General features: G+C 62.3%; 53 protein-coding genes (2 of these 53 only partly in view). 32 read left to right on the top strand and 21 right to left on the bottom strand.

Going from position 1 to position 57,671, the window contains the following annotated elements; genetic code table 11:
- From gap to ACSMXN_RS13040, 5 genes are all read left to right on the top strand, one after another.
- On the top strand, window positions 1–626 hold the 3' portion of the coding sequence (gene gap, locus ACSMXN_RS13060) for a type I glyceraldehyde-3-phosphate dehydrogenase (RefSeq protein WP_027139074.1). Its footprint begins 379 nt before the window's first position; the window shows 626 of its 1,005 coding nt (coding positions 380–1,005); its start codon lies off the left edge, out of view; its stop codon occupies window positions 624–626.
- 19 nt (window positions 627–645) lie between these two features.
- Window positions 646–1,887, top strand: a complete 1,242-nt coding sequence (locus ACSMXN_RS13055) for a phosphoglycerate kinase (RefSeq protein ID WP_022911897.1) — start codon at window positions 646–648, stop codon at window positions 1,885–1,887.
- Window positions 1,888–2,682, top strand: a complete 795-nt coding sequence (gene tpiA / locus ACSMXN_RS13050) for a triose-phosphate isomerase (protein ID WP_022911896.1) — start codon at window positions 1,888–1,890, stop codon at window positions 2,680–2,682.
- 122 nt (window positions 2,683–2,804) lie between these two features.
- Window positions 2,805–3,038, top strand: a complete 234-nt coding sequence (gene secG, locus ACSMXN_RS13045; protein ID WP_022911895.1) for a preprotein translocase subunit SecG — start codon at window positions 2,805–2,807, stop codon at window positions 3,036–3,038.
- Window positions 3,039–3,116: 78 nt separating this feature from the next.
- Window positions 3,117–3,458: an RNA polymerase-binding protein RbpA gene (locus ACSMXN_RS13040; protein WP_022911894.1), complete on the top strand. Its 342-nt coding sequence runs from the start codon at window positions 3,117–3,119 to the stop codon at window positions 3,456–3,458.
- 89 nt (window positions 3,459–3,547) lie between these two features.
- Here ACSMXN_RS13040 and ACSMXN_RS13035 read toward each other — a convergent pair whose 3' ends face one another.
- The 6 genes from ACSMXN_RS13035 to tkt form a co-directional block, all read right to left on the bottom strand.
- A complete protein-coding gene (locus ACSMXN_RS13035) occupies window positions 3,548–5,179 on the bottom strand; it encodes a hypothetical protein (protein WP_155958264.1) in 1,632 nt (543 codons plus the stop codon).
- A 176-nt stretch (window positions 5,180–5,355) separates the two neighbouring features.
- Window positions 5,356–6,123 carry a 6-phosphogluconolactonase gene (gene pgl / locus ACSMXN_RS13030; protein WP_022911892.1) on the bottom strand — a complete coding sequence of 256 codons (768 nt, stop codon included), beginning with the start codon at window positions 6,121–6,123 and terminating at the stop codon, window positions 5,356–5,358.
- A gap of 9 nt (window positions 6,124–6,132) precedes the next feature.
- Window positions 6,133–7,107: a glucose-6-phosphate dehydrogenase assembly protein OpcA gene (locus tag ACSMXN_RS13025; RefSeq protein WP_022911891.1), complete on the bottom strand. Its 975-nt coding sequence runs from the start codon at window positions 7,105–7,107 to the stop codon at window positions 6,133–6,135.
- 37 nt (window positions 7,108–7,144) lie between these two features.
- The gene (gene zwf / locus ACSMXN_RS13020) at window positions 7,145–8,668 is read right to left on the bottom strand and encodes a glucose-6-phosphate dehydrogenase (protein WP_027139073.1); all 1,524 of its coding nucleotides are present in this window, start codon (window positions 8,666–8,668) and stop codon (window positions 7,145–7,147) included.
- Between the two features lie 167 nt (window positions 8,669–8,835).
- Entirely contained in the window at window positions 8,836–9,948 is a 1,113-nt protein-coding gene (gene tal, locus ACSMXN_RS13015) for a transaldolase (protein ID WP_022911889.1), read from the bottom strand.
- A gap of 74 nt (window positions 9,949–10,022) precedes the next feature.
- Window positions 10,023–12,122: a transketolase gene (gene tkt, locus ACSMXN_RS13010; protein ID WP_027139072.1), complete on the bottom strand. Its 2,100-nt coding sequence runs from the start codon at window positions 12,120–12,122 to the stop codon at window positions 10,023–10,025.
- 314 nt (window positions 12,123–12,436) lie between these two features.
- On the opposite strand from tkt, the gene ACSMXN_RS13005 reads away from it, so the two are divergent.
- The gene (locus ACSMXN_RS13005) at window positions 12,437–13,375 is read left to right on the top strand and encodes a heme o synthase (protein ID WP_022911887.1); all 939 of its coding nucleotides are present in this window, start codon (window positions 12,437–12,439) and stop codon (window positions 13,373–13,375) included.
- Between the two features lie 75 nt (window positions 13,376–13,450).
- On the opposite strand, the gene ACSMXN_RS13000 is transcribed toward ACSMXN_RS13005, so the two are convergent.
- Window positions 13,451–14,707, bottom strand: a complete 1,257-nt coding sequence (locus ACSMXN_RS13000) for a hypothetical protein (RefSeq protein WP_022911886.1) — start codon at window positions 14,705–14,707, stop codon at window positions 13,451–13,453.
- Between the two features lie 144 nt (window positions 14,708–14,851).
- Here ACSMXN_RS13000 and ACSMXN_RS12995 point away from each other — a divergent pair, with 144 nt between their 5' ends.
- The 3 genes from ACSMXN_RS12995 to ACSMXN_RS12985 are packed head-to-tail and all read left to right on the top strand — an operon-like array spanning window position 14,852 to window position 17,801.
- Window positions 14,852–15,727: a hypothetical protein gene (locus tag ACSMXN_RS12995; RefSeq protein ID WP_022911885.1), complete on the top strand. Its 876-nt coding sequence runs from the start codon at window positions 14,852–14,854 to the stop codon at window positions 15,725–15,727.
- 8 nt (window positions 15,728–15,735) lie between these two features.
- The gene (locus tag ACSMXN_RS12990; protein WP_022911884.1) at window positions 15,736–17,082 is read left to right on the top strand and encodes a DUF445 domain-containing protein; all 1,347 of its coding nucleotides are present in this window, start codon (window positions 15,736–15,738) and stop codon (window positions 17,080–17,082) included.
- Window positions 17,079–17,801 (top strand): LmeA family phospholipid-binding protein, encoded by a 723-nt coding sequence (locus ACSMXN_RS12985; protein WP_196811141.1) that lies wholly within the window; start codon window positions 17,079–17,081, stop codon window positions 17,799–17,801. The genes ACSMXN_RS12990 and ACSMXN_RS12985 overlap by 4 nt, the downstream gene beginning before the upstream one ends.
- A gap of 29 nt (window positions 17,802–17,830) precedes the next feature.
- On the opposite strand, the gene ACSMXN_RS12980 is transcribed toward ACSMXN_RS12985, so the two are convergent.
- The 5 genes from ACSMXN_RS12980 to ACSMXN_RS12960 form a co-directional block, all read right to left on the bottom strand.
- Window positions 17,831–18,835, bottom strand: coding sequence for an LLM class flavin-dependent oxidoreductase (locus ACSMXN_RS12980; RefSeq protein WP_022911882.1), 1,005 nt, complete (start codon window positions 18,833–18,835; stop codon window positions 17,831–17,833).
- Complete coding sequence (locus tag ACSMXN_RS12975) at window positions 18,835–19,872, bottom strand: COX15/CtaA family protein (RefSeq protein ID WP_022911881.1); 1,038 nt, start codon at window positions 19,870–19,872, stop codon at window positions 18,835–18,837. Before ACSMXN_RS12975 ends, ACSMXN_RS12980 begins: the two co-directional genes overlap by 1 nt.
- A complete protein-coding gene (locus tag ACSMXN_RS12970; protein ID WP_022911880.1) occupies window positions 19,863–20,621 on the bottom strand; it encodes an ABC transporter permease in 759 nt (252 codons plus the stop codon). The genes ACSMXN_RS12975 and ACSMXN_RS12970 overlap by 10 nt, the downstream gene beginning before the upstream one ends.
- Window positions 20,618–21,721, bottom strand: coding sequence for an ABC transporter ATP-binding protein (locus ACSMXN_RS12965; RefSeq protein ID WP_081648924.1), 1,104 nt, complete (start codon window positions 21,719–21,721; stop codon window positions 20,618–20,620). The genes ACSMXN_RS12970 and ACSMXN_RS12965 overlap by 4 nt, the downstream gene beginning before the upstream one ends.
- A gap of 152 nt (window positions 21,722–21,873) precedes the next feature.
- Window positions 21,874–22,587 (bottom strand): lysophospholipid acyltransferase family protein, encoded by a 714-nt coding sequence (locus ACSMXN_RS12960; protein ID WP_196811140.1) that lies wholly within the window; start codon window positions 22,585–22,587, stop codon window positions 21,874–21,876.
- Window positions 22,588–22,749: 162 nt separating this feature from the next.
- Here ACSMXN_RS12960 and ACSMXN_RS12955 point away from each other — a divergent pair, with 162 nt between their 5' ends.
- From ACSMXN_RS12955 to ACSMXN_RS12920, 8 genes are all read left to right on the top strand, one after another.
- Window positions 22,750–23,487: a helix-turn-helix domain-containing protein gene (locus ACSMXN_RS12955; protein ID WP_035942992.1), complete on the top strand. Its 738-nt coding sequence runs from the start codon at window positions 22,750–22,752 to the stop codon at window positions 23,485–23,487.
- Window positions 23,487–24,917, top strand: a complete 1,431-nt coding sequence (gene sufB, locus ACSMXN_RS12950; RefSeq protein WP_022911876.1) for a Fe-S cluster assembly protein SufB — start codon at window positions 23,487–23,489, stop codon at window positions 24,915–24,917. The genes ACSMXN_RS12955 and sufB overlap by 1 nt, the downstream gene beginning before the upstream one ends.
- Before the next feature lie 117 nt (window positions 24,918–25,034).
- A complete protein-coding gene (gene sufD / locus ACSMXN_RS12945; RefSeq protein WP_081648973.1) occupies window positions 25,035–26,165 on the top strand; it encodes a Fe-S cluster assembly protein SufD in 1,131 nt (376 codons plus the stop codon).
- Window positions 26,162–26,482, top strand: a complete 321-nt coding sequence (locus ACSMXN_RS12940) for a non-heme iron oxygenase ferredoxin subunit (protein ID WP_022911874.1) — start codon at window positions 26,162–26,164, stop codon at window positions 26,480–26,482. The genes sufD and ACSMXN_RS12940 overlap by 4 nt, the downstream gene beginning before the upstream one ends.
- Window positions 26,483–26,542: 60 nt before the next feature.
- A complete protein-coding gene (gene sufC / locus ACSMXN_RS12935; RefSeq protein WP_022911873.1) occupies window positions 26,543–27,328 on the top strand; it encodes a Fe-S cluster assembly ATPase SufC in 786 nt (261 codons plus the stop codon).
- Between the two features lie 50 nt (window positions 27,329–27,378).
- Window positions 27,379–28,629, top strand: coding sequence for a cysteine desulfurase (locus ACSMXN_RS12930; RefSeq protein WP_022911872.1), 1,251 nt, complete (start codon window positions 27,379–27,381; stop codon window positions 28,627–28,629).
- Window positions 28,630–28,631: 2 nt separating this feature from the next.
- Window positions 28,632–29,108, top strand: a complete 477-nt coding sequence (sufU, locus tag ACSMXN_RS12925; protein WP_027139067.1) for a Fe-S cluster assembly sulfur transfer protein SufU — start codon at window positions 28,632–28,634, stop codon at window positions 29,106–29,108.
- A complete protein-coding gene (locus ACSMXN_RS12920; RefSeq protein WP_022911870.1) occupies window positions 29,105–29,452 on the top strand; it encodes a metal-sulfur cluster assembly factor in 348 nt (115 codons plus the stop codon). The genes sufU and ACSMXN_RS12920 overlap by 4 nt, the downstream gene beginning before the upstream one ends.
- A gap of 76 nt (window positions 29,453–29,528) precedes the next feature.
- Here the strand turns inward: ACSMXN_RS12920 and ACSMXN_RS12915 are convergent, their stop codons facing one another.
- Together ACSMXN_RS12915 and ypfJ are read right to left on the bottom strand one after the other, a co-directional pair.
- On the bottom strand, window positions 29,529–30,836 hold the full coding sequence (locus ACSMXN_RS12915) for an MDR family MFS transporter (RefSeq protein WP_022911869.1): 1,308 nt from the start codon (window positions 30,834–30,836) through the stop codon (window positions 29,529–29,531).
- Window positions 30,837–30,931: 95 nt separating this feature from the next.
- Window positions 30,932–31,885: a KPN_02809 family neutral zinc metallopeptidase gene (ypfJ, locus tag ACSMXN_RS12910; protein ID WP_022911868.1), complete on the bottom strand. Its 954-nt coding sequence runs from the start codon at window positions 31,883–31,885 to the stop codon at window positions 30,932–30,934.
- Window positions 31,886–32,050: 165 nt separating this feature from the next.
- On the opposite strand from ypfJ, the gene ACSMXN_RS12905 reads away from it, so the two are divergent.
- From ACSMXN_RS12905 to ACSMXN_RS12890, 4 genes are all read left to right on the top strand, one after another.
- Entirely contained in the window at window positions 32,051–33,655 is a 1,605-nt protein-coding gene (locus ACSMXN_RS12905) for an ABC-F family ATP-binding cassette domain-containing protein (protein WP_022911867.1), read from the top strand.
- 67 nt (window positions 33,656–33,722) lie between these two features.
- Complete coding sequence (locus tag ACSMXN_RS12900; protein ID WP_027139066.1) at window positions 33,723–33,932, top strand: helix-turn-helix domain-containing protein; 210 nt, start codon at window positions 33,723–33,725, stop codon at window positions 33,930–33,932.
- A 57-nt stretch (window positions 33,933–33,989) separates the two neighbouring features.
- Entirely contained in the window at window positions 33,990–34,787 is a 798-nt protein-coding gene (locus tag ACSMXN_RS12895) for an enoyl-CoA hydratase/isomerase family protein (RefSeq protein WP_027139065.1), read from the top strand.
- 96 nt (window positions 34,788–34,883) lie between these two features.
- Window positions 34,884–36,809, top strand: coding sequence for an ABC transporter ATP-binding protein (locus ACSMXN_RS12890; RefSeq protein ID WP_022911864.1), 1,926 nt, complete (start codon window positions 34,884–34,886; stop codon window positions 36,807–36,809).
- Here the strand turns inward: ACSMXN_RS12890 and ACSMXN_RS12885 are convergent.
- The 4 genes from ACSMXN_RS12885 to ACSMXN_RS12870 all read right to left on the bottom strand — a co-directional run bounded on the left by ACSMXN_RS12885 (window position 36,734) and on the right by ACSMXN_RS12870 (window position 41,496).
- On the bottom strand, window positions 36,734–37,960 hold the full coding sequence (locus ACSMXN_RS12885; protein WP_022911863.1) for an ROK family transcriptional regulator: 1,227 nt from the start codon (window positions 37,958–37,960) through the stop codon (window positions 36,734–36,736). The two genes, ACSMXN_RS12890 and ACSMXN_RS12885, sit on opposite strands and share 76 nt — an antisense overlap.
- A gap of 7 nt (window positions 37,961–37,967) precedes the next feature.
- Window positions 37,968–39,440, bottom strand: a complete 1,473-nt coding sequence (locus ACSMXN_RS12880; RefSeq protein WP_022911862.1) for an ABC transporter permease subunit — start codon at window positions 39,438–39,440, stop codon at window positions 37,968–37,970.
- A gap of 16 nt (window positions 39,441–39,456) precedes the next feature.
- The gene (locus tag ACSMXN_RS12875; RefSeq protein ID WP_022911861.1) at window positions 39,457–40,236 is read right to left on the bottom strand and encodes an ATP-binding cassette domain-containing protein; all 780 of its coding nucleotides are present in this window, start codon (window positions 40,234–40,236) and stop codon (window positions 39,457–39,459) included.
- Between the two features lie 144 nt (window positions 40,237–40,380).
- Entirely contained in the window at window positions 40,381–41,496 is a 1,116-nt protein-coding gene (locus ACSMXN_RS12870) for a substrate-binding domain-containing protein (RefSeq protein ID WP_022911860.1), read from the bottom strand.
- 383 nt (window positions 41,497–41,879) lie between these two features.
- Between ACSMXN_RS12870 and ACSMXN_RS12865 the strand changes: the two genes are divergently transcribed.
- A complete protein-coding gene (locus ACSMXN_RS12865) occupies window positions 41,880–42,470 on the top strand; it encodes an isochorismatase family protein (protein ID WP_022911859.1) in 591 nt (196 codons plus the stop codon).
- Between the two features lie 72 nt (window positions 42,471–42,542).
- Here ACSMXN_RS12865 and acnA read toward each other — a convergent pair whose 3' ends face one another.
- Window positions 42,543–45,347 carry an aconitate hydratase AcnA gene (acnA, locus tag ACSMXN_RS12860; protein ID WP_022911858.1) on the bottom strand — a complete coding sequence of 935 codons (2,805 nt, stop codon included), beginning with the start codon at window positions 45,345–45,347 and terminating at the stop codon, window positions 42,543–42,545.
- 424 nt (window positions 45,348–45,771) lie between these two features.
- Here acnA and ACSMXN_RS12855 point away from each other — a divergent pair, with 424 nt between their 5' ends.
- The 8 genes from ACSMXN_RS12855 (at window position 45,772) to ACSMXN_RS12820 (ending at window position 54,241) form a co-directional block, all read left to right on the top strand.
- Window positions 45,772–47,187, top strand: coding sequence for an NlpC/P60 family protein (locus ACSMXN_RS12855; RefSeq protein ID WP_155958262.1), 1,416 nt, complete (start codon window positions 45,772–45,774; stop codon window positions 47,185–47,187).
- Window positions 47,188–47,225: 38 nt separating this feature from the next.
- A complete protein-coding gene (gene moaA / locus ACSMXN_RS12850; protein ID WP_022911856.1) occupies window positions 47,226–48,278 on the top strand; it encodes a GTP 3',8-cyclase MoaA in 1,053 nt (350 codons plus the stop codon).
- Between the two features lie 133 nt (window positions 48,279–48,411).
- Window positions 48,412–49,611, top strand: a complete 1,200-nt coding sequence (locus ACSMXN_RS12845) for an AAA family ATPase (protein ID WP_022911855.1) — start codon at window positions 48,412–48,414, stop codon at window positions 49,609–49,611.
- Window positions 49,593–50,546 carry a DUF58 domain-containing protein gene (locus tag ACSMXN_RS12840; protein WP_081648922.1) on the top strand — a complete coding sequence of 318 codons (954 nt, stop codon included), beginning with the start codon at window positions 49,593–49,595 and terminating at the stop codon, window positions 50,544–50,546. Before ACSMXN_RS12845 ends, ACSMXN_RS12840 begins: the two co-directional genes overlap by 19 nt.
- The gene (locus tag ACSMXN_RS12835) at window positions 50,546–51,502 is read left to right on the top strand and encodes a VWA domain-containing protein (RefSeq protein ID WP_022911853.1); all 957 of its coding nucleotides are present in this window, start codon (window positions 50,546–50,548) and stop codon (window positions 51,500–51,502) included. The genes ACSMXN_RS12840 and ACSMXN_RS12835 overlap by 1 nt, the downstream gene beginning before the upstream one ends.
- Before the next feature lie 99 nt (window positions 51,503–51,601).
- A complete protein-coding gene (gene fabG, locus ACSMXN_RS12830) occupies window positions 51,602–52,306 on the top strand; it encodes a 3-oxoacyl-ACP reductase FabG (protein WP_022911852.1) in 705 nt (234 codons plus the stop codon).
- Between the two features lie 59 nt (window positions 52,307–52,365).
- Window positions 52,366–53,133: an enoyl-ACP reductase FabI gene (fabI, locus tag ACSMXN_RS12825; RefSeq protein ID WP_022911851.1), complete on the top strand. Its 768-nt coding sequence runs from the start codon at window positions 52,366–52,368 to the stop codon at window positions 53,131–53,133.
- Window positions 53,134–53,191: 58 nt separating this feature from the next.
- Window positions 53,192–54,241, top strand: coding sequence for a ferrochelatase (locus ACSMXN_RS12820; RefSeq protein WP_022911850.1), 1,050 nt, complete (start codon window positions 53,192–53,194; stop codon window positions 54,239–54,241).
- Window positions 54,242–54,263: 22 nt separating this feature from the next.
- Here ACSMXN_RS12820 and ACSMXN_RS12815 read toward each other — a convergent pair whose 3' ends face one another.
- Window positions 54,264–55,016: a hypothetical protein gene (locus ACSMXN_RS12815; RefSeq protein ID WP_022911849.1), complete on the bottom strand. Its 753-nt coding sequence runs from the start codon at window positions 55,014–55,016 to the stop codon at window positions 54,264–54,266.
- Between the two features lie 54 nt (window positions 55,017–55,070).
- Here ACSMXN_RS12815 and ACSMXN_RS12810 point away from each other — a divergent pair, with 54 nt between their 5' ends.
- Both ACSMXN_RS12810 and nicT read left to right on the top strand, forming a co-directional pair.
- Entirely contained in the window at window positions 55,071–55,949 is an 879-nt protein-coding gene (locus ACSMXN_RS12810) for a DUF3097 domain-containing protein (RefSeq protein WP_022911848.1), read from the top strand.
- Between the two features lie 168 nt (window positions 55,950–56,117).
- Window positions 56,118–57,203 carry a Nickel transporter NicT gene (gene nicT, locus ACSMXN_RS12805; protein ID WP_035942972.1) on the top strand — a complete coding sequence of 362 codons (1,086 nt, stop codon included), beginning with the start codon at window positions 56,118–56,120 and terminating at the stop codon, window positions 57,201–57,203.
- Between the two features lie 57 nt (window positions 57,204–57,260).
- Here nicT and ACSMXN_RS12800 read toward each other — a convergent pair whose 3' ends face one another.
- Window positions 57,261–57,671, bottom strand: partial view of a group II truncated hemoglobin gene (locus ACSMXN_RS12800; RefSeq protein WP_022911846.1) — the 3' portion only. The gene runs 63 nt beyond the window's last position; the window shows 411 of its 474 coding nt (coding positions 64–474); its start codon lies beyond the right edge, outside the window; it ends in the stop codon at window positions 57,261–57,263.

Below are 57,671 nucleotides of genomic sequence, written 5' to 3'. Positions count from 1 at the left end.
ACGACATCACGATTGTGATGGGCGCCAATCACGAGAAGTACGATCCGGCCAGCCATCACATCATTTCCAACGCCTCGTGCACCACGAACTGTTTGGCACCGCTGGCCAAGGTCTTAGACGATGCGTTCGGGATCGAAAAGGGCCTGATGACGACGATCCACGCCTACACCCAGGATCAAAACCTGCAGGACGCTCCGCACAAGGATCTGCGGCGGGCGCGCGCGGCGGCGTTGAGCATCATCCCGACCTCGACGGGGGCGGCCAAGGCAATTGGGCTGGTCCTGCCCCAGTTGCAAGGCAAGCTGGACGGCTACGCGTTGCGAGTACCGGTGCCAACCGGCTCGGCCACCGACCTGACCGTGACCCTGTCGCGAGAGACCACCGTCGAGGAGGTCCAGGCCGCTTACCGGACCGCAGCCGAGGGCTCCTTGAAGGGGTACTTGGTCTACACCGAGGACCAGATCGTGTCGGCGGACATTGTCACGGACCCGGCGTCCTGCATCTTCGACGCCACCCTGACCAAGGTAATCGGCAACCAGGTCAAGGTTGTGGGTTGGTACGACAACGAATGGGGCTACTCCAACCGCCTGGTCGACCTCGTCGGCTACGTCGGCGCGTCGCTCTAAGCCGGGATTGCTGAAGGCCATGCGCACTGTCGAGGACCTCATCCGGGTCGGCGTGTCGGGGCGGCGGGTACTCGTCCGCAGCGATCTCAACGTCCCGCTGAAAGCCGAAGAAGCTAGCGGGCGACGGGTCGTCGCCGATGACGGGCGAATTCGCGCGTCGCTTCCAGTGCTGGTGAAATTGCTCGACGCGGGCGCTCGCGTGATCGTTACCGCGCATCTCGGCCGGCCGGCCGGTGAACCTGATCCGCAATACTCGCTGGGTCCGGTCGCTGATCGGCTCGCCCAGCTACTGGGCATCCCCGTCCAGTTCGCCTTGGACACGGTTGGTGAGAGTGCGCGGCTCATGTCGGACGGACTCGGCGACGGGCAGCTGCTCTTGCTGGAGAACGTGCGGTTCAACTCGGGTGAGACCTCAAAGGACGACGGGGCACGGGCTGAGTTCGCGGCAGCCTTGGCGCTGCTTACCGGCGGCGAAGACGAGGGCGGGGCCTACGTCGATGATGCCTTCGGTGCCGTTCACCGCGCCCATGCCTCGGTGTATGACGTCGCAAAGCTGTTACCGCACTACTGCGGAGATCTCATCGCCGACGAACTTGCCGTGCTCAACCGCCTCACCGACATTGACACCGACGACGCGCAGCAGCGGCCGTACGTCGTGGTACTCGGCGGGTCGAAGGTGTCTGACAAGCTCGCTGTCATTCAGTCATTGCTGCCCAAGGTGGATCGGCTGCTCATCGGCGGCGGAATGTGTTTCACCTTCCTGAAAGCGCAAGGACTCGAGGTGGGTGACTCGCTTCTCGAAGCCGATCAGATTTCGACGTGTCGTCACCTTCTCGAAGAGTCCGGAGACAAAATCGTTCTCCCCAGCGATATTGTCACCGCCTCCGAACTCTCCGACGACGCCAAGACGTCGACGGTGTCTGTGGAGAAGATTCCGGCAGGACAGAAGGGCTTGGACATCGGGCCGAATACCGTTGCTGAGTTCGCAGCCATCCTCGGCAACGCCCAGACGGTCTTCTGGAACGGCCCGATGGGCGTCTTCGAACTTTCCCCGTTCGCCGAGGGCACCCGCGGTATCGCCGAAGCCGTGGCGACGGCCCATGGCCTGACGGTGATCGGTGGCGGCGATTCGGCTGCCGCGATCCGAGCCCTCGGCATCGACGAGAACAGATATGGCCACATCTCGACGGGCGGTGGTGCCTCGCTGGAGTACCTCGAAGGCAAGACCCTTCCAGGCATCACGGCACTGCAGGAAAACTAGATGGCGAAATTAAGCCGCCGCCCCCTGATCGCCGGCAACTGGAAGATGAATCTGAACCACTTCGAGGCGATAGCTCTGGTACAGAAGCTCGCGTTCACGCTCAAACCACAACACTTCGATGCGGTCGAGGTTGTGGTGCTGCCCCCCTTCACAGATCTCAGGTCCGTCCAGACGCTTGTCGATGGTGACCAACTTCGCCTGATCTACGGAGCCCAGGATCTGTCGCCACACCAATCCGGCGCCTACACCGGCGATATCTCGGGGCCGATGCTGGCCAAACTCGGCTGCAGCTATGTGATTGTTGGCCACTCCGAACGGCGCGAGTATCACCGCGAGGATGACCAACTAGTAAACGCGAAAGTAAAAGCTGCCTATGCCAACGAGCTTGTTCCGATACTTTGCCTTGGAGAGCGCTTGGAGGTTCGCGAGGCGGGTGCCCATGTCGGGTACTGCGTTGATCAGCTGACAGGTGGCCTCGCCGGCGTCAGCGAGGGCGATGCCGCGACGGTAGTGATTGCCTATGAACCGGTGTGGGCGATCGGCACCGGGCGGGTGGCAACGCCCGCTGACGCTCAGGAAGTGTGCGAGGCCATTCGGAACAAGCTGACGGAGCTCTACAGCAACGAACTCGCCGCTGGCGTGCGAATTCTCTACGGTGGATCGGTCAAAGCGGCCAACGCCACGGAAATCGTGTCACAGCGTGACGTTGATGGTGCGCTGGTCGGCGGAGCGAGCCTCGATGCCACGGAGTTCGCAGGGATCTGCGTAGCAGCAGGCGGTGGAGTCTTTAGCTGAAATCGGCAGCGGGCGCGGCCAGCACGTGTGATTGAAAGCTGCAACAGGTACCCTCTGAGAGCGTCACCGGATACAGATTCATCACCGAAATCTATCGAGATACAAGCGAGGCCGTACGTCCCATGATCGTGCTTCTGTCGATTGTCCTGATCATCGCGAGCTTGATGATGATTGTTCTCGTGTTGTTGCACCGCGGAAAAGGCGGCGGCCTGTCTTCGATGTTCGGTGGTTCGCTGTATTCCAGTCTGTCGGGTTCATCTGTTGTCGAGCGAAATCTGGACCGACTCACGATCATCGCCGGCGTGGTCTGGGCTATCTGCATCATCGGGCTTGGACTGTTGTACAAGGCGGGCTGAGCCACCCCCTAAACCGGCTTAGACCGACCTATCGGATCCACCGTGCTGACGGCGTTGAACAAGTAAGGGAGTGCAGACGTGGCTGGTGGCAACGCGATTCGCGGCAGTCGAGTCGGCGCAGGGCCGATGGGCGAGCGTGAACGGGGCGAAACAGCACCACGCCAGTGGGTGTCCTTCTTTTGCGCCAACGGCCACGAAACGACGCCGGCCTTCGCTATGGATGCCCCGGTTCCCGATAGTTGGGACTGCCCGCGCTGCGGGTTTCCGGCTGGCCGCGAATCTACAGCCCCGCCCTCGGCGCCACGCAATGAGCCGTACAAGACGCATCTGGCTTATGTGAAAGAGCGGCGAACGGACGCCGATGGCGATGCCATCCTGGAAGAGGCGCTTGCGCGCCTCCGCGCTCGCCGTGGTGAGTAGTTCATCGAGCAGTGAGTGAGCACTCCGCAGAGTAGTTCTGCGTTCGAGCGGGTGTGCGTTCGCGGCCGGCAGCGCCGATCCGGGGGCTCCTACTCTCTGGCTTGCATCGCGAGCCTCCGACGACGGACGACTCGTCCGAGTAGACAGCCACCCAGCACGAGCAAGACCAGGGCAGCGACTTCGTAGTTCTCCCAGGCGCGAGCGAGGTTGGCAGGTACGTCGCTCCCATTGTCGGCAGCGGTCGCGGCAACCGTTACTTGCCATGTTCCTTCAGCGACATCCCTGCCGTCGCCGGAGTGCAGATAGGTGATCGCCACCTCGTGAGCTCCGGGCTGCGCCGGCACGGTGAGCTCATAACCTCGGTCCGTTGGGGCCGGGCTGGGGGGAGCGGACATCACATCCGGGCGCCCACCATCTACGACCACCCGGATCCGAGGTGCGACGCCCCCTCCCAGATTTGGGTCGGTCTCGATCCCCTCTATGCGGACCCCGCCGTCCTCGCCCGCGACTGTGCTGACTTTGCCGCTCGGATCGCCATCTACCTTGAGAGGCGTGGTGGTAGTCGTCGCGTCGCCAGATCCCGCGCCGACGTTCACGGCCGTTACCTCGTAGCTGTGTTCACCGTCTGCAGCGGGAAACGCGAGGTCGAAGCTGTGACTCGCCGCGTTGGTGGCGCCGGATGCCACGACGGAGGCAACCGCGCTCGTGGCCGCGCCAGCATCCGGCGGCCCGGCCTCGCGAACGTCCACCGTCAGCGAACCGCTCGCATCATCGACGTCTGACGCCGAACCCGTGATGTGGACCGTGCTACCGGTCGCAGTTGCCCTCACGCCGGCGATTGTGGGTTCGTGCGCGGCTGAGTCATCCAACTGCCCGTCGGGCATGAGCGCCTGAGCTTCGGCGGTCACCATCGAACTGATTGGTTGCCCATATGTCGACGCGTCACCGTCAGTAAGGATCGCGACCGCGAACTGGTTGTTGTCGACGTAGCCGGTGGAATTGAAGACGGCGTTCGGCGAATCATTGCCGTCGTCGCCCCAGCCTTGCTTGATCGCCGCGCCGGTCGTTGCTGAGGCAATCCCGAAGAACTGATCGGTGCCATCAGCACCGTATTCGGTCGTGTGCGCCATCGCATTGATCAGCCAGGGTCCGACCACCGGATCTTTGGCCACCGCAGCGTAGAGGGAGACCATGCCTTTTGCGGTGATCTCGGTGTTGCCCCACCAACCGGCCTCTTTGGGCGCCGACCCCAGAAAAGGGATGTTGTAGTGCTCCGACACGTCCTCAAGTACGTTGTCTCCGCCCGCTAGCCCGTACAGCGAATCGGCATCGTCATCATCTGACTCTGTGATCATCTGATAAGCGGTGGACTCCGTCGCGCCGGTCATCTGCCCGGTCAACAGCAGCTCGGTCGCGATCAGCACCTTCGCGACGGACTCGCTGGCAAACTCGCCGCTGTCGTCGCCTGCACCGGTGTAGTCACCTGTCTGTAGGTCAAGGACAGCGATACCGGTTCGATAGCCTGCCGTCGTTGCGACGTCGGCCGCGGCCTGAGCATCGGAGGCGATCGAGCTGGCCTGACGACCAGTAACCGCCGCCGGCGCGGGCCCCGACGCCATAGCCGGCGAGATGCCGAAGGCGACGAGCAGCACTGTCGCGAGCACCGTCGCCAGCCCGAACCACCCTAATGGCCGGCGTGACCGGCGTCCCTGGCCTTGCACCCACACCCCTTCCGTCGTCGTGACCAGAGTGCCGACGCCAGCTGATGGCAGGGTTCGAATCGAATGTGTGGTGGTAAACGATTTGCTGTGAAATACGACAGAGCAGAGTTTTCGTGCACATCGGACAGCTAGCTTCGCCTGCCGAACGCAGGCAATTCCTCAATCGGCGTCGGGCTCTACCGCTGACCGGGAAGCTTGCTAGCCGCTTCGAGATCGACAAGCCAGAGCGTTCGATCGGTACCGAGGGCGCCGGCGGATGGGACCTTGGATCGTCCGGCGCCGCCGAGAGCCGACGCCACCGCGTCCGCCTTGCCAGTGCCCGACGCAACCACCCAAATCTCGCGAGCCGCGTTCAACCCTTTGAAGCTCAGAGAGATACGGTTCGGCGGCGGCTTCGGCGAATTACGCACGGCGATGACAGAGCTCGACTCGTCGTACACGCCTGGGTGCTCCGGGAACAAGGATGCGCAGTGTCCATCTGGGCCAACGCCCAGAAGCACAACGTCGAAGCTCGGTACGTCGTCCTGATCGTCCGGGCGGCGGGCCTCGGCAAGCTCAGCTGCGTAGAACGCAGCCGCGGCGTCGAGATCTGGCCCGAAGGTGCCGTCGCTGGCAGGCATCGAGAACAGGCGTGCCATCGAAAACGGTGCATGTTCGAACAGAATCTTGGCGGCAGGAAGATCATTGCGGTCAGGAGAATCCGCAGGCACGTACCGTTCATCACCCCAGAAAACGTCTACCTTCGACCAATCGACGGTGGCACTTTCAGACGAGGAGGCAAGTTGACGCCAGACCGACTCCATGATCGAACCCGCCGTCAGCACGAGCGCCGCCCGGCCGTGTGCGCGCTGCGCCTGCCCTAAGGTCGCCAGCGTGCGTCTGGCTACGTCCGAGGCGAGCTCGTCCGCACTTTGCTCAACTACCAGTTCGGGTTTTGCTGCCATCAGCAGTGATCAGCCTTCCTGAGCGGCCAGGGCCGGGTCATGCCAGATGTGCGTGCGAACAGCCGGGCGATCATTCAGTCCGGTCTGCCCCGATACCGCGCCGAGCGCTTCACCGTAGGGCGAATCAGAATCCAGCCGCCGCAATTCCTCAGCGAGCATGTCGCCGGTCGTGCGCTGCGGGAAGGGCTGGATGGTGTCCAGGAGCCCCGGCCGCCGCATGAGCAGCTTGTACCCCTCGTTTGTCATCTGGACGTTGTGGCCATCCTCGAAATCGACTGTGACCGACGAGATGTACTTGCCTTCCGCCTTCTCGACCGGCACGTAGATGCCGAGCCTGGACGACAGCCAGCCAGCGAGCAGTTGAGCGGATGGATCCACCGGATTGCCCTTGACGATGACTGATCGTGCGGGGGAGGACGCCGTATCGAATGCAGAGGCCAAGGCTGCCCGCCAAGGCGTGATGACCGTCCACGTCAGGTCAGTATCGCCAGGTGCATAGTCTCGTGCTCGTTGTTGCAGGGATGCGGCCGGATCGGAATCGCGAATTACATTGGTAATTCGTCTGTCTGCGAAAACCCCGAGCGGGTCGTGCGCAATTATCTCCGGAGTCTCGGAGTACCACCACGCAACAACAGGGGCATCCGGAGCCAGCAGCGGCAGAGTGACCGATTCAGCATGCAGAGCCAGGCGTCCGAACATACGCAACACCACCGATTCGCCAGGGCCGTGCCGCCCCCCGATCGACACCTCCGCATCCAGACGTGGCACCGGCGCCTCGATGTTGTGTCGCAGCACCATGATGACTCGCATCGGGTGTCGCGCAGCGGCGGTTGCCACGGCCGCCTCGACGTCGGCGGTGTCCTTTTCTTCGAGGACCACGACCAAGGTCAATGCCAGACCGCTGGTGACAGCTCCACCCGATCGCCGCTCTGCAGCCAGCGCCTGGACGACTGCGGTACCGGTTGTGTCCCAAAGAGTTGTCACCGTAAGTCTCCCGTCAAACTATGCGCAGCAGTCGCGATCATGGCCGTCGCCAGGCTCGTCCGTCGCCACCGAGCATCTCGTCGGCCAGTTTGGGTCCCCACTCGCCGGCGCGATACAGCTCTGGTGGGCGCGTAAGCCAGAACTCCTCGAGCGGGTCGATCACTCGCCAGGATGATTCGACTTCCTCGTTACGCGGGAAGAGCGTTGCATCACCCAGCATGACGTCGAGGATGAGGCGCTCATAAGCTTCCGGGCTCGATTCGGTGAAGGCCTCGCCGTAGAGGAAATCCATGGCGACGTCTCGCACTTCCATCATCGAACCGGGCACTTTTGAACCGAACTTCAAGGTGACCCCTTCGTCAGGCTGAACTCTGATCACCAACTGGTTGTGCCCGAGCTCTTCGGTGTCGGTATGACTGAATGGGAGGTGCGGAGCCTTCTTGAAAAGCACGGCGATTTCGGTGACTCGCCTTGGCAACCGCTTTCCGGTCCGCAAGTAGAACGGCACACCGGCCCACCGACGGGTATCGATGCCGAGGCGCACTGCGGCATAGCTTTCGGTGTTGGAGTCTGGCGGCACGTCCTGCTCACCCCGGTAGGCACGTACCCGCTCGCCCGCCAACCATCCCTGGTCATACTGCCCTCGGACTGCATAGCGATTCAGATCGGTCGGCAGCGTGATAGCCCGCAGCACTTTGAGCTTCTCGGTTCGAATTGCCTCAGCGGTGAATTCGACTGGTTCCTCCATCGCGGTGAGCGCGAGCAATTGCAGTAGGTGATTCTGCAGGACGTCTCGCGCCGCACCGGTCGCATCGTAGAACGCCGCTCGGCCCGCGATGCCGACGTCTTCAGCCATCGTTATCTGCACCGAGTCGACGTAGTTGGCATTCCAGACGGGCTCGAACAACTGGTTGGCAAAGCGCAAGGCCATCAGGTTCTGGACGGTCTCCTTGCCCAGGTAGTGATCGATGCGGAACACATCCTGTGCCGTGAAGACGTCGTCGACCAGGGCGTTGAGTTCTTTCGCGGATTCGAGATCGTGGCCGAAAGGCTTCTCGACGACGACTCGCCGCCAGCCGCCTGAGGCGGAGTTGTCGGCCATCTTGGTTCGTTCCATCTGCTTGAGGACAGTTGGAAACAACAGTGGCGGGATCGACAGATAGAAGGCGGCGTTTCCCTTGATGCCATGGCTGGAACGCAAGTCGTCGAGGGTGGTCGCGAGTTCGTCGAATGCGGCGTCGTCGTCGAACGATCCGGCAACGAACTTGATGTCACCCGACAGCCTTGACCACACCTCCTCACTCCAGTCCGTGCGGGCGTGCTCCTTGGCTGCTTTCTTCGCGAGCGCCTCGAATTCGCCATCGCCCCAATCTCGGCGGGCGAAGCCGAGCAGGACGAAGTCCGCCGGTAACAGACCTCGATTGGCAAGGTCGTAGATCGCCGGCAGCAATTTCTTGCGCGAAAGGTCACCGGTGACCCCGAAGACTACGAGCGCACACGGCTCGGGCACCCGCGGCAGCCGTCGGTCACCCGGGTCTCGTAACGGGTTCAGCCGTTGCATCGGGGATAGTTTCGGTCCCGAGCCCGCACTGATGGCATGCGGCGGATCCTGGCTCAGCGTCACGATGTCTCCTTGCTGACTCATCAGGTCGGCATCCGGCGGCGGGCCGGCCGACTGCTCCGAGTGCGCATTATCCGACGACATTGTTTCTTCGGCGTGCACTTCGCTCACTTCGCGGCTTCAGCATCCAACTGACGTTGCACACCCTCAAGCAGGACGGACCAGGCGTCCATGAACTTCTGCACGCCTTCGGTTTCGAGCAGTTCAGTGACGTCGTCGATTTCAATTCCGAGCTCGGACAGGTCCGAAAAGACCTTGCGGGCTTCGTCGTAGCCAGTGTTGGCGGTTGGACCGTCGATGACGCCGTGGTCGATGAGGGCGTTGAGGGTTGCCTCGGGCATTGTGTTCACTGTGTTGGGCGCGACCAACTCGGTGACGTACATCGTGTCCTCGTACGCTGGGTCTTTGACGCCAGTCGAGGCCCACAGCGGTCGTTGCAGGTGGGCGCCGTCGGAAGCGAGGGATTCCCAACGCTCACCCGAGAAGGCCTTCTCAAAGGCCTCATAGGCCAGCCGCGCGTTCGCAATTCCGGCCTTGCCGCGCACGGCCTTGGCCTCGTCGGTGCCGATCTTGTCGAGTCGCTTGTCGATCTCAGTGTCTACGCGCGAAACGAAGAACGAGGCGACCGAACGAATCGTCGACAGGTCTATTCCTGCTGTCCGCGCCTGCTCGAGGCCGGTCAGATATGCGTCAATCACCTGCAGGTAACGCTCGATGGAAAAGATCAGAGTGATGTTGACGCTCACGCCTGCGGCGGTAGCTGCCGTAATCGATGGCAGACCGGCGAGCGTCGCCGGAATCTTGATCATGACGTTGGGGCGATCCACCAACCACCACAGGGCCTTTGCTTCGGCCGTGGTGCGCTCGGTCTGGTGCGCGATCCGAGGGTCGACCTCGATCGAGACGCGACCGTCTTGACCCTGGGTCGTCTCGTACACGTGTCTGAGAACATCACAGGCCCAACGGATGTCATAAGAGGTAATCAGCCGGACGGCCTCCTCGAGCTTGATGTCGCGCTGGATCAGGTCGTGTAGCTGATCGTTGTACGCGTCGCCCAACTCCAAGGCCTTCTGAAAGATCGAGGGGTTGCTGGTTACTCCGACGACGTTCTTCGTCTCGGCCAGATCTTTCAGGTTGCCGGTGGTCAAACGCTCACGGCTGATGTCGTCCAACCAGATCGATACACCCTGGGCCGAGAGGTCCGCAGCGGGAGTGCTCATGGGGTTTGCTCCTTTGATGACGATGAATGAGCGCGGTTCGTGGGCGCGGATTCGCTAGCTCGAGAGAACTGCGATCAGGTCCCGGTCGTCGTGCCCGTGATCTCGCCTACTCGCTCCAAGCTGGCATGCGCGGCAGCTACGACTCGATCAGGCGTGAAACCAAACTGCTCGAACAGCACCGACGCGTTGGCGCTGGCGCCGAAATGATTGATCGCGACGATCTCGCCCGCGTCTCCCACGATCTCGCGCCAGCCTTGTGGAACGGCGGCTTCGACGCTCACGCGAGCTTTAACCGCTGGAGGCAGCACGTGCTGTTGGTATGAGCGATCCTGTTCGTGGAACCACTCAATGCACGGCATGGACACCACCCGCGTCGGCGTGCCTTCGGCCTCGAGTCGCTCACGCGCGGTCAGCGCGAGAGAAACCTCCGATCCGGTAGCAATCAGAATCACCTTTGCCAAGCCAGATGAGGCTTCCTCGAGGATGTAGCCACCCTTGGCTGCGTCGACGACCTTCGCGGCTTCGAGAACAGGCAGGTTCTGCCTGGACAGTGCCAGGCCAGCTGGGCGATCGGTGTGCTCCAACACGGTCTTCCACACCACGGCCGTCTCATTGGCATCGGCAGGCCTTACGACGTCGAGGCCCGGAATCGCACGCAGAGCAGCGAGCTGTTCGATCGGCTGATGGGTTGGTCCGTCTTCGCCGAGCCCTATCGAGTCGTGGGTCCACACGTAGGTAACCGGCAACTTCATGATTGCCGCGAGCCGCACGGGTGGTCGCATGTAATCGCTGAAGACCAAGAACGTGCCGCCGTAGACGCGGGTGCCTCCGTGCAACGTGATGCCATTCATGATCGATCCCATGGCATGTTCGCGGATACCGAAGTGCAGGGTGCGCCCGTACGGGCCGCCGGCCCAAATCTTCGTCTGATGCTCGGCGGGGATGAAGCTTGGCTCGCCCTCCATCGTGGTGTTGTTGCTTTCCGCGAGGTCGGCCGAGCCGCCCCAGAGTTCAGGCAGGACCGGCGCCAGTGCGGTGAGGACTTTGCCTGACGCGGCGCGGGTGGCCAGAGCGTTCGGCTTGCCATCCTTGTCCGCGGGGAACTGCGGTAGGTGATCGCTCCAGCCGTCCGGAAGTGTCCGAGTCGCCATGCGGTCGAAGATGGCTTTGCGATCCGGGTTCGCCGCGGCCCACGCGTCGAATCTCGGTTGCCAGTCGGCATGTACCGCGCGACCTCGGTCGACGACTGCGCGGGCGTGGGTCAGTACCTCGTCCGACACCGCGAACGTGACATCCGGGTTGAAGCCCAAGATCTCTTTCGTCGCGCGAACTTCGTCGTCGCCGAGCGCTGATCCGTGCGCCTTGCCGGTGTTCTGCTTGGTCGGAGCAGGCCAGCCGATTATGGTTCGCACCGCTATGAAGGACGGTCGGCCCGTTTCCGCCTTCGCTTTGGCAATCGCCTTCTCCAACGCGTCGACGTCCTCACCGGAGTCGACGTATTGGGTGTGCCAGCCGTAGGCCTCGTAGCGCTTGATGACGTTCTCGGAGAAGGCGACGTTGGTGTCGTCCTCGATGGAGATGTGGTTGTCGTCCCAAAGCAGAATCAGATTGCCCAGCTGCTGATGTCCCGCCAGGCTGGAGGCCTCGCCGGAAATGCCTTCTTCTAGGCACCCATCGCCTGCGATGACGAAGATGTGATGGTCGAAAACCGACTCACCTGGAGCGGCGTCGGGGTCGAAGAGACCGCGCTCGCGCCGCGCAGCCATGGCCATGCCGACGCCATTGCCGACGCCCTGGCCAAGCGGACCGGTCGTTGTCTCGACTCCGATCGTGTGGCCATGTTCGGGGTGGCCCGGCGTCAACGAGCCCCACGTTCTCAACGACCGCAAATCTTCGAGCTCCAGGCCGTAGCCGTTGAGATACAACTGGCAGTAGAGAGTCAGTGAGGAATGCCCGTTGGATAGAACGAAGCGGTCTCGTGCCACCCAGTTCGGGTCAGAGGGATCGTGGCGCATTACCTTCTGGAAGAGCAGGTACGCCAGGGGTGCAAGGCTCATGGCTGTGCCAGGATGGCCGTTGCCGACCTTCTGTACGGCGTCGGCCGCCAACAGCCGAGCGGTGTCCACCGCCTTGGAATCGAGGTCCGTCCACCATTTGGGATGGTTCTGAACAATTTCTGCAAGGCCGTCGGTGGTCTGAGACACGTGCCTCTCCTGATCTGCGGACGTTCCGGGCTCTATCAAGCACGAGCCTAATCTCTTTCACTTCTATTACGCGTCCGGGTTGGCATCCATTTGTCCGGCCCCAGGCGCGCGCCTTCGCCACAGATTGGCAGGTCCGATCGGTCGGTTCGCAGGCACGAAACTGGTGGCCGTCGGGCTGGCAGCGACCACGTCAAGTTTCTCAGCTGAAGGGCAGAGATGCGAGGCTTGTCACCGCAGGTGGCTGTGTGTACGGCCGCTGTTCGCCCTGGCGTTACCCTGATCAGGTGACGCAGACCGCTGGGCCAACGGTGGCCTCGACCACGCTTGGTCAGCCAGCGCGTCCTCCCCATTCCGTCGCTGCGACCGTCCGCGGCTACGTGGCGCTAACGAAGCCACGCATCATCGAACTGCTACTCGTCACGACTCTGCCGGCGATGGTGCTCGCCGCCGGCGGCTTGCCGAAATGGCAGGTCGTGGTCGCGACGATGGTAGGTGGCACGCTCGCTGCCGGAAGCGCCAACGCCCTCAACTGTTTCGTCGATCGTGATATCGACGCGGTGATGAGACGTACTGGCCATAGGCCACTGGCCAAGCATGAGGTGTCCCCGACTGGCGCATTGATCTTTGGTGTGTTGCTCGGGGTCGTAGCGGTTGGCTTGATGGGATTGGCCACCAACTGGCTCGCAGCGGGCTTGACTCTGTTGGCGATCGCGTTCTACGTGATCGTCTACACGATGGTGCTCAAGAGGCGAACTTCGCAGAACATCGTCTGGGGCGGCGCCGCGGGGTGCATGCCTGTCCTGATCGGCTGGGCGGCCGTGACTCAGTCGCTGGCCTGGGCGCCGGTCGTGCTGTTCATGATCGTATTTTTCTGGACACCTCCGCATTTCTGGGCACTGGCGATCCGTTACCGCGACGATTACGCACGCGCCAACGTTCCGATGTTGCCGGTGGTCGCCACTCCCTTGCAGGTTGCGCGCCAGATCGTCGCGTATTCATGGTTGACCGTGGCTACCTCACTGGTGCTCTGGCCGTTGGCTACTGGCTGGTTCTACGGGGTGGTTGCAGGCGTCGCGGGGGCAGCTCTGCTCGTCGAAGCTCATCGGCTGTACGCGGCGACGAGTCGGGGCGAGCCGGGCAAGCCGATGCGACTCTTCCACTGGTCCAACAGCTACCTCGCGCTGGTGTTCGTGGCCGTCGCGGTCGACACCTTCATCCGCTGAGACTGTTCGCACCACCTGTTCTCAGCCTCTACTCGGCGGCCCTGCTCAGGCGGCCGGAGATGAACCGAACCAAGCTCAACCGACGGGAATCGATATCGGCACCGTTACGGGTGTCACGACCGTGAGTGCGCCCTTGTCTGCCTTTTCGGAGCCCGCGTACACGAGGGTTGCCGTGCTCAGGTTCGCGGGCACCTCGAAGATGTCGTCGACATCCTTGGAAGGATCGGCCGCGCCATTGGTCGCACCCACGGTCGACCCGTCCGGCAACCTCAACCAGAGCAGGCCGGGCTCGGCACCGTAGCCGGCCGGATCGCCGGCAAGTTTCACGATCGCTGAGACGTGCAGGAAGGCCGACCGTGGGCTGTCGGGGTGCGTCAGATCCGCCGCCCAGTACGACAGGGATGCCGTTCGGACCGTCATGGTGCCGCTTGTCATGCCCAGAGCACCGCTGGGCTCTGTGACCTTGACGTTGACGCCTCGGGACAGCCCGACCACGGCCGCCCGGTGGGTCCGCATCGAGATGGCAAGGCAATCTGCATTGTGCTTGCCTGTGATCAGCGAAATGCTCTGCCGAACGCCGCTGTCAGTGAGTACGAGATCAACATTGGTCGCTACAGTACCGGCGTTGGTACCGGCGTTCGTGCCGGAATTCGCCGGCACCGCCACCACGAGGTATTCGTCGGTGATCACCAACGGGCCGCGCTCGGTGTTGCCCACCCGAATCGAAAGGTCAGGCACCGCATCCGGCGGCCCGTCCGGCGCCGCAGACGAGATCGGGGCACCGTCTGGCGTGCCCGAAGCGACTCCGCTCGAGTCGTGACCCGCAATCTTGTCCGTCGCTTCATCGGAAGCGACCTCACCCGCGCTCGGTGTGACGGAGAAGGCGATCAGCTGCTTGCCAACCGGGGCCGAATACAACTGTTTACCGACCTGGTAGTCCTGCACGAACCCATAACTCAGCAACCGGACACCGGTGGTACGCCCCGTGAGCACGGCGTCGGCAGACGCTCGTGCGATCGGCGACGAAATGGCCGAGGCCTTTGTCAATACGTCGCCGACGGCACGCGTGGGCGCTTTATCGGTCCCCGAATCTCCTCCGGATTCCGGCTGCCCGCTCCTGCCGATCGAGTTCGGTCGTGACTTGGAGTAACCAGCGGACACGACTTGCCATGCGGCCAGGCCGAGTACGCCTACCACCAGAACGGCGAGAAGACGAATGGCCAGAACACGAATGGCGAGGCGTCCTAGGCTGCCTTTGCGGTGCAGCCGACCGTCAACGCCACCAGTGTGAGCTGATCGGGTGTCGCGGCCGCCAGCCCCTCGCCGTCCCACCCAATTCCTCCGATTCCAATCTATCGAAACTGCCCAACTCAGCACTGGTCCGGGCCGATTTGCAGTAGGGCCCGGACTCGAACCAACCAGTCGAGAGTAGTCGGACTGCTCAAGGCGCTCGCCAGATCACCGTAGGATTTGGACGTGACCCCCCAGATCGCCATTGCCACCTGCGACGAATTGCTGCCGCGGGGAGATTCTGGCGACTTTGCGCTCCTCGACGCACTGGCAAGCCGCGGCTTGGTCACCGACGTGGTGGCTTGGTCAGATCCGGCCGTCCGCTGGAACTGTTTTGACATGACCGTCGTCAGATCGACATGGGACTACACCAACCGGCGCGCGGAGTTCCTGCGGTGGCTACCGAAAGTACCGAACCTACAGAATCCGGCTTCGGTGCTCGCCGCGAACAGTGACAAGCGCTATTTACACGCTCTGGCCGCTGCCGGTTTGCCCGTGGTGCCGACGACCTTCGTGGCGCCGGGCGAGCCAATCGATCTGCCCGCGAGCGGCCAGTTCGTCGTCAAGCCGTCGGTCGGTGCCGGCTCGCGTGGTGCCGGCCGCTTCGACGCCGCTTCTTCGAGCGAACGGGACAGGGCCCTCGCGCACGCCGACCAGCTGCACGCCGCCGGCCGGTCCTTGCTCATCCAGCCATATCTTGAACAAGTAGACGAGGACGGCGAGACGGCCCTCATCTACCTCGACGGTGAGTTCAGCCATTCGATCCGGAAGGGGCCAATGCTCGAACGGGGCGCCGGTTCAGCGGTGGATGACCAGGCCTTGTTCCTTGCGGAGAACATCTCAGCGCGCACCCCGACCCAGGCCGAACTCGAAGTGGGGGATCAGCTGCTCGCGCACCTGACGCCCGATGGCCCGCTGCTCTATGCACGAATAGATCTGCTTCCCAGTAGCGCTGGCCCCGTCCTCATCGAGGCGGAGCTCACCGAACCGTCGCTCTTCCTCGATTTCAGCACGCATGCTGCCGATCGTCTTGCAGACGCCATCGTCCGGCGATTGCGTTAGCGGGCCAGATGTCAATTCCCCATGATCGCGGTCCAGCCAATGCGCTCGAGGTAACAGCGGAAAGCTCCTCATTCGCAACGCCGGGCTTTCCGGGCACCAGAACGGGGTCGGCGCTCGGGCCAGCAGATATAGCGCGTCTGCGTGCCTTGCGCCGGATGAAGATCATCGCAACCGGCGCGTTGGTGCTGGCTGCCATAGTCTTCATCGTCTGCCGGACCGTTGGCGATGGGCATGGTGCCTGGCCCTACATACAGGCAACCAGCGAAGCTGCCATGGTCGGTGGCCTCGCTGACTGGTTCGCGGTGACCGCGCTGTTTCGACACCCGCTCGGTCTGCCGATCCCGCACACGGCGATCATTCCGCGAAAGAAGGACCAAATCGGCGAGAGCCTTGGTGATTTCGTCGAACAGAACTTCCTGACGCCGGAGATCGTAGGCCCGCGGGTCGTCGCGGCTGAGATTCCGCGGCGGGTCGGCGATTGGCTCTCCTCCAGCGGGCGCCCGGAGCAGTTGGCGGGTGAGATCGGCAACCTGGTTGCGGGCGCGAACACCGTGCTCGCGGATGACGACATCCGCGATGCAATCGCGCACTTCGCGGACGCGCAACTACGCCGGTTACCCGCCGCGCCGATCGTGGCCCGGGTTCTCGACCTCGCGGTTGAAGGGAACCAGCATCAGATCCTGCTGGGTCACGGCCTGCATGGTCTCGCCCGGTTTCTGCAAGAGAATCGCGAGGTCTTCCGGCAGCGTGTCTCCGAGGAATCGCCGGAATGGGTTCCGGAATGGGTCGACGAAAGACTGTTCAACCGACTCTTCAACGGCGTCCAGACGTTTCTGGCAGATGTGGCCGCCGATCCGCAACATGCGCTTAGAAAGCAATTCGACCAGCGACTGCGTGACTATGCCGAGGAGTTGCGCACAGATCCTGACGCCGCGGCCGGCCTAGAGAAGTGGAAGACCGAGTTACTTGATCATCCAGCTGTGCGCAATGCCCTCGCCTCGCTGTGGCTGCCGTTCAAACGCGCAGTCCTCGAAGCGGCAGCGGACCCGGATTCGGAACTACGACGGGTCGGTGCATCGGTCATCCGTCAGACTGGCGTGGCGCTGCGTGACGACGCCGCATTACAAGCAAAGTGCAACCAATGGGTGTTGGCGGTGATGGACCATCTGCTCTCTCACTATGCGGGCGAGATCACTGGTGTGATCACCCATACTGTTTCGCGTTGGGACGCCGAGTCCACGTCGCGTCGGCTCGAACTACAGGTCGGACGCGATCTTCAGTTCATCCGGATCAACGGCACAGTGGTCGGCTCGATCGTTGGATTGGTCATCTACTCCTTGAGCAGATTGTTGTGAGCTGGCCACCCGCGTCTACGCGGTCCCGCACTTCCACGCCTCGTCGTTTAGCCATCGGGCTCGTGGCGTTGGCCTTACTAGTTTTGCTGGTCGATCGAGGGGCCTGTCTGATCGCTCAAAATCGAGTGGCGGCGAAGTTTCAGCACAGTCAGAGCCTGTCCGAGCGGCCATCCGTCAAAATCAAGGGATTTCCCTTCCTGACGCAGCTCATTGCACATCGGTTTCGACATGTGCAGATCAAGGCCACGGGGCTGACGCTCGTTGGGCAAGGCCGCACGGTGCGATTGAGCACTATCGAGGTCGATCTACACAACGTCAAACCCTCACCTGACTTCAGCACTGCTACCACGGATGCCGCGACGGGTGTGGCGAAAATCAGCTACCCGGACCTGTCCACGGCAACTGGCGTGACGCTCGCCTATGGCGGAGCTGGCAAGGTCAAGGCCACAAAGACGCTCACCATCCTGGGTCAATCGGTGAGTGGTTCGGTGAGCGCGCTGGTGACAGTGTCAGGCGGCAATACGCTTGATTTCACGTCTGTGACTGCAGACGTTGCAGGTGCTGGCTTGCCACAGCAACTGACCGATGTGTTCCTGCAGCTGCTGAGCAAGCCAGTACCGCTCGCTGGGTTGCCGTCCGGGCTGAAGGTAGACATGGTCACGGCGAACGAGTCGGGGTTGACTTTCGATCTGAGCGCGACGGATCTCACCCTGAAGTAGCGGAGTCCTCCCAGGCTCAGATCGACCTCTTAACTCGGGATCGGCAGCGCATCGGCCAGCTTGGCGACCAGTTCGAAGGACCGCACCCGATCGGCTATCTCATAGATCTGGCTTGTCACCATGAGTTCGTCGACGGCAGTGCGGTTGACGAGAGCTGTCAATTGCTCATCAACGGTTTCCGGATCGCCGATGGCTTGCCCAAGCCTGCGCTCGGCCACAAAATCCAGTTCGGCGGCACTGAATTCGTAGGCGGCAGCCTCGGCCACGGTCAGTAACGGAATCGGCCGCCCGGTGCGCAGCCGCAGGAAGGACAACCAGCCGGGCCGCGCGAGTTCTTCGGCATGAGCCGCGGTGTCTGCGCAGGTGACGTTCACGGCGATCATGGTGTGCGGCGCGTCCAACCACTGCGACGCCCTAAAGGATCGCCGATAAAGGTCGAGGGCCGGCTCGGTATTGGCTGCGGAGAAGTGGTGAGCAAACGAAAACGGTAAGCCGAGCAAGCCGGCCAACTGGGCGCTGAATCCGCTGGATCCGAGCAGCCAGACTTGCGGGAGTTCGGCAGGTGTGGGAACAGCGGCCAATCGCTGCGGATCTCCGGCCAGCATGGCGATCAGATCAGCCAACTCATTCGGAAAGTCCTCGGCTGAGAGTCCCTCCATCGTCCGGCGAAGGGCAAACGCGGTGCGCTGATCGGTACCGGGCGCGCGGCCGATACCGAGGTCGATTCGCCCTGGATGCAAGGAGGCGAGTGTGCCGAACTGTTCAGCAATCACCAACGGCGCGTGATTGGGCAGCATGACGCCTCCAGAACCGACTCTGATCGAAGACGTCGAAGCCGCGAGGTGCGCGATGAGTACCGCGGGCGTGGAGGACGCTATGGCCGGCATGTTGTGATGTTCGGCGACCCAGAAACGACGATAGCCGAACGTCTCGACACGTCGGGCGAGTTCAGTAGTGAACTGCAGTGCCTGATAGGTATCGCGGGCGGAGTCGACAGGGGCGAGGTCCAGAACGGAAAGCGGAAGATTCTTCACTACACCGACAACGGTGGCTTGGCGTCAGATCTTCCGACCGCACCTGCGGGAGTGGATTGCGACGCGTGCATCGATTGCTGTCCGATCGGCCCGTCTTCGTTTGAACTGCCGACAGATGAGGTTCGCGACGTCAAGGACAGCACCCGGAGTGCGGCGAGCCATACCAGACAGGCTCCAAGCATGTGAAAGCCGACCAGGATGGCCGGAATGTGCGTGAAGTACTGGACGAAGCCGATCAGCCCCTGAGCTAACTCGACACCAAGCAGGATGGCCGCGGCACGTCGCAGGCTCGCAGGTGCTCCGGCGCTGCGTGCTAGCAGCACGAATCCAACGGTGACTCCGATCAGAAGCATCACGACGTCGGCATGAAGCTGACTCATCGATCCGACGTCTAGGCCCGTTCGATGCACCTTGCCGCTGGAGTCGGCATCGCCGGCGTGCGGTCCACTCCCCGTAACGACTGTCCCGAGCGCGAGCACCGCTACGGTCAAGGCCGTAACGGCCAGCGCGGCATGACGCATCGCGTGAGTCACTGACTCGCTCGAACGTTCGCTCACCCGCCACCACAGGGTATGAGCAATCGCGATGATCGCCATCGACAGCAGGAAATGACACGCAACCAGCCAAGGATTGAGGTGTGTCAGAACGGTAAGACCGCCAAGCAAGGCCTGCGCCGGAATACTTGCGGCGAGCAGAACTGCCAGTCGTATCTCACGGTGATCGAGCACCGCCACGATGAGGGTGGCCAGGACTACCGCCACGACGACGAAGGTGAGCTGGCGGTTTGTGAACTCGATGACACCGTTGACGCCGAAGCGGCGGGTTGGAATCAACGAGCCGTCGCCACAGGACGGGAACGTCGGACAACCGAGGCCGGACTGCGTGAGTCGGACCGCGCCGCCGGTGACCACGATGATCACGTTCACGACTATCGATGTCAACGCAAGGCGTCTGAGGGTGAGCGTCGCGCGAAGGCGCCCCCGCAGCCGGCTCAATTTGGTTGCCGGTCCGCGCTCGAGGGCGGCCGCTACTCCCATTTGAACCACCGCGCCGCGGCCGGCAACGCCAGGCCGGCCCAGACGAGCAGCGTTAAAAGCGCGCGCACTGGCACGCCGCCGCCGTGCTGAAGTACCTGATGGAGCCCGTCGGACAACGCCGCGGAAGGAAGCCAGCGCAGCACATCGGCCGCCGCTGTTGGATATCTGCTGAGCGGAATCGCTATGCCACCGCCGAAAAGCAGAACAAGCCAGATCAGGTTCGCCGCCGCCAGGGTCACTTCGGCGCGCATGGTTCCTGCCAGCAGCAGTCCCAGTCCACCGAACGCGAAAGTCCCCAGGACGATCAACAACGCTGCCCACAGTGGATTGCCCGACGGGTGCCACCCCAGAATGAGCCCAAAGGCGCAGATCAACGCCGCCTGCAGAATTTGCAGGATGAGTACTGCACACGTCTTGCCGAGCAGCAGAATGTGACGGGGGAGTGCGGTTGCACCCAGTCGCTTCAGGACTGCGTACTTGCGTTCGAAGCCGGTGCCGATGGCCAAGCCGGTGAACGACGCGCTCATAACCGCCAAAGCCAGGATCGACGGCACGATGAAGTCGATCCGCCGACCATCAAGCGTGTAGAGCATCGGAAGGTTGAAGAAGAACTCCAACAGCAACGGGATGACGAGGGTCAGACCGACCTGCTCCCCGTTTCGCAGAAGCAGTTTGAGTTCCATTTGCGTCTGCGCAGCGAGCATTCGGCGAGTGGGCGCGGCTCCCGAAGCGGGCGCGAAGGTCATCATGCGCGCGGTCCGACGGTGCGTCCTGATGAGCGGGCTGCAGCACCGGGCTCGGCGGCAGCGTTGGTTCCGTCTCGGCCGGGAGTCTGCGCGGCAGGCTGCTCGTCCGTTGCCCTCGTCACGTCGACTGGCGCCGGTGGCTGCTCGCTCGCTTCGGTCAGGCTGAGGAAGACGTCCTCGAGCCGGCGGCGCTCGACGGTCAGCCCCTCCGCCAGTACTTCGTGATCGGCGCACCATGCTGTGACGGCCGCTAATAGCTGTGGAGTCACCGGTGCTTCTACGAGGTAGTCGCCGTACCGTGTCGCAGGATGGCCGGACGAACCTGTCGTTGTCGACCCGGATGTCTCGGTGACGACGGCACCATCGGGGAGTGCGCCCTGAAGATCGGCGATCGCCAGACCGTGTGGCGCCGAGAACCGGATCTTTCCACTCGAGTCCGACCGAACGAGCTCCGACGGTGTGCCTTCGGCGACGATCTGACCGTCGTTCAAGACGATCACATTGTCAGCCAGTTCTTCTGCCTCGTCGAGATAGTGCGTTGTCAGCACCACACTCACCCCGTCCGCCTGCAACTCGCGGATGAGCGCCCACGTCGTACGGCGAGCCTGAGGATCCATGCCTGTCGTGGGCTCGTCCAGGAACAGCAACTCGGGCCGACCGACTAGCGCCATGGCCAGAGACAGCCGCTGTTGTTGGCCTCCAGAGAGCCGCTTCACAGGACGGTTCGCCGCTTCGGCCAGACCGACTCGCTCCAAAAGCGCCCGAGCTGAAATCGGGTTTGCAGCGTAGCTGGCGAACAGCTCGAGCAGCTCCAAGGCGCGGGCGCCGGTGTAGCCGCCGACGCCGTCCTGGAGCATGACCCCGACCTGCGGTCTCAAGGAACGCGCGTCACGTATCGGGTCGAGGCCAAGTACCCGAACCGAGCCTGCGTCGGCATGACGAAAGCCCTCACAGATCTCGATCGTGGTCGTCTTGCCAGCGCCGTTTGTACCAAGAAGCGCCAGGAGCTGGCCACGGGGCACGGTCAGCGAGATTCCATCGATCGCCGCACGCTGGCCGTAGCGTTTGACGAGATCGCGGACCTCGACGGCGGGCACAGACACGCTCCGAGTCTAGGTACCCTCTCCAGCGTCGTGTGCCCCGCTGTCAGCATTCGGTGATTTGGCAAACACCGATCGGCACCGCAGCGACCGATTTCGGAAAAGCTGACACCCCGATCGCACGAGCGCAGTCGGCACGCGCTTGATAGCGGTTGTTATCCAGTGGCCTTCACGGCGCTGCCGTAGGCGTTGACGTAATCCTGACCCGATAGGTCCTGCACGGCCGCCCGGATAGTCTCGGCAACCTCGCGCAACACCCGAGCGGAACGTTCCTGATCGCTCCGGCCCGAAAAATCCAGCGGAGTGCCGTATCGAACCTCGACGGGTGCGCGGTGCCAGTAGCGATCGCCTTGGATAAGAACCCGGTCAGTTCCCACCAAACCGACCGGAATTACGGGGGCCCCCGTGCGTAGGGCCAGTCTGGCCACGCCAGTGCGGAATTTGTGCAGCCGTCCGTCCGGCGACCGGGTGCCTTCGGGAAAGATGCCCAAGGCCTTGCCGGCGAGAAGCAGCTCGGCGCCGACATCAATGGTTGACGCAGCCGCACGTGGGTCTGACCGCTCGACCGGCACATGCCCGAATTCGCGGAACAATGCAGCGGTCAGCCGACCGCGAACGTTCGTGCCGCTGAAATACTCAGCTTTGGCGAAATAGAGCACCTGTCGACCGGCGGTCATCGGCGTGAATACTTCGTCGGCGGCCGACAAATGATTCGCGGCCAGAATCGCAGCTCCAGTACGTGGGACGTTGTGCTGACCGAAAACCTGGGGTCGGAAGTACGTGCGCAGGAGCGGAGACACGGTGAGTTCTGCGACCCGATAGAGCACGGCAGTGAACTTACTGCACAGCGAGCCACGGGCCTCAGGCACGGACTGCGACCCCGGCTGGGATCGTCGCGGGAAATAGGTCATACTGGTGTTGTGAAATTCGCTGACGCCGCTCAGATCGAGCCCGCCACCGCTGTTGGCGGTGGCTTCGGCCTGTCCGGCCCAGCTCGCGTCGGTGGCAGCGCTGGTGCCGGTGTCGGTTCGATCACCGGTACAGGCGAAGTGCGCACCCGTGACTCGGTGGCCCGATCGATCCTGGAGTCAGGCCCTATGACGGCTGCAGCGCTCGCGGACCGCCTCAACCTCTCGCCCGCCGGCATTCGGCGTCACCTGGATGCGCTGGTCTGTGACGGCGTGCTTCTGGAAGTTGAACCCCGCACATCGATGCGACCCCGAGGCCGCGGCCGTCCAGCGCGCGCCTACGCACTCACCGACGCTGGCCGTGCTCGCTTCACGCACGCCTACGACGACCTCGCCTCGACTGCACTGCGCTACCTGCGTGACACTGGGGGAGAGGCTGCAGTGCGTGCGTTCGCCGATCATCGCGCGACCAACCTGGCCGAGCGTCTGGAACTGAAGATCGAGGCGGCACACCTCATCGACGAGTCCGATGCGACCGGCGCGGCGGGTGCCATCCCTGACGCAGCTGCCGGTACGGTGCCGTCGGGCATCACCGACAAGGTGTCGCTCATCGCCGAGGCCCTCACCGATGAGGGCTACGCCGCAAATTTCGAACCCGCCGGACAGGGCCTGCAGATTTGCCAGCATCATTGCCCGGTTGCACATGTAGCAGCTGAATTCCCCGAACTTTGTGAAGCCGAAACCCGAGCGCTCGCCGGCGTCCTCGGAACATATGTCCAACGGCTTGCCACGATTGCCCGCGGCGACGGAGTTTGCACGACCCACGTTCCAACTGGTTCGCCCAATCTGGGAGGAAAATAGTGACCACAGCGCCTGAAAGAATGCTCAGTCAGGATGAGCAGATCGACGCGCTTTCCACATATAAGTTCGGCTGGTCCGATACCGACGCGGCTGGGTCGATTGCCAAGCGCGGACTCAGCGAGGATGTAGTTCGCGACATCTCAGCGAAGAAGAATGAGCCCGCTTGGATGCTGGAGCGCCGGTTGAAGGCGTTGGAGATCTTCTACAAGAAGCCAATGCCCAATTGGGGTTCGGACCTGTCGGGCATCAACTTTGACAACATCAAGTACTTCGTCCGGTCAACCGAGAAGCAAGCGGCGACCTGGGACGACCTGCCAGCAGATATCAAGAACACCTACGACAAGCTCGGAATACCCGAGGCCGAGAAGCAACGTCTGGTCTCGGGTGTCGCCGCGCAGTACGAGTCCGAGGTCGTCTATCACAAGATCCGGGAGGATCTCGAGGAGCAAGGCGTGCTCTTCCTGGACACCGACACCGCGTTGCGCGAGCACGAGGATCTGTTCAAGGAGTACTTCGGAACGATCATTCCCTCGGGTGACAACAAGTTCGCGGCGCTCAACACCGCCGTGTGGTCCGGTGGGTCGTTTATTTATGTCCCCAAGGGCGTGCACGTCGAGATTCCGCTTCAGGCCTACTTCCGTATCAATACCGAGAACATGGGCCAATTCGAGCGCACCCTGATGGTCATCGACGAAGGCGCTTACGTGCACTACGTCGAGGGTTGCACCGCACCCATCTACTCATCCGACTCCCTGCATTCCGCAGTGGTCGAGATTCTGGTGAAGAAGGGCGGTCGGTGCCGTTACACGACCATCCAGAACTGGTCCAACAACGTCTACAACCTCGTGACGAAGCGGGCAGTAGCCCAAGAGGGCGCCACGATGGAGTGGGTTGACGGCAACATCGGTTCCAAGGTCACCATGAAGTATCCCGCCGTTTGGATGACCGGTGAGCACGCCAAGGGCGAGGTGCTTTCGATCGCCTTTGCCGGCGAGGGCCAGCATCAAGATGCGGGCGCCAAGATGGTGCACGCAGCGCCGCACACCTCGTCGACGATCATCTCCAAGTCCGTTGCCCGAGGCGGTGGACGAACGTCCTACCGTGGCCTGGTCCAGGTTGAGCCTGGCGCACATCACAGCAAGTCGACTGTTAAGTGCGACGCGCTGCTCGTTGACACCATTAGCCGCTCAGACACGTACCCGTACGTCGATGTTCGTGAGGACGACGTGTCGATGGGCCATGAGGCGACGGTCTCCAAGGTCAGCGACGATCAGTTGTTCTATCTGATGAGCCGTGGTTTGTCAGAAGATGAGGCCATGGCGATGATCGTCCGTGGTTTCGTCGAGCCGATCGCCCGTGAGCTACCGATGGAATATGCCCTCGAGCTGAATCGGCTCATCGAACTTCAGATGGAAGGCGCGGTCGGCTAACACGTGACTGCTACAAGCACAGACCCACAGCTTCATCCATCCGAGCAGCCAGGTGGCAGTTCTGCCAAGTCGCTAGCACCGGTGAAGACCGGCTCACCCGCCGAACGGTTCACTTCGATGAACCCGGATGATTTCGGCGTGCCGACCGGGCGTGAGGAGGAATGGCGCTTCACCCCGTTGCGTGCGCTCCGACCTCTGTTTCAGCCGTTTGCGTCTGACAACACGCTGAAGCTGCACACCGAGTTGCCTCAAGGTGTCACAGTCAGCTCGATCGGATCCGACCACCCGCTCTTCGGTACGGCAGTGCGTCCGGCTGACCGGGTCAGCGCGCTGGCGACAGCGGCGGTCACTCCACATGAAGGCGCGCTCCTGCTCAGCATCCCAGCCAACGAGGTGATCACGGAGCCGATCGTCCTGACCTTGACCGGCACGCCGGGGCGCAATACCGGACACATCATTATCGATGCTGGCGCATACTGCGTCGCCACGGTAGTGCTGGATCACGTTGGCAGCACCACCGTTGCGGCGAATGTGGAAACGGTGGTCGGCGACGGCGCAAACCTGAACCTGATCAGCGTTCAGGACTGGGACGCGGGTGCCATTCATCTCGCAGCCCATGGCGCCCTGATCAACCGCGATGCGAGTTACACCCACATCTCGGTAACGCTCGGCGGCAAGATTGTGCGGATCACGCCGACGATCGCGTTCGGCGGTCCAGGTGCGGAGGCCGCCCTGTTCGGGCTGTCATTTGCCGGCGACGGACAACATCAGGAATCGCGGCTCTACATTGACCACGCCGTCCCGCATTGCAGCTCGAACGTGGTCTACAAGTCCGTGCTCGATGGCGACACGGCGCGCACCGTCTGGATTGGCGACGTTCGCATCCGGCCGGCGGCCGTTGACACAAACACCTATGAGCTGAACCGGAACCTGCTCCTCACCGACGGGGCGCGGGCCGACTCGGTGCCCAACCTCGAGATCGAGACCGGCGAGATCAGCGGCGCCGGACACGCGAGCGCAACGGGTCGATTCGACGACCTGCAGCTGTTCTACTTGCAGTCGCGAGGTATTCCTGAAGACGAAGCGCGACGGCTGGTGGTGCGCGGTTTCTTTGCCGACGTAGTCGACCGGATCAAGGTCACCGCCCTGCACGATCGCTTGATGGACACCATCGATGCTCGACTCGGGGGTAAGTCGTTCAATCGCGCTTCGGACGAGGCTGATGACGCGGCGGATCGTGCGCGATGAGTGTGCGACTCTGCGACGTCGCAGACCTTGTTGACAGTGAGGCGCTACGAGTCGAGCTCGATGAGATCGATGTGGCCGTCGTGAAAGTGAACGACGAGATATTCGCGATCGAGGACGTCTGTTCACATGCAGAGGTGGCGCTGTCTCTCGGTGAAGTCTCGGGCTGCACGATCGAGTGCGAACTGCACGGATCGCGATTCGATCTTCGTACCGGCAAACCCACCGGTCCGCCTGCGAATCGACCGGTTCCGGTTTTTGCCACTTCGGTCGTCGACGGCAGCGTGTATGCCGACCTCGACAGACCACTGAATACCTAACGGCCAACAGCCGAACATGCATGACTTGAATAAGCAATAGCAATAAGGGAGAACACGCACATGTCGAAGCTCGAAATCCGTGGCCTACACGTAAACGTGGAAGACACCGAGATCCTCAAGGGAGTCGATCTCAGTGTCTCCTCCGGCGAGACCCACGCGATCATGGGGCCAAACGGTTCCGGCAAGTCGACGCTTGCGTACTCGATAGCAGGTCATCCTAAGTACACCGTGACCGCCGGTGAGGTGCTACTCGACGGCGAGAATGTACTGGCGATGGCTGTCGATGAGCGTGCCCGGGCGGGACTATTCCTGGCGATGCAGTACCCAGTCGAGGTGCCTGGGGTGTCGGTGTCCAACTTTCTTCGGACAGCAGCCACCGCGGCCCGTGGCGAAGCGCCGAAGCTGCGTACCTGGGTCAAGGAGGTCAACGCCGCAATGTCCGTCCTCGAGATGGACAAATCCTTCGCCGAACGCAACGTCAATGAAGGATTTTCGGGCGGCGAGAAGAAGCGTCACGAAATATTGCAGATGGCCTTGCTGCAGCCCAAAATTGCCATCCTCGACGAGACAGATTCCGGCTTGGACGTCGACGCGCTCAGGGTCGTATCCGAAGGCGTGAATCGGGTTCGTGAGACAGGTATCGGCACGTTGTTGATCACTCACTACACACGGATCCTGCGTTACATCAAGCCAGACTTCGTTCACGTCTTCTTCGACGGGCGCATCGTCGAGTCGGGCGGCGCCGAATTAGCCGACGAGCTCGAGGCCAACGGCTACGCCCGGTACGGCATCAATGAGCCAGCTCATACCGAGGTGCTGCCGGTCGTCGACTCGGTGGCCCGCTAAGCCCTGCTGCATAGCTCGTAACACAATTTCCAAGTGAAAGCGGTCTCAAGGTGTTCGACGTAGAGGTCATCCGCAAGGACTTCCCAATCCTTGCCCGACAAGTGCACGGTGTTCCGCTGGTGTATCTCGATTCGGCGAACACCGCTCAAAAGCCGCAGGTCGTACTGGATTCGCTCTCTGATTACTACGCGAATCACAATGCAAACGTTGCTCGCGCCGTACACACTCTGGGATCAGAAGCGACCCTTATGTTCGAGGCCGCCCGAGACAAGGTAGCGGCCTTCGTCAACGCGCCCAACCGCGACGAGATCGTCTTTACCAAGAACTCCTCGGAGGCGCTGAACCTGGTCGCGTATGCGCTGTCGAACGCGAACACCACGATTGGCGCAGAGCGTTTTCGAGTAGGTCCCGGCGATAACATCGTGGTGACCGAGATGGAACACCATTCCAACATCGTCCCGTGGCAGTTGCTCGCACAGCGGACGGGAGCGGAGTTCCGTTTCATTCCGATCGATGAAGACGGCAGATTGGTCGATTCCGCGATCGATGAGCGCGTCGATGAACATACCAAGGTGCTCGCTTTCGTCCATCAATCCAATGCTCTGGGCACGGTCAACGACGTGGCACGACTCGTCGCGCGAGCGAGGGCAGTCGGTGCCTTGACCGTTGTCGACGCCTCACAGTCGGCACCGCACCGTCCGCTCGACGTGCAGGCGCTCGGTGCGGATTTCGTGGCATTCACCGGTCACAAGCTCTACGGGCCGACCGGCGTAGGCGTGCTGTGGGGGCGGTACGAGCTGCTCGCTGAGTTGCCGCCATTCCTTGGCGGCGGCGAGATGATCGAAACCGTCGACATGACCGGCACGACGTTTGCCGCCCCGCCGCACCGCTTCGAGGCCGGAACGCCAATGATCGCAGAAGCGATCGGACTCGGAACGGCGATCGACTACCTGAGCGCGATCGGTATGGACAAGGTTCAAGCCCACGAGGACGAGCTGACAGCCTATGCGCTCGGCGAACTAGAGCGAGTCCCCGATCTACGAATCATCGGACCGAGCACCCCGATCGACCGCGGGGCAACCATCTCCTTCACGGTCAAGGGAATCCACCCGCACGACGTGAGCCAGCTCCTTGATGAGCAAGGTATCGCGGTTAGAGCCGGTCATCACTGTGCTCGGCCTGTGTGTGTCCGCTACGGGATTCCCGCTACCACTCGCGCCTCATTCGGCATTTACACGACTACTGCAGAAGTCGACGCCCTCGTCGCGGGAGTAATCAAAGTGCAGGAGATGTTCTCGTGAGTGTGAGTATGGATTCGATGTATCAGCAGATCATTCTCGACCACTACAAGCACCCCAACCACCGTGGCGAGTTGTCGACTTTCGACGCCGAGGTTCACCACGTGAATCCCACCTGCGGTGATGAGGTCACCCTTCGCGTGCGCGTGAATGAGGGTGAGATCGCCGAACTCGGTTGGGTCGGCGAGGGTTGCTCGATAAGCCAAGCCTCGACCTCGGTGATGAGCGACCTTGTGGTCGGTTCGTCGGTACCGGAGGCGTTGCAGCTTCAGGAGACTTTTCTGGAGTTGATGCAGTCCCAGGGACACCACAGTCTGAGCGAATCCGAGATCGAGGCCCTTGATGACGCCATCGCGTTCGAGGGCGTTTCGAAATACCCCGCGCGGGTGAAATGCGCGCTGCTGGGCTGGATGGCCATGAAATCGGCGGTCGCCGCCGCCAGTGAGAATGCCGCCGTCATCGAGAATGAGGAGAAATCATGACCGAATCCACCGCCACGATGCCGGTGCCGTCTCAAGATGATGTCGAAGAGGCACTACGAGACGTCGTTGATCCCGAATTAGGCATCAATGTCGTGGACCTGGGGCTGATCTATGGACTCGACATCGGCGCTGACGCAAGTGTGACCGTTGATATGACCCTTACTTCGGCCGCGTGCCCGCTCACTGACGTAATCGAGGAACAGGCGAACACTGCTCTCACCGGCGGTCCCAAGCCGCTTGCGAGCGGAATTAAGATCAACTGGGTGTGGATGCCGCCGTGGGGCCCCGAAAAGATCACCGATGAGGGTCGCGAACAACTGCGGGCTCTCGGTTTCAACGTCTGATCGGCACCACGAAGCGTCGACGTATTACGGTCGCCATGTGATTGGTCGGTACTGATCGGTCGGCACTGATCGATAGCTATCCGCTTTGGCTGGTCGGTGACTGTCGCCCATCTCGGGCCGGCTCGCGCCGATCAATTGCATCGACCAGCCAGTACTGACCCGCGGCAGCAGTCAACCCCGCCACCAGGCAGATCATCCAAAGCAGGCCAGGTGACAGTGCATAACCGCCTGTGCCCAGCAACGGCGCCACGAGGCCGGATGCACCCCAGGCAAGTCCCAGAGCGCCGGCATATCGACCCCGCATATGTTCGGGAGCCAGGGATGCGATGAGAGCCTGAAACGAACCCGCAGTGCCGATCTCGCCTATCGTCCAGACGACCACTGTGAGAGCGAATTGCCATGCCGCGTGGCATAGACCAGTGGCCGCAACTCCTACGCCCACGAGGGCCATGCCGACCGGAAGCGTGATGCGCCTGGACCACCGGCTCAGTAGCCCTAGGCTCAGCGGTTGCACGAAAACGATCAAGATGCCATTGATGGCAATCAAGTAGCCGTACGTCGAGGCGCTCAGACCCGCGTGCACGATGGCTAGCGGTAGCACGACGTTCACCTGCGAATACAAGATCGCATAGACGAGCACGAGCGAAGTGGCAATGAGAAGCAGTCGATCGGTACGCAGCAATCGGAGCGGGTCTGCGAGCCGCGCCGGGCGCTCCTCCGATTCCGGGCGGGTCTCGGGGACGAATCGCAAGGCCAACATGCCGAAAGCCAGCGTCGTTGCCGCATCGAGTATGAATAACAGTCCGAACCCGAAGTGGAGTAGTACGCCCGCTGCAACCGAGGCAACGGAGAATCCAAGGTTGATCGCCCAGAACTGAAGTGCGTAGGCGCGAGTCCGATCGCGTCCGGTCACGAGGTCTGCGACCGCCGCCGTGGACGCTGGTCGATACATGTCGGCCACGAGCCCGAGAACGAAGACCAGACCCGCGATCAGCCAGAGGTTTCTGGCCAGGCTCAATACAAACAGCACGAGCGCCGTCGCGGTCAGACTGGTTGCCAGCGTTGCTCGTCGCCCGTAGCGATCGGTGAGAACGCCTCCCACAGGCTGCGAGATCAGAGATCCAAGCCCCCAGACGGTGAGGACCAAGCCGGCCGTCGTAACCGAGACCCCTCGGGGCCCGGTGAGGTACAGGACGAAGAACGGTTCGATGAACGTGCCGGCGCGGTTGACCAGGGTGCCGAACCAAAGCCACCAAAAAGCCTTGGGCAATCCGTCGAGCTGAGCAGGAACGCGCCCGTACCGGCGTTTCCGCTTTGACCTGGCAGCTGAGTTCTGCCCGCCTAGCTCGGTGGCGGCTCTTCCGGTTCCAGCGTTCGCGGCCACGAGATAAGACAAACACAACGTGCTGACAGGCTCACCTGATTTTGTGCTGGTGAGATATTCAGCCGGAGGCTGCTACGGGTCCGCTACGGGGCTGCTCAGCCGAGATTGTTGGTATCGAAGGTGTCGCACCTGGCGGGCTCGCCGCTCGAGTACCCGGTACCGAACCACTTCTGTCGTTGTGCGGACGAGCCGTGGGTGAAGGCATTTTGATCAACGCTGCCACCGCCGAGGTGCGACTGGATCCAGTCGTCGCCGATCCGACCGGCGGTATCTAGCGCGGCGGCAATGTCGGCTTTCGTCAAGTCCTTGATGAAAGGCTGGCCGTTGGCCGAAGCGACCGTGGTCGCATGGTTGGCCCACACCCCCGCATAACAGTCGGCCTGAAGCTCGAGCCGCACGGAATCCGACTTCGCTCCAGTCGCGGAGTGATTGATCTTGCTTTCCGTCCCGAGCAGATCTTGCACATGGTGCCCATATTCGTGAGCCAGTACGTATGCGTTGACGAAGGCACCACCCGTCGCTCCGAATTGGGTTTTCAGCTGGTCGAAGAACGAGAGGTCGATGTAGACCTTCTTATCTGCCGGACAATAGAAAGGTCCGACTCCGGAGTCGGCAGCCCCACATCCGGTGTTCACCTGTCCCCGGAAGAAGTAAGTCGGACTGTGCGCGTATCGGGTACCCAGCGACGGCAGCGTTGCCGTCCAGTAGCCCTCCACGGACTCGATATCGGCCACCAAAGCGCAATCGGTGCTCGCATTCGCGTCCTTGCCCGTCCGGCACGTCGCAGACAGCTGCCCGTTGTCGACAGAGTTGACGTTGGAACCGGCTCCGACGCCGCTGAGATCGCCCAAGCCCCCCGGTAGCCCTGTTCCGCCGCCGTTGCCGCTGCCACCGAGGACGCTGATCAGCACGACCACGATGATGCCGACGATTCCGAGGCCACCGCCACCCAGAGCAAGCCCGCCGCGGCCGAGGCTCAGCCCTCCGCCCGAAGCGCGTCCATCCTCAACGACTGAGGTGTCGAGCTGCGCGTCGTCGTTGTATTGCATTCGCCCGTCCTATCCATGAGCGGCTGGAGCCATCGCGTTCTCGCGCCTCACCGCCCACACCGTACGGTAATCTGGATATTCGTGAGCACCGTTCCGCATTGAGACGGACCCGAACACATCCATCTGCTCATCCGTCACTCTTTGCTAGTTTTGGAAAGTGCCTTCATGATTACCGCAACTGACCTCGAACTGCGCGCTGGTGCGCGCATTTTGCTGAATCCAACTACTTTGCGCGTACAGCCAGGCGACCGAATCGGTCTTGTCGGGCGTAACGGCGCCGGGAAGACAACGAGCCTGAAGGTGCTTGCCGGCGAGACCACACCGCATGCAGGCTCGATCGCTGCAACCGGGCCCATCGGCTACCTCCCGCAAGACCCGCGTACCGGCGACCTGGCACAAACCGCCGGAGATCGGGTGTTGTCTGCTCGCGGCCTTGACGAACTGTTGCATCAGCTGACGGCGATCGGTCACGCGTTGGCCGAGAACAGCGAAGACGAGAGCCTGGTCCGGCGGTACGGACAGCTAGAGGAGAGATTCTCATCGTTAGGTGGGTACGCCTCTGAGGCCGAGGCCGCCCGAATTTGCGCCCACCTGGGCCTTCCGGACCGGGTTCTCGGGCAGCCACTCGGCACTCTGTCAGGCGGTCAGCGCCGCCGAATCGAGCTCGCTCGGATTCTGTTCGCCGATTCGGCCGGAGAACCGACCACGATGTTGCTCGATGAGCCGACGAACCACCTCGACGCGGACTCGATCACCTGGTTGCGCGATTTTTTGAAGGGGCACCGAGGTGGCCTGATCGTGATCAGTCACGATGTGGAGCTGCTCGACGCAGTGGTGAACAAGGTTTGGTACCTGGACGCGAACCGTTCCGAGCTGGACGCCTACAACGTCGGGTGGAAGACCTATCTGAAACAACGGGAGGCTGACGAGCGTCGGCGTCATCGCGAACGGGCCAACGCCGAGCGCAAGATCGATTCGCTGCGTGGCCAGGCTGATAAAATGCGCGCCAAGGCTACCAAGGCCAAGGCCGCCCAGCAGATGCTTCGCCGTGCTGACGCCTTGAACGCCGGTCTCTCCGAGATCCGCGTCAACGACAAGGTCGCCAAGTTGCGCTTCCCGGACCCCGCCCCGTGTGGGAAGACGCCGCTGACCGCGGACGGGTTGTCGAAGTCCTATGGCTCGCTCGAGGTCTTCACCGACGTCAGCCTTGCAGTCGACCGGGGCACCCGGGTGGTCATTCTGGGTCTGAATGGTGCCGGCAAGACAACTCTGCTTCGGCTCCTTGCTGGTGCCGAGCCTGCTGATACGGGGGAGGTGCTGCCCGGGCACGGTTTGCGTCTGGGTTACTTCGCCCAGGAGCACGAAACCCTCGAAACCGAGCGGACCGTGCTCGAGAACATGCGCAGTGCGGCGCCGGAGCCCGCGGACGTCCAACTTCGCGGCATCCTAGGTGCCTTCCTCTTCTCCGGCGACGATGTCGACAAGCCGGCTGGCGTGTTGTCAGGTGGTGAGAAGACCCGGTTGGCTTTGGCGATGTTGGTGACGAGTGCCGCCAACGTCCTGCTCCTGGATGAGCCGACCAACAACCTGGATCCGGCAAGCAGAGAGCAGGTGTTGGACGCGCTGCGTCGGTACAGCGGGGCAATCGTGCTAGTCACCCACGACGAAGGAGCCGTCGAGGCGCTGGACCCGGATAAGGTGATTTTGCTCCCCGATGGCATCGAAGACAGCTGGAGCGCTGACCTTGCGGATCTGATTGCTCTCGCGTAACCATTGCGCTGCGCTTCCAGGGCTGCTAGCAAGGGTGACACCGTGGAGCTCGAGCAGGGGAGTGAACGTGTCCGATCTCAAAAAGGGCGCCAGAATTACCGGGCCCGATCGCAGCAAGTTGGCCTCCGAGGTCAGGAAGCAGTACGAGAAGGGGCGCAGTATCCGCGAACTGGCGGACAGCCACGGCAGGTCGTACGGCTTTATCCATCGACTGCTGAGCGAAAATGAGGTAGCCCTGCGCGGACGCGGCGGCGCTACGCGCGGAAAGAAGAAATAGCCCTTGGACGTCGAAGGCATCCCCGCCATTCCGGTCGAGGCGGGGTTTGTTGTCACGCTGTCCGGCGGCGACGATACGAACCCTACAATCGCAACCGTCAGCCTCAACCGACCTGAGCGCCGCAACGCGCAGACGCCGGAAACATGGCGGTGGTTGGTCCGCGCCGTCAACGCGCTTCCGGGCTCGATTCGGATTCTCTTCATCCGGGGCGAGGGACCGTCGTTCTCGGCGGGCCTCGACCGGGCGATGCTGACCGCCGCAGGCGGCTCGCCGTCGGCAGTCTCGGATCCGGGGGCCGGTGAGGTCTCCAGCCTTGCTGACATCGCGCACGCCAACCCTGAGGTCGCCTCGGAGGCCATCGCCTCCTTCCAGGAGGCGTTCGGCCTGGGTGCTCGACCCAGCCTGGTCAGCATTGCCCTAGTGCAGGGTTTCGCGATCGGGGCTGGTTTCCAGCTGGCACTCAGCTGCGATATTCGGATCGCTGCTGAGGACGCGCAGTTCTCGATGGCCGAGGTCAGCTTGGGCCTGGTGCCAGATCTTGGGGGCACCAAGCGACTGGTCGAGCTCGTCGGCTATTCCCGGGCGGCGAGCATTTGCTTGACGGGTCGGCGGGTATCGGCGGCAGAAGCCGACCAGCTCGGTCTGGTCAGCGCGGTTGTGCCAGCCGGACGTCTGGCTGAAGCCGGTGATCAGTTCGCCCAGCAGATATTGGCATTACCCCGCACATCGGTCATAGAAACCAAGGCGTTGTTGCTGAGTGCGGCGCAAAGGACTCAAGCCGAGCAGCAGAGTGCCGAGCGGTCCGCCCAATATCGACAGCTCCGCGAACTGGCGGGCCTCGACGACGAAGCTTGATTCCGGCGTTCGCGCACCCTCGTTTTGGACGCGTGGTTTGCCGGGCGGCGATACCCGCCGTCGTGCGGCGATACTTACCATCGTGATGCAACGATGATGCCCGGCGGTGGCATGGGTGGTAACTACTCAGTAATGCGCTCGATGCGGCGTGACCGAGTCTCCAAGGGCAAGTTGCGGGAGGGTATCGCTCGGCGGGTCCTTCAATTCGCAAAACCGTATCGACGCGAACTGATCTTCTTCACCGTGATCATCGTCCTAGATGCGTTGATCGGCGTGGTAACGCCAGTCCTTGCCGGCCGGGTCGTCAACGAGATCACCAGCCACGGGCAGGTCCGGACAGTCGTGTGGATCGCCATCATCATCGCGGTGTTGGCGGTCGTCGATGCTGTTTTCTCATACGCCCAAAGGTGGTATTCCGCTCGGATCGGTGAGGGACTCATCTACGATCTGCGATCGAGCGTGTTTGCTCATATCCAGCGGATGCCGCTCGCTTTCTTCACTCGCACCCAAACCGGTGCGCTGGTAAGCCGGCTCAACAGTGATGTCCTCGGGGCGCAACAAGCATTCACCTCGACCTTGTCGGGCGTGGTAAGCAACTCGGTCAGCCTCGTCTTCACTGCGGCCGTGATGTTCACGCTTTCCTGGCAGATCACCGCCCTCGCACTGATCATGTTGCCCATCTTCGTCCTGCCGGCAAAGAGGGTAGGCCGTGAACTTCAGACGATAACGCGAGAGTCGTACAACCTGAACGCCTCGATGAACGCGACCATGACAGAACGGTTCAACGTTGCCGGCGCCCTGTTGGTGAAACTCTTTGGTTCGCTGAGCGTGGAAGCCAATTCGTTCTCTGCTCGCGCTGCGCGGGTACGCGACATCGGCGTTCGCTCCGCGCTATATGCCAGGGCATTGTTCGTCGCGCTCGCGCTCGTGGCGAGCCTGGCTCAGGCGTTGGTCTACGGTCTTGGTGGCTACTACGCACTCACCGGCCAGCTCTCGGCCGGTACGGTGGTGACGCTGGCACTCTTGCTGTCGCGTTTGTATGGGCCGCTCCTTGCCCTTTCGAATGTCCGTGTTGACGTTATGAGCGCACTGGTCAGTTTTGACCGGGTGTTCGAGGTCCTGGACTTGGAACCCGGAATCGCAGACGCACCGGACGCCGAGCCGCTGAATCCAGCTGCGGCGACGGTGACCTTCTCCGACGTCTGGTTCTCCTACCCGAACGCCCAGGAGGTCTCGTTGGCCTCACTGGAAGACGTAGCGGTGCTGGACAATTCGCGATCGCAGGATGTCCTCCGCGGCGTTACGTTCACCGCGGCGCCGGGTCAGATGGTGGCGCTCGTAGGCTCCTCCGGCGCGGGCAAAACCACAATAAGCCAGTTGGTACCTCGGATCTACGATGTCCGCTCTGGAGCCGTCCTGATCGGTGATCAAGACGTTCGGCGTGTTACTCAAGAGTCCCTGCGGCACGCGATCGGCGTCGTCAGTCAGGACGCCCATCTGTTCCACGACTCGATCGCGCAAAATCTGCGATACGCCAGCCCGCAAGCCACCGACGAGGATCTTTGGCAGGCACTTCGTGGTGCACACATCGCCGACACTGTCGCGGCGTTGCCGGATGGTCTCGACACCGTCGTCGGCGATCGAGGTTACCGTTTGTCAGGCGGGGAAAAGCAGCGAATTGCGATTGCCCGTTTGTTGTTGAAGGCGCCGAAGATCGTCATCCTCGACGAGGCTACGGCGCACCTGGACAGCGAAAGCGAACGAGCCGTGCAGGCCGCACTTTCCACCGCTCTCAAGGGGAGAACTTCACTGATCATCGCGCATCGACTATCGACCATACGAGCTGCTGACCTTGTCCTGGTCGTTGACGGCGGAACGATCGCCGAGCGCGGAACTCACGACGAGTTGCTCGCAGCCGGCGGCCTGTACGCCGAGTTGTATCGAACTCAATTCGCCACCGGTGACGCAGTCACCGTGTCGACCACTATTACCGGCGAATCGGGTGCAGCCAACAGCGTCTGAAAAGCGAGCTCCGAGGCGCCGATCAGGGAAGACTCTGGGCCCAAGCCTGGCGGCAGAACCTGGACGATGCATCGCGACGCCGACATGGCTCGGTGATCGATCTCGGTCTCAATGGTTTGGCGCTCTAGTCGCAAGACCTCTGCCAGTGAGCCGCCGACGATAATCGCCTGCGGATTAAAGACGTTTACCAGAGTCGCGAGTGTTCGGCCAAGCCAGACGGCGACCGTGCGTACTGCTTCGACCGCGCGCGGATCACCGGCGTGGGCGCTCGCGAAGACGCCTGCTACCTCGGCCGGGCCGTGTCGATCGATACCGGCGGCCCGAAGCAGCGCATGCTCGCCTATATACGTCTCGATGCAGCCGGTGCTGCCGCAATGGCACGGCGGCCCGTCGGGATTGAGCATGATGTGTCCGATTTCGCCGGCGTAACCGCCGACTCCGCGTAACTGGCTGCCGTCAGCGATGATTCCGCCGCCGACGCCGACGCTGCCGTTGATGAAGACGACGTTGTCCAGGCCGACTGCCGCACCGCGCAGGTGTTCGGCAAGAGCACCCAGGTCCGCGTCATTCCCAACCCGTATCTCAAGCTGACCGCCAAGACGATCACTCAGCAAGCTCGCCAACGGCACCCCACGCCAGTCGAGGTTCGGGGCGTGCTCGATAAATCCGTCCTGTCGGCTGACGGTGCCGGGGACACTCACCCCGACGCCAATCAGCCGGGCGCTCGTTGGGAGCCGGCCCGCGAGCCAAGTGGCGTCACGAACGATCTGACGAGCGACCGCCTCCGGTGCGCGGCCTGGCCCGTCAATCGGAGTCTCCCGCCGCGCGTGCACGGTGCCACCGAGGCCGACGGCGGCAGAGACGATTCTCTCGACGTCGACCTCGACGGCCAAGACGTACGGTCCGTCAGATCGTGGCGCCACAACGTAGGAAGGCCGGCCAGCGCGATCGCGGCCGGCTGGCACGTACTCGGTGACCATTCCCAGGTTCACCAAGTCCGTGACCAGCCCCCCGATTGTGCTGCGGTTCAGCCCGAGAACACTGGTCAGTTCCGCCCTGGTCAGCTCGCCATGACGATGAATCTCACCGAGGAGGAGACCCAGGTTGTGTCTCCGGATCTCCTCCGGCCGGACCGCCGAAGTTCGCGCCACCGCTCGGTCAGCTCGTTGCAGTTCGCCTGCGCGAGATCGCGTCAACGCTAGCGGCGAGAAGCAGAACCAGACCCGTGATCATGTACTCATAGGACGAGCCGAGGTTCTTCAAGCCGAGACCGTTCGGGATCATCGCGATAACCAACGCGCCGATGACACCGTCGCGGACCTTGCCGCGACCGCCGAACAGCGAGGTACCACCGATCACCGCGGCGCCGACTGCATAAAGCTGATCAGTGTGAGCACCGAAGTCCGATGGCACGCCACCCTGTCGCGAAGCGCCGACAACGCCAGCAATTCCAGCCATGCCCGAGGCGATGATGAAAACGCTGAGGCGAATCTTGCGAGTATTGATGCCTGCTCGTCGCCCTGCCTCGGTGTTGCCTCCAACGGCGTAGATGTAACGTCCATAACGAGTTTTCGCGAGCAGGATAGTGCCGACGATGAGCAATACGGCGATGATCGGAACGACGTAAGGCACGCCCTCGAGTTTCGCGAAGACCGTACGTCCCCGATTCTGGTTGAGCACCCAGACTGCGATGCCGGTGCCGATCCCGATGGCCGCGGCTCTCAGGATGACCAGGTCGAGCGGCTCCCCGGTCAACTTAGCCCGGCGGCGGCTGATCGAACGACCGATGGTGTACGCGGCATAGATCGCAATCGCGATGGCCCATAGCAGCCAGCCGACGGCGGGAGACATGTTCCCGTTCTCAATCTTGTTGATCAGAGGCACATTTTGCGTCGAGATCGCCGAGCCCTGGCCGATGAATTGCAGCAGCACGCCCTGCCATGCCAGGAACAGGGCCAGCGTCACGATAAAGGACGGAATTCCCACGTGCGCGACCAGGTAGCCGATGAGGCAGCCGATCGCCACGCCGGTGGCAACGGAGACAAAAATCGCCACCGGGGCGTGTTTGCTCAGGTGGGTGACTATGAAGATCCCGCCCAACAGCACGATGCCAGCCGCGAGCCACAGTCGGTACCAGGACGCGATGGCGATGGCCACCAATAGCAGTGCCAACAGGCCGAGATACGTCGGCGTGCCGAGAGCCTTGTTGAGGTCACCGTTCTTGGTGACGCCCAACGCCATGGTCGCAGCGCACACGCCGCTGGCTGTTCCGATCGACAGGTCGATTTCGCCCATCAGCAGGACGAAGATGCTGCCCATGGCCAAGATGGCGATGGGCGCCGCCTGGGTGAGGAAGTTCGCGAAGTTTCCCTTGGAGAGAAAGACAGGGTTGGCCGTGTAGAAGATCACCGCCAGGATCAAGACGCCGGCGACGGCGGGCAGCGCGCCGATGTCGCCGCCGCGGACCCGTTGCGTGTAAAGCCTGAACGCCTCGCTGATGTTGCGGGGGCCGACGTCGTTGGCGAAGTCGGTGGTAGCAGTCGTACCCGGCGTGACCGTTGCGGTGCCCGCAGCGGATTCTGGCGCATCGGGCGCGGGCGGAGTGGAGTTCGGCTCGGTCGGAGTAGTCATCGGTGTCCTCGTCCTCTCACATGCTCGCGTTCGCGGCGGCCTGGGACAACCCGATGTCGCCGGATCGACCGGTAGTGATGAGCTCTACGACCTTGCTCACGCTCGTCTCAGCAACTGGAATCTCGGCTGCCATTCGACCTAAGTACAGGGCCGCGACGTGATCGGAAACCTCCATGACGTCGTTCATGTTGTGCGAGATAAGCCCGACGCCGAGGCCGGCATCTGCCAGCCGTCGCACCAGATCGAGCACCTGCCGTGTCTGAGCAACACCGAGCGCGGCGGTTGGTTCGTCTAGGAACACGACACGAGAGTTCCAGAGCACAGCCTTTGCAATAGCGACGGTTTGTCGTTGGCCGCCGGAAAGGCTGGCTACTAACTGTCTAACGGACTTGACGGTTCGGACAGAGAGGCCCGCCAACGTCTCACGCGCCTTGCGCTCCATCGTGCCCTCATCGAGCGAACGCCACCGAGTTAGAAGCTCCCTACCGAGGAACATGTTCTGGACGATGTCGAGGTTGTCGCACAAGGCGAGATCCTGATAAACGATCTCAATTCCCAGTGCCGCAGCTTCACCAGGGCTGTGAATATTGACCGGCTGGCCATCGAAGAAGACCTGGCCCGAGTCGATGCTGTAGATGCCGGCGAGGCATTTCACGAGCGTGGACTTTCCCGCTCCGTTGTCGCCCACGAGGGCTGTGACCTCACCCGGAAAGATGTGCAGGTCAACGTCGTGCAGCACGTGCACAGGTCCGAAGCTTTTGTTGACGCCGCGAAGCTCGAGGATTGGTTCCGCCATTGCCCACTCCGTTCGATCAGTACTGAACCGTCCGCCCAAGAGTCTTAGCTGGGCGAGCTGACCTTCACATGCTGGCCTAATACATCGTGACCTGGTTGTGGCGGGGTAGCCAGAAGGCCCACCCCGCCACAACCAGTGTCGGTATTACGAGATTCCAGCTGCCTTGCAAGCCGCCGCGTAGGTCGGAGTGCACAGGTCAGTGGCCTTCACGAAGCCGTCATCAACAGGCACCTTCACGTTGGCCTTGGTGATCGAGACCGGGGTGAGCAGCAACGAGGGAACTTCGCGCTTGGTGGTGCTGTCAACAACCGTGGCGTTCGTCTTGCCGGGCTGGCCCTTGAGCAGGGCAACAGCGAGATCAGTCAGGCCCTGTGCCTCGAGCTTGATCGGCTTGTAGACCGTCATGCACTGGTCGCCCGAGAGGATGTTCTGGAGCCCACCGACGGTGGCGTCCTGCCCGGTGACCGGAACCTTCAGACCGTTCTTCTTCAGCACCGTGATCGCCGCGTTGCCGAGACCGTCGTTCGCTGCGAGGACGCCGTCGACCTTGCCGCCGTTCTTGGTGAGTAGCTGCTCGAAGATCACGCCGGCCTGCGCGTTGTCCCAGTTGGGCACGCTCTGGTCGCCGACCTTCTTCCAGCCGCCGGTCGCGTACTTCGGTGCCAGGACGGAGTCATAGCCCTGCTTGAACAGCGTTGCGTTGTTGTCCGTAGGCGAGCCATTGAGCTCGATGATCTGCGGGTTGGGCTTGTTCAGCGCCGTCACGCAATTAACAAGGCCTTGGCCCTGGAGCTTGCCGACTGCGACGTTGTCGAACGACACGTAGTAGTCAGCGTTGCCGCCCAGCGTCAGTCGGTCGTAGTCGATGGTCTTGACGCCGGCCTGCTTGGCAGTCGCCTCGATCTGAGCGCCAGTCGCGCTGTCGAGGTTCACGATGGCCAGGACGGAGACGCCCGAGGTGATCATCGATTGCGCGATCGAGATCATCTTGCTCTTGTCGCCGAGCGCATTCTGGATGTCTGCCTGGACTCCGGCCGCAGCGAAGGACGCTGTAAGCAACGGCTTGTCGAAGTCTTCCCAGCGCGCTGACGACTGGGTGTCCGGCAGGATCACGCCCACCTTGCCCTTTACCGAGCCGCCGCCGGATGCACTCGACGAACTGCCGCCAGAACTGTTGTCACTCTTGGAGCTGCTGCAGGCCGCGAGAGACACCGCGAGGGCTACTCCTGCCGCGACCACACCGAGCGCACGAATGCGCATGGGCTTCCCGCCTTCCCACTGACTTTCTGCACCCGACCGCCGGGCACAGTTTGATTGTTGTCGACGAAAACATATCCGCTGTTGACCTCTACGAAAACCCTTCGTCACAGACTTGTTACCAATCAGTTGTGGGTCTTTGTCCTGACGGGATTGGCGAGAACGGTCGTAAGCGGCGAAGTCCGGCACGAGATCTCGGGGTCGTCGTTAAACGCCAGTGTGACGATTGGTCGCGTGAGGTAGTCGACTAATAACCCAGCGTGAACGCCCTGAATGAAGTCGACTAAGAAGTCGACTATCAGGCGACGACTAGCAGGCGACGATTATCAGAAGATGTCGGGTACCTGGTAATGACGACTTGTGCGCCCACCGAAAGGACAACACACGTGGCAGGACGTCTCACGCTCGACCCCCAGCGCACGGCGCTGCTCGTCATGGATTACCAGAACGGGATTATTGCGCAGCTACACGACACCGACCGACTACTCGACGGAGTTAGGACCGCTGTCGACAACGTTCGCGGGCGGGGCGGTCACATCATCTGGGTACGTGTCGCGTTCACCGACGCCGACTTCGAGGCCATCCCGGCGACCAGCATGTTTGCTGCTTTGACCTCCGGTGACCGACGACCCGAGCTCCACACGGACGCCTCCGCCACCCAGATCCATAGCCAACTGAAACCCAAACCCGACGACCGAATCGTCCGCAAGACGCGCGTCGGCGCCTTCTCGACTACCAATCTGGACGAGCATCTGCGAGGACGGGCAATCACGACCCTCGTCCTGGCCGGACTGAGCACCAGCGGGGTCGTCCTGACCACGGTTCGCGAAGCCATGGATCGCGACTACCAGATCGTTGTCCTGCACGACGCCTGTGCTGACCGTGACGCGGACATCCACCGCTTCCTCACGGAAAGGCTCTTTCCCGGGCGCACCCACGTCATGAGCGTCGGCGATCTCGAGACGCTTTGGGAGTGAGCAGAATGCGGTCGCCCGGCACCAGAACGCAGCTTCGCGCAGTCACTGGCGAAGCTGCGTTCCAGCTTTGTGCTAGAGCAGAGACCTCAAGACGTACTGCATGATGCCGCCGTGGCGGTAGTAGTCGGCTTCGCCAGGGGTATCGATGCGTAAGGCCGCACTGAAGGTCTTGTCTCCGGCGTGAACCGTTACCTCAGATGGAACGCCGCCTTCGTTCAACGCGGTGACGCCACTGATCGAAAACGATTCCTCGCCAGTCAGTCCCAAAGATTGGGCGGTGTCGCCCTCGAGATACTGCAGCGGGAGCACTCCCATACCGATCAGGTTGGATCGGTGGATTCGCTCGTAGGATTCTGCGATAACTGCCTTGACGCCCAGCAGTGCGGTTCCCTTCGCCGCCCAGTCACGCGACGAGCCAGTCCCGTATTCCTTGCCCGCAAGAATGACCAGCGGCGTGCCTCGATCGATGTAGTTCACGGAGGCGTCGTAGATCGTGCTCACTGGCGCATCGCTCTGTGTGAAGTCCCGGGTGAAACCGCCCTCGGTACCCGGCGCGAGCTCGTTGCGGAGTCGGATGTTGGCGAAGGTGCCGCGGATCATGACCTCGTGATTGCCTCGTCGCGATCCGTACGAATTGAAATCGCTTCTGGCAATGCCGTGCTCAGCCAAGTACTTTCCCGCCGGTGAGTCCGCCTTGATCGATCCGGCTGGGGAGATATGGTCGGTCGTCACCGAGTCACCGACCATGACGAGTACTCGCGCATCGGCGATGTCTGTCACCGGCGAAGGATCGGGGAGCATCCCGTCGAAGTACGGAGCCTTACGAACATACGTCGAGTCCGGATCCCAGGTGAAGGTTCGCCCTTGCGGGGTAGGAAGCGACTGCCAGCGTTCGTCGCCGGCAAACACGTCAGCGTAATCCGTCTCGAACATCTCTCGGGCGATCGCGGAACCGACGACCTCCTCGATCTCTGCCGTGCTCGGCCAGATGTCGCGAAGATAAACGGGATTGCCGCTCTCATCATCACCCAGGGAATCGTTTAACAGGTCCACGTCCATCGACCCGGCGATTGCGTAGGCCACGACCAAGGGCGGCGACGCGAGGTAGTTCATCTTGATGTCAGGGTTGATCCGGCCCTCAAAGTTGCGGTTGCCAGACAGCACTGCCGCAACGGCAAGGTCCGCTTCGTTGATCGCCGCGCTCACCTCGGGTATCAGCGGTCCCGAATTGCCGATGCAGGTCGTGCAGCCGTAGCCCACGAGGTTGAAGCCCAGTTTGTCGAGATATGGCGTAAGCCCGGCACGCTCGTAGTAGTCGCTGACGACCTTGGATCCCGGAGCAAGGGTCGTCTTCACCCAAGGCTTGCTGGTGAGACCCTTTTCGACCGCCTTCTTGGCAACGAGGGCGGCGCCGATCATGACCGAAGGATTCGAGGTGTTCGTACACGAAGTGATAGCCGCGATCGTCACCGCGCCGTGGTCGAGGATGAACTCAGCTCCATTGGAAAGCTTGACGCGAGTGGGAGCGCTCGGCCGTCCGCCGTCCGTCGGGGCGCATGAGATCAGCTCACCGGGAGCGGCTTCTGCCCCGTTGCTGTCGTGGGTCGGCGCATCGCTTGCGGGAAAGGACTCGGCCACGGTCTCGTCGTAACCGGACTCCGGAGCCTCAACATAGGCCGCGAGCGCATTGCGGAATGCAGACTTGGAGTCACTGAGAGCGACACGGTCCTGAGGACGCTTCGGACCGGCGATCGAGGGCACGACGGTGGCGAGATCCAGTTCGAGATATTCGGAGTACTTCGCCTCGCGGGAGGCGTCGTGCCACAGGCCCTGCGCCTTGGCGTAGGTCTCGACTAGGGCGATCTGTTCTTCGGAACGACCGGTCAGGCGCAGGTAACGGACCGTCTCGTCGTCGATCGGGAAGACTGCGATGGTAGATCCGTACTCCGGGCTCATGTTCCCGATCGTTGCGCGGTTGGCCAGGGGCACCGCGGCGACGCCTGTGCCGTAGAACTCGACGAACTTGCCGACGACTCCGTGTTTTCTGAGCATTTCGGTGATTGTGAGTACCAAATCGGTCGCCGTTGCCCCCTCGGGCAGCGCTCCGACCAGCTTGAAGCCAACGACACGGGGGATGAGCATGGATACCGGCTGTCCCAGCATCGCTGCCTCTGCCTCGATGCCGCCAACGCCCCAGCCGACGATTCCGAGTCCATTGATCATCGTCGTGTGAGAGTCAGTGCCGACGACAGTGTCCGGATAAGCCTGCAGCTCTTCGCCGGCGGTGCCATTGACGATGCGTCCGAATACGACACGTGAGAGATGTTCGATGTTGACCTGGTGGACGATTCCGGTACCCGGCGGCACGACCTTGAACTCGTCGAACGCCGTCTGGCCCCAGCGCAGGAATTGGTAGCGCTCGAAGTTGCGCTGGTACTCGAGTTCGACGTTGCCTGCAAAAGCCTCGGGGCCACCGAACAAATCTGCGATCACCGAGTGATCGATTACCAGTTCTGCGGGAGCGAGCGGATTTATCTTGGCGGGGTCACCCCCGAGGTCGGCCACGGCCTCGCGCATGGTGGCCAGATCGACGACAGCGGGCACCCCAGTGAAGTCCTGCATTACGACACGTGCCGGCGTGAACTGAATTTCAGTGTCCGGTGCGGCGTTGGGATTCCAATCGGCTACAGCTTGGATCTGCTCCGCGGTGACATTGGCACCGTCCTCGGTTCTGAGCAGGTTCTCCAGCAACACCTTGAGGCTGAAGGGCAGCGTGTCGGCGCCGGCGACCTTGTCCAAACGAAAGTAGGTGTAAGTGGTGTCTCCGACCTGGAGTTGATCCTTGGAATCGAAGCTGTTCGGATTGCCTGCTGGCACGGTCGTCTCCTAAGTCAAGCCCTGATGCGGTCAAGCATCGCTGGACGGACTCTCCCGTTGCCCTGGCCAACTCAAGCTTTCGCATTGATCTGGCAGCGGGGGCTGGGATGGGTGGACGACGCCAGACCGCTGTTACAAGTCCATCTTTCCGTATCGGAGTTTTTGCTTCACCGTGGGTGTCCGAGCTGGGCTTATAGAACTCCTGAGAATTTGTTCCCAGCCATAGGCCTGCCCTCACACCGGGCGATTCCCGACCGATTGGACGCCACGGAGCAGAAAATCGGCATCCGCGGATGGCAATTGGGCTAGTTCGGTAATCCAAATTGTTACTGAAGTAAGCCATAGTGACTGACGTGACCAGTGGCGCAGAAGTGATTGAACTGGCATCCTTCTTGCTGGGTTACCAGAACAAAGGGGATACACGGTGTTCCGATCGGCCGATGATTCGAAAATCAAACGGGCCAAGACACCGCGGGGGCTTAGGGTCTTGATGGGCGGTGGCCTGACCACCGTCCTCGTGCTCGGTGCTGTCGTTTGCGATGTTCCGTCGGTCGGTGCGGCGCCGAAGCCGCCGCCGAACCCGAGTAATGGTCAGCTCAGCGCGGCTCAACAGGCCAAGAACAACATGGCAAATCAGGTAGGCAAGCTCTCGGGCCTGCTCGCGCAGGCTACGACGCAGCTCGCGCAACTGACGGCCGACGCCGGTTTGAAGGAGCAGAAGTACGCGCTCGCGATGTCCCAGCTCGCAGATGCCAAGCAAGCAGCGATCCAAGCGCAGGCCGCCATCGTCGCCGCGCAGAAACAACTCGATGCCGCACATCGATCGCTGCAGAACTTCGTCAGGAACTCCTACATCGCGCCATCAGCCACAGGCGGACCCGGTGGTCTGCTGACCGCGACGGATCCGAATGCGCTGCTACAGCGCGGTGACTATCTGCGCTACGTTTCCGACCGGCACCTCGACGTGATGAGCACCATGGACAAGGCGACAGTGGCCAAGTCCAATGCCGATGCCAAGGCCAAGGCCGCGGTACAGCTGCAGACCAAACTGTCGATCCAGGCGCAAGCAGCGTTTCAGGCGGCCAAGGACGCACGCGACCGTCAGCAACAACTTCAAGCCCAATTGCAAACGCAGCAGGCGAGCTATCAACGGCAGCTCAATGCTGCGCAGGCGCAGCTAGCCACCCTGAACGGCCAACGCGCGAAGTACAACGCTTACGTCAAGGAGCAACAGCGCCTCGCAGCGATTGCGGCGGCGAAGGCTGAAGCGGCTCGGGAGCGCGCTGCGGCCGCCGCCGCAGCGGCCGCCGCAGCCAACCAGAGCAACGGCGGCGGGGGCGGTGGAGGCGGTGGAGGCGGTTTTACTGTCTACAACCCGCCCAGTTCGCTGGGAGGCTGGACGGCGGCCAAGGGTCAAGCGGCCGTCAACCGAGCCATGACCACAGTGGGCACGCCGTACGCCTGGGCTGGTGGAAACGCCAACGGCCCAACCTTCGGCGTCAATTCGCCAGGCACAGACGGGTGGAATGACAGCACCGTGTTCGGCTTCGACTGTTCGGGACTGGTCATGTTCGCCTGGGCATCGCAGGGCCTGTATCTCGCGCACTATGCGGCGACTCAGTTCAGTCAGGCAGGTTCTTACCATCCAGCACCAGGCAATTTCATGCCGGGTGACCTGCTGTTCTGGGGACTGCCGGGCCAGGGCGATATCCACCACGTAGCAATTTACATCGGTGGCGGTAACGTCATTCAGGCGCCAAACTCCGGCAGTGTGGTACAAGTCACCCCCTGGGATCAGGTGTCCGGCGACTACTTCGGCGCCACCAGGCCGCTGACCTGAGAGGGTCGGAGTCCGCCCGAGGTCGTTACTCTGGGCTGATGATGCCCAGCGCGCCTGTAACGGCGGATTCGCGTGCTCCAGGCGTTTTGATCGACGCGTTCGGTCGCCGTGCGGAAGATCTGCGAATCTCGCTTACCGACAAGTGCTCGCTTCGGTGCACGTATTGCATGCCGGCCGAAGGTCTGCAATGGCTATCGAAGAACAACGTCCTCAGTGATGACGAGATTCTTCGGCTGGCGGCGATCTTCGTGCAGCTGGGAATCACCACGATCCGTCTGACAGGCGGCGAGCCGCTGGTACGAGCGGGAGTAGCAGGTCTGATCGCCCGACTTGCCGAACTCGACCCGCGTCCGGAGTTGTCGCTCACGACGAACGCGATCGCGCTGGCCGACAAGGCGATCGATCTGGCCACATCGGGGCTGGACCGCGTGAACATCTCACTCGACACGCTGGATCGTCAGCGGTTCCGCGATCTCACTCGGCGCGACCGTCTGCCCGACGTACTCGCCGGTCTAGAGGCTGCAGCGGCCGCCGGGCTCACCCCGGTCAAGGTCAACGCGGTACTGATGAGGGATGTAAACCTTCAAGAGGCCCCGGATCTGCTGCAGTGGGCGTTGGAGTCCGGCTACGAGATGCGCTTCATCGAACACATGCCGCTTGATGCACAGCACGCCTGGACGCGCGCTGAGATGGTCACGGCTGATGACGTGCAGCACGTTCTGAGTTCAAGGTTCACGCTGCGCGGAATTGGGCATCTGGACCATGCCCCATCGGAGTCGTTCGAAGTTCTGAACGGTCCCGGGCGCCCGCGGTGGCGGACCGAGCCCGCCACAGTTGGTATCATCGCCTCGGTTACGAGACCCTTCTGCCGTGATTGTGACCGATTGCGATTGACCGCAGACGGCCAACTTCGCACGTGCCTGTTCGCCCATCAGGAGACCGACCTTCGCGCGGCACTACGCGACGGGTCCACCGATGCCGAGATCGCGGCGAGCATCGTGTCCGCCGTGCGCGCGAAGCCGTCCGGGCACGGAATCTCCGCGCCGGACTTCAGACAGCCGGATCGACCGATGTCGGCCATTGGTGGCTGAGCGCACAGCAGAGTATTAGCGTCCCGTCCCGCAGCCCTACTCACTGCTCGGTTACGGTTAGACGTACCAGCGACACATACAGCTAACGGCCGCGAAGCCACGCCAGGGCTCTGGCAGACCCGATAGGAAGCACATGACCGAGGCGGCAACCAGTCCCACTCCGGCTGCGGACGCCACCGCACTCGAACGGGCGATCTTCGAGGTGAAGCGGGTGATCGTCGGCCAAGAGCGCATGGTCGAGCGAATGATGGTGAGCCTGCTGGCGCGAGGTCACTGCCTGCTCGAGGGTGTGCCCGGGGTGGCAAAGACTCTCGCGGTCGAAACCTTGGCGCACACTGTCGGTGGCACCTTCGCTCGCTTGCAATTCACGCCAGACCTCGTTCCCTCAGACATCGTTGGTACGCGCATCTACCGCCCCGGTTCGGAGCAATTCGACACCGAGTTGGGCCCAGTATTTGCAAATTTCGTGCTGGCCGACGAAATCAACCGAGCACCTGCCAAGGTGCAGTCGGCGTTGCTGGAAGTGATGGCCGAGCGGCAGGTGTCACTTGGTGGCAAGCGATATCCGTTGCCGAATCCGTTCCTGGTGCTGGCGACCCAGAATCCGATCGAATCCGAGGGCGTCTACCCGCTGCCCGAGGCGCAACGAGATCGTTTTCTCATGAAGATCAACGTCGACTACCCTTCTGCGGCTGAAGAACGCGAGATCATCTATCGAATGGGCGTTGATCCGCCAGTTGCTCAGCCGGTGATCTCCACCGATGACCTCGTCGCCTTGCAGAATCGCGCCAGCCGGGTGTTCGTGCATCACGCCGTCGTGGACTACGTGGTCCGACTCGTGGTAGCTACAAGGCAGCCGGCAGAGTTTGGAATGCCTGACGTCGCGGCCTGGGTCTCCTACGGCGCGAGCCCCCGGGCAAGCCTGGGACTCATCGCTGCTGGCCGTGCGCTGGCGCTGCTGCGTGGACGCGATTATGTCTTGCCTCAGGACGTACTCGATGTGGCAATCGACGTGTTGCCACATCGAATGGTGTTGTCATACGACGCCATAGCCGACGGCGTGCAGGCGCCCCAGGCTGTTAGTCGGGTACTCCAGACTGTCGCACTACCTCAGGTCGCGCCGCGCCAGCGGGCGAGCGGGGGCTTCATCCCGGCAGCTCCCAGCGCCCCACCCCAGGCCCAGGTCGCCGGAGCGCACAGCGCGCCCTACGGCTCGCCCCAGGGGGGTCAACAGAGTGCACAGCAAGGCGCGCCCAACGCGTCGAATATTCCGCCTTCGCAGTTCCAGGGTGCCCAGTCTGACCGACCGGCCAACTGGGGTCCGCCAGCGTGAATGGTCCCGGAGCTCCACTACCGCCGGAGACTGAAGCCGTCCTGCGGCGCTTGGAGTACGCAGTGCGCAACAAGCTGGATGGCTTGCTGCAAGGCAGTTACCTCGGCCTGATCCCCGGTCAGGGTAGTGAGCCGGCCGAGTCGCGGCAGTATTACCCGGGCGATGATGTCCGTCGCATGGATTGGCCAGTCACTGCCCGAACAATGACACCGCACGTGCGACAGACCATTGCGGATCGGGAACTCGAATCATGGGTGGTGATAGATCTTTCTCCCAGCCTCGACTTCGGCACTGTAAACATCGAGAAACGCGATCTGGTGCTGGCAGCCGCGACGGCCGTCGTACATCTGACCACCAAGTCCGGGAACCGCATCGGCGCCATCGTCACCACCGGCGAAAGCACCTACCGAATACCAGCACAGTCCGGAACGAACCACGCTCGATATCTGCTACGCAAGGTCGCCGGCACGCCGCGAGCGAATCGAAGCAGCATCAGCGATCTCAGAGATGCCCTCGAGCAGGTACGTCGTCCACCGCGACGGCGTGGGATGGTGGTGGTGATCTCCGACTTTCTGGGCGAAACCGACTGGGAACGGCCATTACGTGGGCTCGGCGACCGTCATGAACTGCTCGGAATCGAGATCGTCGATCCGCGCGAGATGGACCTTCCGGAGGCGGGCTTGGTGACGTTCGTCGACCCAGAATCGGGGGAGCAGCTGGAGGTTCAGACCTCTGATCCGCGCCTTCGCTTTCGATATGCCACTGCCGCGCGGGAGCAGCGCCAACAGATTGCAAGCATGCTCCGGCGCGCTGGCGCTGACCACCTACAGCTTCGCACGGACTCTGATTGGCTCTCTGACGTCGCTAAGTTCGTCATCACTCGACGCCGCGGGGTCGCAGTCCGCCCGCCATCCCGAGCGGGGATGGTGCACTGATGCACTTCGCGTCCCCTGCCTGGCTCTTCCTTCTGATCGCTGTACTCGCGATCGCAATCGGATACCTTCTCGTACAGCTGCGTCGCCGCAAGTTCGTGGCGCGGTTCTCCAACACCCAATTGCTGGCGAGCGTGGTGCCCCGTCGCCCGGGCTGGCGGCGACATTTGACGTTCGCACTCCTACTAATCGCGATGACGGTCCTGTCGCTAGGCGTTGCCCGTCCGACCGCTTCGGTTCGCGTCCCGCAGGAGAAGGCAACCGTCATGTTGGCCATCGACGTCTCGCTGTCGATGGAGGCGACTGACGTTCTTCCCAACCGCCTCGACGCCGCGAAGAAGGCCGCGGACCAATTCTCGGATCTGCTACCCAAGCGCATCAACCTGGGGTTGGTGAAGTTCGGCCGCAACGGCAGCGTGCTCGTGCCGCCGACACTGGATCGAGACTCCTTCAAACGCGCAGTCGCCGATCTGCAGCTGGAGCCGTACACAGCCATTGGTGAAGGCGTTTTCGCCTGCCTCGATGCACTGCAGACGTTCAGCCAATCGACAACGGTCGGCACCGACAAGCCGGCACCGGCTCGGATCGTGCTTCTCTCGGACGGTTCCAATACGGTCGGCCGCACGGTAGCCGAGGCTGCAGCTGCGGCGAAGAAAGCGAATACGCCGGTATCAACAATCGCCTTCGGCACCGACAACGGGACCGTGACCGTTGAGGGTCGAACGACGCCGGTCCCTGCGGACAAACCAACCTTGCGCGGCCTTGCCGAGGCGACCGGCGGAACGTTCCACACGGCGGCCTCGGCAGAGGAATTGCAGTCTGTCTACAAAGACATCGGTTCCCAAATTGGCTACACGACCGCACAACGCGATATCAGCTGGCGTTTCATGATCGCCGGTTTACTGGCCTTGGTGGCAGCGGGTGCGGTATCGCTGCTGTGGTCCGGTCGACTGAGCTAGTCCATATCCGGGCCCGGCCTGCCCCTTGCCGACACGTGGCAGGCCGTTGTACCGGGCGGTAACTCTTGGAAACGGGGCGCATCGACTAGCCTGACCGCCGTGAGTCGATCAGTTTTGGTAACTGGAGGTAATCGCGGTATTGGGCTGGCCATCGCCCAGGCATTTGCCGCAGCGGGCGACCGGGTGGCGGTAACGCACCGCGGGAGCGGTGCGGCTGAGGGGTTGCTCGGGGTGCGTTGCGACGTCACCGACACGGAGGCTGTCGACGCGGCGTTCACTGAAGTCGAGGCTGCGCATGGTCCGGTCGAGATCCTGGTGTCCAACGCGGGGATCACCGACGACACGCTCCTGATGCGTATGAGCGAAGATTCGTTCAGCAGGGTGCTCGATGCCAACTTGACGGGCGCGTATCGGGTCGCCAAACGTGCAACGCCCGGCATGCTCAAGGCTAAGCGTGGCCGAATGATCTTCATCTCCTCCGTGGTGGCCTTCGCGGGTGCCCCCGGGCAGGCGAATTACGGCGCCAGCAAGGCAGGTTTGCTGGGCTTGGCTCGATCGATCGCGCGCGAGCTAGGAGGCCGCAACATTACTGCGAATGTCGTGGCGCCGGGTTTCATCGAGACCGACATGACCGCCGAGATGACCGAGGCTCGCCGAAAGGAGATCTTGGCGTCCATACCGCTGAAGCGCTACGGCGCGGTCGATGAGATCGCGGCTGCCGTTGAGTTTCTCGCATCTGAGCGAGCCTCGTACCTGACTGGGGTCGTGCTGCCTGTCGACGGCGGTATCGGGATGGGCCTGTAGCCCCAGACCTCCCAGCGCAGACAATTCATGACCACAAAGCGAACGTACGAGGAGCGGTAATGGGAATTCTGGACGGCAAGCGGCTGCTCATCACAGGTGTCATCACCGACGCCTCGATCGCCTTCTCGGTCGCCAAAGTCGCGCAGGAGCAAGGCGCAGAGGTCGTACTCACCGGATTTGGTCGGATGTCACTGGTTGAACGGGTGGCCCGTCGACTTCCCAAACCCGCGCCGGTGGTCGAACTGGACGTGACGAATCCCGAGCATTTAGAGGGCTTGCAGAACCAGGTTCGACAACATGTCGATGGCTTGGACGGGGTGTTGCACTCGATCGGCTTCGCGCCAGCGTCGTGTCTGGGCGCTCCATTTCTGGATGCCGGGATGGCCGACGTTGCCACCGCGTTCGAGGTCTCTGCGTACTCCTTCAAGTCGCTTGCGGTGGCGACACGTCCGTTATTTGGCGAGCAGGGCGGCTCGATCCTGGGCCTGACCTTCGACGCCACTGTTGCGTGGCCGGCATACAACTGGATGGGAGTCGCAAAGGCGGCGTTGGAATCGACTTCGCGTTATCTGGCACGCGAGCTTGGCCCGAGCAAGATCCGCGTCAACCTGGTCGCCGCGGGGCCGGTCCGAACCATGGCTGCCAAGAGTATTCCTGGCTTCAGCGCGTTCGAGGAGGCGTGGGCTCCGCGAGCGCCTCTCGGCTGGAATATCGATGACGCCACGGCAGTCGGTCGGAGTTGCGCGATGCTCTTATCGGATTGGCTACCCGCCACAACCGGCGAGATCGTGCATGTGGACGGCGGCTTCCACGCGATGGGCGTGTAGTAGTACCCCGTCGAGGTGAATGGTCGGTCAGCGTGACGTCAGTGTGTAACGTCGAGTAGTGAGCGATTCAGGCTTCGATGCCATTCTTTTGGCGTCGTTCGGTGGTCCCGGCGGTCCTGCGGATGTCATGCCGTTTCTCCGCAATGTGACCTCTGGGCGCGGGATCTCCGACGAGCGTTTGGCCGAGGTCGCACGGCACTACCAGCACTTCGGCGGCGTCTCGCCGATCACGGCTCAGAACGAGGCCCTCCTCGAGGCGATCGCCCGGGAGTTCGCTGAACGAGGTATCGACCTCCCGCTGTACTTCGGGAACCGGAACTGGCACCCGCTGCTGACCGACACGGCGCGAGTGATGGCCTCCGATGGAATCACCCGAGCTCTGGTGCTGGCCACAAGTGCAACTGGATCTTATTCGGGTTGCCGCCAGTATCGCGAGGACCTCGCCCGGGCCAGCGATGATCTTGGCGGCCGCGCGCCGCAATTTGTAAAGGTGCGTCACTACTTCGATCACCCCGGTTTCATAAAGGCAAATGCCGACGCAGTGCGTGCCGCGTTGGGGCAACTACCGGCGGCCAACAGGGACAGAGCCAAGTTGGTTTTTACCGCTCACTCGGTCCCGATCACCATGAACGAGACTTCCGGACCAGACGGTGGCCTGTACCTCAAGCAGCACCGAGCGACGGCCAAGTTGGTCGCAGAGGCGGTGCGAGGTCCAGGGGCAGAGTTCGAGCTGGTCTGGCAGTCGCGTAGTGGTCCGCCCCATGTACCTTGGCTCGGCCCTGATGTGAACGAATATCTGACGACGCTCGCTCTGAGCGGCAATGCCGACGTAGTGCTCGTGCCGACGGGGTTCATCTCAGATCACATGGAAGTCGTCTGGGACCTCGACAACGAAGCGAGGACTACCGCAGAAAAACTCGGACTCGGCTTTGTACGAGCCTCGACAGCGGGCACTCATCCAGCGTTCGTCAGTGGTTTGGTCGACTTGATCGAGGAATACCTAGCCGTCAACGCCGACAGGCCGCCTCAGCACCTTTCTGACCTCGGCCTGTGTGGCGTTGACTGCCTCGCGACGTGCTGCCCGGCGCCGACCCGACCGGGCGGCTAATCGAGCAGTGTCGCGCGAGCAGTCAGCTCGCTGCGACGTCTACGTCGGCGTTGTAGCCCGCGATCAGCGCTCTGCGGACAGCGACCCGCAACGGTCGAAGAGCACTCGCGCGCTCACGCATTCCTGCTGCGTTGACTTCGCCGGAAGTGTCGGCGTCGACCACTTCGAGTACCGCCGCCAGTCGCTCGGCCTGGGCGATCACCCGCACTGCCCGTGCGGGATGGCTTGAGGGTAGATGTAGGCGCTCACCCGCTCGTCGCGCATCCGATAGGGCGGAGGCGATGTCGGACATCCAGCTCTCGGTGCCGCGACGAGCGAATTCAGACGCGGTCTCTCTGATGGCTTCGGTGAGATCGTGTTCGGCGTCCGTCAGACCTATGTAGTCGGGCACGCGCCCGCTGATCACTGATCGATGCCATCGGAGCTCCCTTGCCGCGCTACTCGGAGTCTTCGGGCCCAGCTCGCAGGTAACGCCGGTATCAGCGCCGAAGACAGCCTGACCGCTGCGCAGCGCGACATCGCGAAAGGAAGGCTCGCCGGCCATTCCCCGTACGTCTCCGGGAACCGGCAGCGCAAGGGTCAGCGTTCGTGCGCCGGATCGCTTCCAGTCCGTCAGGGCGGTTCCGACCGGGTGCAGGTCAGCTACGGCGAAGCCTGGCCCGGCGACGTTTCTCACGTCCGATCCGACTGCATCGAGCACGGCATCGAACGCGACGCTGCCGCGCAACCAAGCGGAACCCCAGGCGGCAAGCTGAGCGCAGCGACGGTACGACACGAGAATTAAGCCTACCTACCGGCCATCACGGCTCGGGACCCCTAAGGTTGGCCGGTGCGCTACTCCGACGATGTGCTCAGCGGTGGATCGGGCAATCGTCGGCGGTCGCACCGTCAAGTCCGTGAAATTGCGGCCGAACAAGACCTGGTTGTCGAAACCGCCGACGGACGATTCTGCGGTGCCGTGGTTCGACTGTCCACGGCCGTCATCGCAGGCGAGCATCGCGACACGGTTACGCTTGCCGACCGCCACGCCCGCGAGCGCGTCTTTCCGTTACTTCCGGCCGGGTTTCTGCTTGAGGGCGAGTTGATAACTCTCGTTCGGCCTCGCACCCCGCCGCGCCAGCCAGGGTCCGGTGCCCTCTCCGCGGGCTCGCCGGCGGCCAAGCGCACCGCGTCCGGTTCGGTTGCAGTCGCCGACGTTCGGGCGCAGGTCGCGAAGGCGAGCCGTATCTGGGTCGAAGGCGTACACGATGCGGCGCTCGTCGAACGTATTTGGGGTGACGATCTGCGCATCGAAGGGATCGTCGTGGAACCGCTGGGCGGGATCGATGATCTGGCGGCTCAGGTTCGGGACTTTCAGCCCGGCCCGAGTCGGCGCTTGGGCGTTCTCGTCGATCATCTCGTCAGCGGATCGAAAGAGAGCCGAATCGCGGCGACCGTAACGTCGCCGCATGTGAAGATCAATGGCCATCCGTACGTCGACGTCTGGCAGGCTGTGAAGCCCACTGCGTTGGGTATCCAGGCCTGGCCGACCGTGCCACGCAATATCTCCTGGAAGGACGGTATCGCCGCGGCGCTTGGATTTTCTGATCCACGTGAGGTCTGGCGAAAGGTACTCGGCTCGGTGCACACGTTCGCTGATGTCGAGGTCCCCCTGCTTCGCTCGGTCGAGGAGCTCATCGATTTCGTCACCGTCGGACATTCTGCTTGATGCAATCCGTTTGAACGCTTGTTGCGAATTATCGGCAATAGGTTGTTGCCATCGACTTGCAACAAGTGAAGGATGTAGCCCATGACCTTGGACGCGCGCGCACCCTCCGAGGCAGCCGTTCCGGGTCCAGCGTCGGCCAGAGTTCCGGGTGCGGTCGCTGAGCTGGGCATGTTGCGCCGTATCCGGGAAGGGCTCACACCCGCCGAGAAACGCCGGTTGGCGAGCATGTTTGCGTTCATCACGCTGTTGCATGTCGTCGGCTGGGGCACGTTGCTCTTCATCGTGGCGCCACAGCATCTTTCTGTCGGCGGCAAGGTTTTCGGTGTAGGGCTGGGCACCACTGCCTACGTCCTCGGAATGCGTCACGCCTTCGATGTCGACCACATTGCTGCAATCGATAACACGACACGCGCCCTCATGGAGCGCAAGCAGCGTCCGCTGTCTGTCGGTTTCTGGTTTTCGTTGGGCCATTCTTCAATCGTCTTTGCCTTGTGCGTGTTGTTGTCAGTGGGAATCCGCTCGTTGGTCGGCCAGGTCTCGAGTGACGATTCTCGGCTGCATCAGGTGACCGGTACCGTCGGCGTAACCGTCTCCGGCGTCTTCCTGCTACTGCTTGGCAGCCTGAACTTCGTCATATTGATCGGCATAATCAAGGTTTTTCGCCGCATGCGCGAGACGGCCGTTCAGGAGGCGGAACTACAGGAGCTGCTGAACAAGCGAGGCTTTCTCAGCCGAATTCTGGTGCGCGTCACCGCCGCGGTGAAGAAACCGATACATATGTATCCAGTCGGTCTGCTCTTCGGCTTCGGGTTCGATACCGCCACCGAAGTCTCGCTGTTGGTCCTCGCTAGCGCCGGTGCCGCCTACGCGCTGCCCTGGTACGCGATCATGTGTCTCCCGGTGCTGTTTGCTGCAGGCATGTGCCTACTGGACACGATCGACGGCACCTTCATGAATTTTGCGTACGGGTGGGCCTTTAGCCAGCCGGTACGCAAGGTCTACTACAACATCACCATCACCTCGTTGTCGGTGCTGGTGGCGGTTGTAATAGGCGGTGTCGAACTGCTGTCCCTACTCGCAAGCAAGCTGAACCTCAGCGGCGGATTCTGGTCGCTTATCGCTAAGGTCGGCAATTTCGAGTTCAGCGGCTACCTTGTCGTGGGGCTGTTCGTGATGACCTGGGGTGTGTCCGTCGCGGTATGGAAGCTCGGCCGGATCGAACAACGCTGGCAACCGCAGCTGACTGAGGACTGAACAGCCTGACCAGGGCGAGACCGCACTCGACGTAGCCGACAAAGGCCGCGCTCGCGATTACTCAGGGGTGTACGGCGGGGCGACACCCCAGCCCCAGCGCGGAACGGGTGCGTGCGGGACGACCTGTGCTTCGTGTTGGGAGTTGTGCAGGGCGAGTCGAGTGCCCCACTCGACGTAGCCGACAAAGGCCGCGCGAAACTCGGGGTCCGAAGGTAAGTCGGCATCATCGGCAGCGCGGCTCATCAACATTGCAAAGCGGAACCGCTGTTCTGTGTTGATTGCCAGCTCGCGGTGGTGATCAAGCATTCGTTCGTAGCCACCAAGCTGGTCACTATATTCGCCCGGACCGCCGAATACTTCGATCCACCACATCGTGACGTGCCTTCGGTGCTTTTCGGTTACGCCACCGGGAAAGAGCGGACTCAAGAGCTCGTCTTCCTCGACGCGGTCATAGAAGGCATCAATCAA

It is taken from the genome of Parajatrophihabitans canadensis (assembly GCF_053764775.1).
Note: the sequence above shows the minus strand (reverse complement) of the source record. Positions and strands in the feature narration are given on the sequence as shown.

Coding starts and splice junctions, on each gene's coding strand:
- ACSMXN_RS13055 (WP_022911897.1), top strand. CDS start 646: ATGCGCACTGTCGAGGACCTCATCCGGGTCGGCGTGTCGGGGCGGCGG.
- tpiA (WP_022911896.1), top strand. CDS start 1,888: ATGGCGAAATTAAGCCGCCGCCCCCTGATCGCCGGCAACTGGAAGATG.
- secG (WP_022911895.1), top strand. CDS start 2,805: ATGATCGTGCTTCTGTCGATTGTCCTGATCATCGCGAGCTTGATGATG.
- pgl (WP_022911892.1), bottom strand. CDS start 6,123: ATGGCAGCAAAACCCGAACTGGTAGTTGAGCAAAGTGCGGACGAGCTC.
- zwf (WP_027139073.1), bottom strand. CDS start 8,668: ATGCAACGGCTGAACCCGTTACGAGACCCGGGTGACCGACGGCTGCCG.
- tal (WP_022911889.1), bottom strand. CDS start 9,948: ATGAGCACTCCCGCTGCGGACCTCTCGGCCCAGGGTGTATCGATCTGG.
- ACSMXN_RS12990 (WP_022911884.1), top strand. CDS start 15,736: ATGTCAATTCCCCATGATCGCGGTCCAGCCAATGCGCTCGAGGTAACA.
- ACSMXN_RS12975 (WP_022911881.1), bottom strand. CDS start 19,872: ATGGGAGTAGCGGCCGCCCTCGAGCGCGGACCGGCAACCAAATTGAGC.
- ACSMXN_RS12970 (WP_022911880.1), bottom strand. CDS start 20,621: ATGATGACCTTCGCGCCCGCTTCGGGAGCCGCGCCCACTCGCCGAATG.
- sufD (WP_081648973.1), top strand. CDS start 25,035: ATGAACCCGGATGATTTCGGCGTGCCGACCGGGCGTGAGGAGGAATGG.
- ACSMXN_RS12940 (WP_022911874.1), top strand. CDS start 26,162: ATGAGTGTGCGACTCTGCGACGTCGCAGACCTTGTTGACAGTGAGGCG.
- sufC (WP_022911873.1), top strand. CDS start 26,543: ATGTCGAAGCTCGAAATCCGTGGCCTACACGTAAACGTGGAAGACACC.
- ACSMXN_RS12920 (WP_022911870.1), top strand. CDS start 29,105: ATGACCGAATCCACCGCCACGATGCCGGTGCCGTCTCAAGATGATGTC.
- ypfJ (WP_022911868.1), bottom strand. CDS start 31,885: ATGCAATACAACGACGACGCGCAGCTCGACACCTCAGTCGTTGAGGAT.
- ACSMXN_RS12905 (WP_022911867.1), top strand. CDS start 32,051: ATGATTACCGCAACTGACCTCGAACTGCGCGCTGGTGCGCGCATTTTG.
- ACSMXN_RS12890 (WP_022911864.1), top strand. CDS start 34,884: ATGCCCGGCGGTGGCATGGGTGGTAACTACTCAGTAATGCGCTCGATG.
- ACSMXN_RS12880 (WP_022911862.1), bottom strand. CDS start 39,440: ATGACTACTCCGACCGAGCCGAACTCCACTCCGCCCGCGCCCGATGCG.
- ACSMXN_RS12875 (WP_022911861.1), bottom strand. CDS start 40,236: ATGGCGGAACCAATCCTCGAGCTTCGCGGCGTCAACAAAAGCTTCGGA.
- ACSMXN_RS12870 (WP_022911860.1), bottom strand. CDS start 41,496: ATGCGCATTCGTGCGCTCGGTGTGGTCGCGGCAGGAGTAGCCCTCGCG.
- moaA (WP_022911856.1), top strand. CDS start 47,226: ATGATGCCCAGCGCGCCTGTAACGGCGGATTCGCGTGCTCCAGGCGTT.
- ACSMXN_RS12845 (WP_022911855.1), top strand. CDS start 48,412: ATGACCGAGGCGGCAACCAGTCCCACTCCGGCTGCGGACGCCACCGCA.
- ACSMXN_RS12835 (WP_022911853.1), top strand. CDS start 50,546: ATGCACTTCGCGTCCCCTGCCTGGCTCTTCCTTCTGATCGCTGTACTC.
- fabI (WP_022911851.1), top strand. CDS start 52,366: ATGGGAATTCTGGACGGCAAGCGGCTGCTCATCACAGGTGTCATCACC.
- nicT (WP_035942972.1), top strand. CDS start 56,118: ATGTTGCGCCGTATCCGGGAAGGGCTCACACCCGCCGAGAAACGCCGG.